This is a genomic window from Stenotrophomonas maltophilia (genome assembly GCF_047497515.2).
Taxonomy (GTDB): domain Bacteria; phylum Pseudomonadota; class Gammaproteobacteria; order Xanthomonadales; family Xanthomonadaceae; genus Stenotrophomonas.
Genome location: NZ_JAXAXL020000009.1, coordinates 57,562 through 113,124, shown reverse-complemented (window position 1 = coordinate 113,124; position 55,563 = coordinate 57,562). Strand labels below are relative to the sequence as shown.

At 67.2% G+C, this 55,563-nt stretch carries 43 protein-coding genes and 2 tRNA genes; 21 read left to right on the top strand and 24 right to left on the bottom strand.

Annotated features, from left to right (window positions below; translation table 11 throughout):
* Nucleotides 1-220 precede the first annotated feature (220 nt).
* Nucleotides 221-1,942, bottom strand: a complete 1,722-nt coding sequence (gene rhlB / locus ACMZPQ_RS13680; protein WP_197582655.1) for an ATP-dependent RNA helicase RhlB — start codon at nt 1,940-1,942, stop codon at nt 221-223.
* A gap of 511 nt (nt 1,943-2,453) precedes the next feature.
* On the opposite strand from rhlB, the gene trxA reads away from it, so the two are divergent.
* Together trxA and rho are read left to right on the top strand one after the other, a co-directional pair.
* Nucleotides 2,454-2,783 carry a thioredoxin gene (gene trxA, locus ACMZPQ_RS13675; RefSeq protein ID WP_005411275.1) on the top strand — a complete coding sequence of 110 codons (330 nt, stop codon included), beginning with the start codon at nt 2,454-2,456 and terminating at the stop codon, nt 2,781-2,783.
* A gap of 228 nt (nt 2,784-3,011) precedes the next feature.
* Entirely contained in the window at nt 3,012-4,769 is a 1,758-nt protein-coding gene (gene rho, locus ACMZPQ_RS13670) for a transcription termination factor Rho (protein ID WP_197582654.1), read from the top strand.
* Nucleotides 4,770-4,878: 109 nt separating this feature from the next.
* Here the strand turns inward: rho and ACMZPQ_RS13665 are convergent, their stop codons facing one another.
* Nucleotides 4,879-7,410 carry a glycoside hydrolase family 3 protein gene (locus tag ACMZPQ_RS13665; protein WP_197582653.1) on the bottom strand — a complete coding sequence of 844 codons (2,532 nt, stop codon included), beginning with the start codon at nt 7,408-7,410 and terminating at the stop codon, nt 4,879-4,881.
* A gap of 341 nt (nt 7,411-7,751) precedes the next feature.
* On the opposite strand from ACMZPQ_RS13665, the gene ACMZPQ_RS13660 reads away from it, so the two are divergent.
* On the top strand, nt 7,752-8,759 hold the full coding sequence (locus ACMZPQ_RS13660) for a substrate-binding domain-containing protein (RefSeq protein ID WP_197582652.1): 1,008 nt from the start codon (nt 7,752-7,754) through the stop codon (nt 8,757-8,759).
* Nucleotides 8,760-8,776: 17 nt separating this feature from the next.
* Here ACMZPQ_RS13660 and ACMZPQ_RS13655 read toward each other — a convergent pair whose 3' ends face one another.
* Nucleotides 8,777-9,997: a sugar MFS transporter gene (locus ACMZPQ_RS13655; RefSeq protein ID WP_312646450.1), complete on the bottom strand. Its 1,221-nt coding sequence runs from the start codon at nt 9,995-9,997 to the stop codon at nt 8,777-8,779.
* Between the two features lie 467 nt (nt 9,998-10,464).
* Between ACMZPQ_RS13655 and ACMZPQ_RS13650 the strand changes: the two genes are divergently transcribed.
* From ACMZPQ_RS13650 to ACMZPQ_RS13640, 3 genes are all read left to right on the top strand, one after another.
* A complete protein-coding gene (locus tag ACMZPQ_RS13650; RefSeq protein WP_197582650.1) occupies nt 10,465-13,461 on the top strand; it encodes a TonB-dependent receptor in 2,997 nt (998 codons plus the stop codon).
* A 62-nt stretch (nt 13,462-13,523) separates the two neighbouring features.
* Complete coding sequence (locus tag ACMZPQ_RS13645) at nt 13,524-14,540, top strand: cupin-like domain-containing protein (protein WP_197582649.1); 1,017 nt, start codon at nt 13,524-13,526, stop codon at nt 14,538-14,540.
* A 113-nt stretch (nt 14,541-14,653) separates the two neighbouring features.
* Entirely contained in the window at nt 14,654-16,228 is a 1,575-nt protein-coding gene (locus ACMZPQ_RS13640; RefSeq protein WP_197582648.1) for a sensor domain-containing diguanylate cyclase, read from the top strand.
* A gap of 34 nt (nt 16,229-16,262) precedes the next feature.
* Here ACMZPQ_RS13640 and ACMZPQ_RS13635 read toward each other — a convergent pair whose 3' ends face one another.
* From ACMZPQ_RS13635 to ACMZPQ_RS13585, 11 genes are all read right to left on the bottom strand, one after another.
* Complete coding sequence (locus ACMZPQ_RS13635) at nt 16,263-17,150, bottom strand: energy transducer TonB (protein WP_197582647.1); 888 nt, start codon at nt 17,148-17,150, stop codon at nt 16,263-16,265.
* Nucleotides 17,151-17,216: 66 nt separating this feature from the next.
* Nucleotides 17,217-18,947 carry a bifunctional isocitrate dehydrogenase kinase/phosphatase gene (gene aceK, locus ACMZPQ_RS13630; protein ID WP_197582646.1) on the bottom strand — a complete coding sequence of 577 codons (1,731 nt, stop codon included), beginning with the start codon at nt 18,945-18,947 and terminating at the stop codon, nt 17,217-17,219.
* Nucleotides 18,948-19,093: 146 nt separating this feature from the next.
* On the bottom strand, nt 19,094-19,453 hold the full coding sequence (locus ACMZPQ_RS13625; protein ID WP_197582645.1) for a hypothetical protein: 360 nt from the start codon (nt 19,451-19,453) through the stop codon (nt 19,094-19,096).
* A gap of 53 nt (nt 19,454-19,506) precedes the next feature.
* Nucleotides 19,507-19,923: a roadblock/LC7 domain-containing protein gene (locus ACMZPQ_RS13620; RefSeq protein ID WP_197582644.1), complete on the bottom strand. Its 417-nt coding sequence runs from the start codon at nt 19,921-19,923 to the stop codon at nt 19,507-19,509.
* Nucleotides 19,916-20,464, bottom strand: a complete 549-nt coding sequence (locus tag ACMZPQ_RS13615; protein WP_197582643.1) for a GTP-binding protein — start codon at nt 20,462-20,464, stop codon at nt 19,916-19,918. The genes ACMZPQ_RS13620 and ACMZPQ_RS13615 overlap by 8 nt, the downstream gene beginning before the upstream one ends.
* Nucleotides 20,457-21,422, bottom strand: coding sequence for a hypothetical protein (locus tag ACMZPQ_RS13610; RefSeq protein WP_197582642.1), 966 nt, complete (start codon nt 21,420-21,422; stop codon nt 20,457-20,459). Before ACMZPQ_RS13610 ends, ACMZPQ_RS13615 begins: the two co-directional genes overlap by 8 nt.
* A gap of 315 nt (nt 21,423-21,737) precedes the next feature.
* Nucleotides 21,738-23,960 carry an NADP-dependent isocitrate dehydrogenase gene (locus ACMZPQ_RS13605; protein WP_197582641.1) on the bottom strand — a complete coding sequence of 741 codons (2,223 nt, stop codon included), beginning with the start codon at nt 23,958-23,960 and terminating at the stop codon, nt 21,738-21,740.
* Between the two features lie 342 nt (nt 23,961-24,302).
* A complete protein-coding gene (locus ACMZPQ_RS13600; protein WP_197582640.1) occupies nt 24,303-24,809 on the bottom strand; it encodes a hypothetical protein in 507 nt (168 codons plus the stop codon).
* A 45-nt stretch (nt 24,810-24,854) separates the two neighbouring features.
* On the bottom strand, nt 24,855-25,148 hold the full coding sequence (locus tag ACMZPQ_RS13595) for a LysM peptidoglycan-binding domain-containing protein (RefSeq protein WP_005419771.1): 294 nt from the start codon (nt 25,146-25,148) through the stop codon (nt 24,855-24,857).
* A 239-nt stretch (nt 25,149-25,387) separates the two neighbouring features.
* Nucleotides 25,388-26,206, bottom strand: coding sequence for an NADPH-dependent 7-cyano-7-deazaguanine reductase QueF (gene queF, locus ACMZPQ_RS13590; RefSeq protein ID WP_197582450.1), 819 nt, complete (start codon nt 26,204-26,206; stop codon nt 25,388-25,390).
* 531 nt (nt 26,207-26,737) lie between these two features.
* Nucleotides 26,738-28,057: a M20 family metallopeptidase gene (locus ACMZPQ_RS13585; RefSeq protein ID WP_197582451.1), complete on the bottom strand. Its 1,320-nt coding sequence runs from the start codon at nt 28,055-28,057 to the stop codon at nt 26,738-26,740.
* A 185-nt stretch (nt 28,058-28,242) separates the two neighbouring features.
* On the opposite strand from ACMZPQ_RS13585, the gene ACMZPQ_RS13580 reads away from it, so the two are divergent.
* From ACMZPQ_RS13580 to ACMZPQ_RS13540, 9 genes are all read left to right on the top strand, one after another.
* Nucleotides 28,243-29,487 carry an efflux RND transporter periplasmic adaptor subunit gene (locus ACMZPQ_RS13580; protein WP_197582452.1) on the top strand — a complete coding sequence of 415 codons (1,245 nt, stop codon included), beginning with the start codon at nt 28,243-28,245 and terminating at the stop codon, nt 29,485-29,487.
* Nucleotides 29,488-29,561: 74 nt separating this feature from the next.
* On the top strand, nt 29,562-32,795 hold the full coding sequence (locus tag ACMZPQ_RS13575) for an efflux RND transporter permease subunit (protein ID WP_197582454.1): 3,234 nt from the start codon (nt 29,562-29,564) through the stop codon (nt 32,793-32,795).
* A 31-nt stretch (nt 32,796-32,826) separates the two neighbouring features.
* Entirely contained in the window at nt 32,827-35,949 is a 3,123-nt protein-coding gene (locus ACMZPQ_RS13570; protein ID WP_197582455.1) for an efflux RND transporter permease subunit, read from the top strand.
* Nucleotides 35,950-36,107: 158 nt separating this feature from the next.
* Nucleotides 36,108-38,285 (top strand): YccS family putative transporter, encoded by a 2,178-nt coding sequence (gene yccS, locus ACMZPQ_RS13565; protein ID WP_197582456.1) that lies wholly within the window; start codon nt 36,108-36,110, stop codon nt 38,283-38,285.
* Between the two features lie 142 nt (nt 38,286-38,427).
* A complete protein-coding gene (locus tag ACMZPQ_RS13560; RefSeq protein ID WP_197582457.1) occupies nt 38,428-39,222 on the top strand; it encodes an SDR family oxidoreductase in 795 nt (264 codons plus the stop codon).
* 154 nt (nt 39,223-39,376) lie between these two features.
* Nucleotides 39,377-41,266: an MFS transporter gene (locus ACMZPQ_RS13555; protein WP_197582458.1), complete on the top strand. Its 1,890-nt coding sequence runs from the start codon at nt 39,377-39,379 to the stop codon at nt 41,264-41,266.
* 181 nt (nt 41,267-41,447) lie between these two features.
* Nucleotides 41,448-41,735 carry a CD225/dispanin family protein gene (locus ACMZPQ_RS13550; protein ID WP_005419784.1) on the top strand — a complete coding sequence of 96 codons (288 nt, stop codon included), beginning with the start codon at nt 41,448-41,450 and terminating at the stop codon, nt 41,733-41,735.
* Between the two features lie 34 nt (nt 41,736-41,769).
* A complete protein-coding gene (locus tag ACMZPQ_RS13545) occupies nt 41,770-42,048 on the top strand; it encodes a CD225/dispanin family protein (RefSeq protein ID WP_006473644.1) in 279 nt (92 codons plus the stop codon).
* Between the two features lie 43 nt (nt 42,049-42,091).
* Nucleotides 42,092-42,517, top strand: a complete 426-nt coding sequence (locus tag ACMZPQ_RS13540) for a DUF2752 domain-containing protein (RefSeq protein WP_197582459.1) — start codon at nt 42,092-42,094, stop codon at nt 42,515-42,517.
* Between the two features lie 482 nt (nt 42,518-42,999).
* On the opposite strand, the gene ampE is transcribed toward ACMZPQ_RS13540, so the two are convergent.
* The 5 genes from ampE to ACMZPQ_RS13515 form a co-directional block, all read right to left on the bottom strand.
* Nucleotides 43,000-43,887 carry a regulatory signaling modulator protein AmpE gene (gene ampE, locus ACMZPQ_RS13535; RefSeq protein ID WP_197582460.1) on the bottom strand — a complete coding sequence of 296 codons (888 nt, stop codon included), beginning with the start codon at nt 43,885-43,887 and terminating at the stop codon, nt 43,000-43,002.
* Nucleotides 43,888-44,020: 133 nt separating this feature from the next.
* Nucleotides 44,021-44,926: an NAD(+) diphosphatase gene (nudC, locus tag ACMZPQ_RS13530; protein ID WP_197582461.1), complete on the bottom strand. Its 906-nt coding sequence runs from the start codon at nt 44,924-44,926 to the stop codon at nt 44,021-44,023.
* Nucleotides 44,927-45,084: 158 nt separating this feature from the next.
* Nucleotides 45,085-45,477 (bottom strand): iron-sulfur cluster insertion protein ErpA, encoded by a 393-nt coding sequence (gene erpA, locus ACMZPQ_RS13525; protein WP_134969324.1) that lies wholly within the window; start codon nt 45,475-45,477, stop codon nt 45,085-45,087.
* A 31-nt stretch (nt 45,478-45,508) separates the two neighbouring features.
* Complete coding sequence (locus tag ACMZPQ_RS13520; RefSeq protein ID WP_197582462.1) at nt 45,509-45,973, bottom strand: polymer-forming cytoskeletal protein; 465 nt, start codon at nt 45,971-45,973, stop codon at nt 45,509-45,511.
* A 4-nt stretch (nt 45,974-45,977) separates the two neighbouring features.
* The gene (locus tag ACMZPQ_RS13515) at nt 45,978-46,721 is read right to left on the bottom strand and encodes a DUF6776 family protein (RefSeq protein ID WP_049456220.1); all 744 of its coding nucleotides are present in this window, start codon (nt 46,719-46,721) and stop codon (nt 45,978-45,980) included.
* 179 nt (nt 46,722-46,900) lie between these two features.
* Between ACMZPQ_RS13515 and ACMZPQ_RS13510 the strand changes: the two genes are divergently transcribed.
* Genes ACMZPQ_RS13510 through ACMZPQ_RS13500 form a run of 3 tightly spaced genes read left to right on the top strand, consistent with a single transcriptional unit; the run spans nt 46,901 to nt 51,670 of the window.
* A complete protein-coding gene (locus ACMZPQ_RS13510; RefSeq protein WP_197582463.1) occupies nt 46,901-47,518 on the top strand; it encodes a DUF4126 domain-containing protein in 618 nt (205 codons plus the stop codon).
* Between the two features lie 44 nt (nt 47,519-47,562).
* Nucleotides 47,563-49,455: an EAL domain-containing protein gene (locus ACMZPQ_RS13505; RefSeq protein WP_197582464.1), complete on the top strand. Its 1,893-nt coding sequence runs from the start codon at nt 47,563-47,565 to the stop codon at nt 49,453-49,455.
* 1 nt (nt 49,456) lies between these two features.
* Nucleotides 49,457-51,670, top strand: a complete 2,214-nt coding sequence (locus tag ACMZPQ_RS13500; protein ID WP_197582465.1) for an ATP-binding protein — start codon at nt 49,457-49,459, stop codon at nt 51,668-51,670.
* 1 nt (nt 51,671) lies between these two features.
* Here ACMZPQ_RS13500 and bfr read toward each other — a convergent pair whose 3' ends face one another.
* The 3 genes from bfr to ACMZPQ_RS13485 all read right to left on the bottom strand — a co-directional run bounded on the left by bfr (nt 51,672) and on the right by ACMZPQ_RS13485 (nt 53,224).
* Nucleotides 51,672-52,142 (bottom strand): bacterioferritin, encoded by a 471-nt coding sequence (gene bfr, locus ACMZPQ_RS13495; RefSeq protein ID WP_005414691.1) that lies wholly within the window; start codon nt 52,140-52,142, stop codon nt 51,672-51,674.
* A 143-nt stretch (nt 52,143-52,285) separates the two neighbouring features.
* A complete protein-coding gene (locus ACMZPQ_RS13490) occupies nt 52,286-52,495 on the bottom strand; it encodes a (2Fe-2S)-binding protein (RefSeq protein ID WP_006473776.1) in 210 nt (69 codons plus the stop codon).
* Nucleotides 52,496-52,603: 108 nt separating this feature from the next.
* Nucleotides 52,604-53,224 (bottom strand): RNA pyrophosphohydrolase, encoded by a 621-nt coding sequence (locus ACMZPQ_RS13485; protein WP_197582466.1) that lies wholly within the window; start codon nt 53,222-53,224, stop codon nt 52,604-52,606.
* A 121-nt stretch (nt 53,225-53,345) separates the two neighbouring features.
* On the opposite strand from ACMZPQ_RS13485, the gene ACMZPQ_RS13480 reads away from it, so the two are divergent.
* Both ACMZPQ_RS13480 and ACMZPQ_RS13475 read left to right on the top strand, forming a co-directional pair.
* Nucleotides 53,346-53,422: transfer RNA gene (locus ACMZPQ_RS13480), tRNA-Met, on the top strand.
* A gap of 55 nt (nt 53,423-53,477) precedes the next feature.
* Nucleotides 53,478-53,552: transfer RNA gene (locus tag ACMZPQ_RS13475), tRNA-Gln, on the top strand.
* 285 nt (nt 53,553-53,837) lie between these two features.
* On the opposite strand, the gene rpsI is transcribed toward ACMZPQ_RS13475, so the two are convergent.
* Both rpsI and rplM read right to left on the bottom strand, forming a co-directional pair.
* A complete protein-coding gene (gene rpsI, locus ACMZPQ_RS13470) occupies nt 53,838-54,230 on the bottom strand; it encodes a 30S ribosomal protein S9 (RefSeq protein ID WP_005411311.1) in 393 nt (130 codons plus the stop codon).
* 2 nt (nt 54,231-54,232) lie between these two features.
* The gene (gene rplM, locus ACMZPQ_RS13465) at nt 54,233-54,661 is read right to left on the bottom strand and encodes a 50S ribosomal protein L13 (protein WP_005414692.1); all 429 of its coding nucleotides are present in this window, start codon (nt 54,659-54,661) and stop codon (nt 54,233-54,235) included.
* A 198-nt stretch (nt 54,662-54,859) separates the two neighbouring features.
* Here rplM and coq7 point away from each other — a divergent pair, with 198 nt between their 5' ends.
* A complete protein-coding gene (gene coq7, locus ACMZPQ_RS13460; RefSeq protein ID WP_197582467.1) occupies nt 54,860-55,504 on the top strand; it encodes a 2-polyprenyl-3-methyl-6-methoxy-1,4-benzoquinone monooxygenase in 645 nt (214 codons plus the stop codon).
* Nucleotides 55,505-55,563: the final 59 nt, after the last annotated feature.

The following is a 55,563-nucleotide window of genomic DNA, read 5'->3' as shown; positions in this document are numbered from 1 at the left end:
CTGGCCGGCACCTGCGTGGATTGCCGGCCAGCGGCCGGCACTACCTTTCAAAGCCACCCGGCCCACGGTCGGGGGCCTGGTGGGTGCCGACCGTTGGTGGTGGGTGCCGACCGTTGGTGGTGGGTGCCGACCGTTGGTGGTGGGTGCCGACCGTTGGTCGGCACACCCTTGATGTCGCCCGACCAACGGTCGGGCGCTACCCGCTGGTCGGCAGCGCCGATCAGCTGCCCGACAGCATCCGGCGGATCTTGCGGCCGATGCGGGTCAGGAACGAATCGCCGGTATCAGCGGCGGTTCGCACCGGCTTGGCCATCACCTGCACCGGGGTGACCGGGCTGGCGCCGTTGCCGGCATTGGCCTGCACGCCCTCGGCACCTTCGACCGGACGGCCGTGGCGGCGACGACGGCGCTTGCGCGGCTTGCGCTCGCCCTCGGCGGCGCCTTCCGGCGCACCTTCGGCACGCGGCGGGCGCGGCGGACGCGGGGCCTGGGCTACCGCGGCCTCGGCACCTTCAACCGGCGCGGCTGCCGCCTGCTCGCCTTCCACGCGCGGCTTGCGCGGGCCACGCGAACGGCGCTCGCCGCTGCGCTCACCGTCGCGACGCTCGCCACGACCACCGCCGGAGCGGCCGCCACTGCGGCCACCACCACGACGCTCTTCCTCGGCGGCGCGGGCTTCGCGCGCTTCACGGAAGATCTGGCCGACGCTCTCGTTCTCTTCGCCTTCCTCGCCAGCGGCCGGGGCCGGACGTTCCGGGCGCGGCAGCGGGGTCAACAGCTCCTTGGTCACCGGCTCGGACGGAATCTTCTGCTCGATGTAGGCCTCGATATCCGGCAGGCCCATCGCGTAGCGCTCGCAGGCGAAACTGATCGCATCACCCTCTTCCCCCAGGCGCGCGGTACGGCCGATGCGGTGCACGTAGTCTTCGGCATCGAACGGCAGGTCGTAGTTGTAGACGTACTTGATGCCGTCGATATGCAGGCCGCGCGCGGCCACGTCGGTGGCCACCAGGATCTCCAGCTGGCCCTTCTGGAAGCGGTTGAGCAGGCTCTCGCGCTTCTTCTGCGGTACGTCGCCGGACAGCACGCCGACACGGTAGCCGGCCTTTTCCAGCGAACGGGCCACGCGCTCGACGAACACCTTGGTATTGACGAACACCATGGTGCGCGCGCCTTCGCTGCGCGACAGCAGGCCCAGCAGCAGCGGGATCTTCTCGTCGTCGGCCGGGAAGTAGATGCGCTGGCGCACGCGCGCGGCGGTGATGGTCTCGGCTTCGACCACCAGCTTCTGCGGCTCGTTCATGTGCTCGTAAGCCAGCTCCAGCACGCGGTGGCTGAGGGTGGCGCTGAACAGCAGGGTCTGGCGGATGGTGCGCTCGGGCATGCGGCGCAACAGGAAGCGGATGTCCTTGATGAAGCCCAGGTCGAACATGCGGTCGGCTTCGTCCAGCACGCAGATCTCGCAGGCGTGCAGCGACACCACCTTGTGCTGCTTGACGTAATCGATCAGGCGGCCCGGGGTGGCGATGATCACGTCCACGCCCTGCTGCAGCAGTTCGCGCTGCTTGTCGTAATCCACGCCGCCGTAGACCAGCGCGAAGCGCAGGCCCAGGTCGGAACCGAACTTCACCGCATCCTTGTGGATCTGGATGGCCAGTTCACGGGTCGGGGCGAGGATCAGCGCACGCGGATCTTCCGGCTTGCGGTCGGCCAGGGCCGGGCGGGTCAGCAGGCGGTTCACGACAGCGACCAGGAAGGCCAGCGTCTTGCCGGTGCCGGTCTGGGCCTGGCCGGCGACATCACCACCGGGAAGCGCGACGGGCAGGGTCAGCGCCTGGATCGGCGTGCAACGGGTGAATCCGGCTCCTTCAAGACCGGCCTGCAGGGCCGGATGCAGCTCGAAGGAGGAGAAGGTCAAATCGGTCAGCGGTTTGTCGCTCATGTGTCCGTCTTGGTATGGCCGCCGGCCCGTGGGGCGGCTGGCACTTCATCGTCTAGGGGCACCGTCGCAAACTGCGGCCCCTGCGGCGGGTTGGCAGGCTGGGACCACCGGGTCCGCACGCCGCACAATGGCTCAGTTTAACGCACTCGGGCCGGCAAACCGGAATGGGCCGTCTCACGCAGGTGAGAGACGATGGGTCTTCACCCAGCCACACCGGACTTGAATGAGCCGGCGCTGGACGCTGGTGTCGTCCGCTGCCATCCCCATTTCCAGGAAGACAGTGAAATCCGACACATACCGAGCTTCGAAGCGATCACGATACGCTGGGTTCCAGCCGGCGCCTGTCCCCGCCCTGCGATAGGGGTACACTGCCGGCCGTGAGCGTCCAGGCATCCCGCCGAACGCACCGTGGCAGTGCGCCACGAGGCAACGACGAGGGTCGCGCCACCGGGCATGGCCCAGTTCACCCACCTCCGGCATGGCCGGGTGCAATCCAAGACGAGAAACCAAGATGAGCGACAAGGTTGTACATGTCGGCGACGCCGACTTTGATAGCGCCGTACTGAATTCCAAGGAACCGGTGCTGGTCGATTTCTGGGCCGAGTGGTGTGGCCCGTGCAAGATGATCGCCCCTGCGCTGGACGAGCTGGCCGATGCCTACCAGGGCCGCGCCAAGATCGCCAAGGTCAACGTCGACCACAACCGTGCGCTGGCCGCCAAGTACCACGTGCGTTCGATTCCGTACCTGGTCGTGTTCAAGGACGGCGAGAAGGTCGGCGAGCAGATCGGTGCGGTGGGCAAGGCCCAGCTGGCCGGCCTGCTGGACAAGGCCCTGGCCTGATCCTGCTGTTTCGCGGCAGCCGCCGAGTGCGGCTGCCGTCGGGCGCACCGCGTCCATGATGAATGCTGTTCCCGGCAGCCCTTGCAAGGCGCCGCGGGCCGATGATAGTGTCGGCATATCCGGCCGCGCTCGCGTGCCGCACCCTCTGGACGCAGTTTCTTCCAGACCCATTCCCAACGTTCGCCGCCCCAGCCGGGCGCTCGCACCTTCAAGCGAGGAATAACGCTCTTGTCCGATAACACTTCCGAAACCGGCAGCGCCGATGCGCCCGCCGAAAAGCGCGTGCGCAAGCCCCGCGTGAGCAAGGCCGCCGCCCCGGCAGCCGCCGAAACCAGCGCCGCTCCGGCGCAGCCGACCCTGCCGCTGGCCGCCGCGCCCGAAGCGCCGGCACCGGCGCCAGCCGCACCTGCGCCGAGCGCGCCCGCTGCCGAGGCCCCCGCCAGCAGTGGCGGCGGTGAAGGCGGTGAAGGCCGCGAATCCGGCCAGCCGCGCCAGCAGAACCACCAGGGCGGTGGCCAGAACCAAGGCCAAGGCCAGGGCCAGAACAACAACCCCTACAACCAGAATGGCCAGCAGGGCCAGGGCAACCGCCGTGACCGCTTCCGCAACCGCCGCGACCGTGACCGTGGTGGCCGTGGCCGCGATGACGGCATGCCGCAGGATGGCGGCGAGCAGCAGCCCTTCGTGCCGCGCCCGCACGCCAACGTGCCCGAGGGCTTCCCGGTCTACTCGCTGAGCGACCTCAAGCGCATGCCGGCGCAGAAGCTGCTGGAAATCGCCGAGCAGCTGCAGATCTCCGAAGGCGTCGCCCGCGCCCGCAAGCAGGACGTCATCTTTGCCCTGCTGAAGGTGCTGACCCGCCACGGTGATGGCGTCGCCGCCGACGGTGTGCTGGAAATCCTGCCGGACGGCTTCGGCTTCCTGCGCGCGGCCGAAGCCAGCTACCTGGCTGGCCCGGACGACACCTATATCTCGCCCAGCCAGATCCGCCGCTTCAACCTGCGCACCGGCGACCACATCTCCGGCCGCATCCGCTTCCCGAAGGATGGCGAACGCTACTTCGCGCTGAACATCGTCGACACCATCAACGGTGAGCCGATCGAAGCGTCGAAGAACAAGGTGCTGTTCGAGAACCTGACCGCACTGTTCCCGCGTCGCCGCTTCACCCTGGAGCGTGGCAACGGTTCGTCGGAAGACATTACCGGCCGCATCCTCGACCTGATGGCACCGCAGGGCAAGGGCCAGCGCTCGCTCATCGTGTCCCAGCCGAAGGCGGGCAAGACGATGATGATGCAGCAGGTCGCCACGGCCATCACCACCAACCATCCGGACGTGCACCTGATCGTGCTGCTGATCGACGAGCGCCCGGAAGAAGTGACCGAAATGCAGCGCACCGTGCGCGGCGAGGTCATCAGCTCGACCTTCGACGAGCCGGCCGCGCGCCACGTGCAGGTGGCCGAAATGGTCATCGAGCGCGCCAAGCGCCTGGTCGAGCACAAGAAGGACGTGGTGATCCTGCTCGACTCGATCACCCGCCTGGCCCGCGCCTACAACAACGTGGTGCCGAGCTCGGGCAAGGTGCTGACCGGTGGTGTGGACGCCAATGCCCTGCACCGCCCGAAGCGCTTCTTCGGTGCCGCGCGCAACGTGGAAGAAGGCGGCAGCCTGACCATCATCGCCACCGCGCTGGTCGACACCGGCTCGAAGATGGACGAGGTGATCTACGAAGAGTTCAAGGGCACCGGCAACAGCGAAGTGCACCTGAGCCGTCGTATCGCTGAAAAGCGCGTGTTCCCGGCCATCGACATCAACCGTTCCGGCACCCGCCGCGAAGACCTGCTGATCGAACCGGAACTGCTGCAGAAGATCTGGATCCTGCGCAAGCTGCTGCATCCGATGGATGAAATGGCCGCGATGGAATTCCTGCTGGACAAGATGAAGAACACCAAGTCCAACGACGAGTTCTTCGGTTCCATGAAGCGCTAAGAGAAAAGCCCCGCACTGCGGGGCTTTTTTTGCCGCCGGGATAGGCGGCATCCACGCATGGCGTGGATCTACTGGTCGCACCGGGCGTGGCCCGGCGCGACCACGTGGCTTACGGGCAAGCCACCGCACCCTCGGCATTGGCCGTGTTGGCGGTCAGCTTGACCTGGGTGAAGGCCGCAGCAAACGGCGTGTCGGCCGTCACCACGAACGGGGCTTCCACCGCACCCAATGCCACGCCCTGCTTGGCAAAGCACGCCAGCGGCACGGTCACCGTCTGCTTCTGGCCGGGCGAGAGCGTGCCCAGCAGCGGGGCGATATCCACCCCGCCCTCGCAGCCGGTGCCGCATTGCATGGTCACCTTCACCGGCGATGCCGGGCGCTTCACCAGCTGCACGTCGAACTGCAGCGCACCATTGCTGCGCGCCAGCGCGCCCAGGTTGCGGCGCGACGTGCTGCGGGCGATCAACTGCGCCGGGGCCAGCCAGGTCACTTGCTTGGCGTCCTGCTGGGTGTTCACCTGCACGGTGCGCACCTGCACCACCGGCTTGGCAGCCGGCCAGCGCAGCGTGGCATTCAGATCATTGCCCAGCGGCTGCGTTGCGCCAGCGGCGGCCACGTGCAGTGCGAACGGCGGCGTGTCGGCGCGGTTGAAAATCGGCAGCACGGTCACTTCGCCGCAGCTGTCCTGGTTGGCCTCCTCCAACCGGGCGACCTTGCCCGCCTTGGCATAGCTCAGGCCATACCCCAGCGCGAACAGCGACGGCTTCTTCACATCGGGTTGGTCGATCGGCGCGGGGCACGGCACGCCCGGCCACGGGAAGCTGAGACGGCCACGGAAATCGTGCGCGGGCTTGCTGCCCTTTCCGGCCACCAGCACGTCGGTCACGCCCTTGCCTTCGGTGCCCGGCAGCCAGGCAGCAACGAAGGCGCTGGACAGGTTGAGCAGGTCGTTGGTGTACATCGGCCGGCCGGACATATAGACCGTCACCACCGGCTTGCCGGTCGCTGCGGCAGCCTTCAGCACCGCCAGGTCCTGCGGGTAGGCGCGGCTGTGGCTGACCGTGTCCGATGGAAGGATGTCGCCGTTGGTTTCCGCATACGGCGTTTCCCCGATCACCGCCAGCACCACGTCAAACGCCTCCGGGTCGATGCCCTGGCCATCGGCGCTGAAGCTGACCTTGTCCGTGCCCAGTTCGGCGCGCAGCGCGCCCAGCACCGAATCGGCGTTGGGGAAGTCGGCGTTCTTGTTCTCGGTCCCCTGCCAGGTCAACGACCAGCCACCGGATTGGTCGCCGATGCTGTCGGCGCCCTTGCCGACCACCAGCACGCGCGCATCGCGGTGCAACGGCAGCGCGTGGCCTTCATTCTTCAGCAGCACCAGCGATTCGCGCACCGCGCGGCGTGCCAGGTCGCGGTGCTGCACGGCCGTGGCATCGCCGGCATAACGGCTGTCGGACGGTTTGTGCTCGAACAGCCCGGCGCGCAGCTTCACCCGCAGGATGCGCGCCACCGCATCGTCGATGCGCGCCATCGGAATCTCACCCTTCTGCACCTGCGCGGTGGTGTTGTCGATGAAGGCCTTCCAGTCATCAGGCACCATCACCATATCGATGCCGGCATTGATGGCCTGCGCGCAACTGTCGTTGCGGCAGCCCGGCACCTGGGCGATGCCGTTCCAGTCGGAGACGACGAATCCATCGAAGCCCATCCTGTCCTTCAGCGCATCGGTCAGCAGCGCCTTGCTGCCGTGCATCTTGCCGTAGTCGACACCGGCGGCGCGGTCGTTCCAGCTGTTGAACGAGGCCATCACCGTCTGCGCCCCTTCGGCCAGCGCACCGTAGTAGCCCTGCGCATGCACATTGATCATCGTTGCCTTGTCGACCAGCGCCTCACCCTGGTCACGGCCGTTGTCGGTGGCGCCATCGCCCAGGTAGTGCTTGGCGGTGGTGACCACGTTGCCGTCATCCTTGAAGGCGCCCTGCGCGCCCTTGACGTAAGCGTGGGCGAAGCTGCGGATCACCGCCGGGTCGGACGAATAGCTTTCGTAGGTACGGCCCCAGCGCGGGTCGTGGGCCACGGCGAGGGTGGGCGCGAACACCCAGTCGATGCCGGTGGCGCGCACGGAGCGTGCAGTCGCCTCGCCGATGCGCTCGATCAGTTCGGCATCACCGGCCGCGCCCAGGCCGATGTTGTGCGGGAACAGGGTGGCGCCGAGCACATTGTTGTGGCCGTGCACCGCATCGGTACCCCAGATCACCGGCACCGGCGTCTTCGCATCGGTGGTCAGCGAGGCGGCATGGTAGGCATCGGCCAGCGTCAGCCATTCCTGCACGCTCGCGTGCTTGTCCATGCCCGGCCACGAGCCGCCGCCGTTGAGCACCGAGCCGATGTAGTAGCGGCGAACCTGCTCGGGCGTGATCGTCTTGATCTCGGCCTGGGTCATCTGCCCGATCTTCTGCGCCAGCGTCATCTGCGAAAGGATCTGCTGCACGCGGCGTTCGATGCCGGCGTCAGTGGCGATCGCGCTGTGCACGCGTGGCCAGTCCTGCAAGCGTTCGCCGCTGGCCGGTGCGGCCGCGGCGGGGACGGCAAGGGCGGCCAGCAGACAACTGGCAAGTAGGGTCTGGGTGGGGCGATTCACTGGGCTCTACCTCCGTGGATGAAGTTCCTGGCGTGCTCGGTGGTGGCGGCACGTTGGCATGGGCGCTTGCGCACCGCTCCTGACAGCGCTGTCATATAAGCCCGCCCACGTACTGTCAATCGGTCTTGCTGGACGCTGCCGCGCGGGTCCCACAACGACAGGCCCGCGCGCTTGTACGGCGGACTACAGTGGTACCGGGGTGCTGCATCGCGACAAGGAATCGGGACGTGCCAGCGCCCCTGCTGTCGTGGCAACATCCGCCTGCTTCGGCAACATCGACCGGGCCACCACGCACTACCATCGCGGCGTGCACGCAGCCTTCCAGGAGGATCCATCGCACCATGCGCAGTCGAATCGAGGATGTCGCCGCCGTTGCCGGGGTTTCGATCAAGACCGTGTCCCGCGTGCTCAACCATGAGCCCAACGTGCGCGAACAGACGCGCGAACGGGTGCTCGCGGCCGTGGCGCGGCTGGGCTACAAACCCAACCTGTCGGCGCGCAGCCTGGCCGGCCAGCGCTCTTACGCGTTGGCGCTGGTCTACAACAATCCATCGCGCAACTACCTGATGGAGATCCAGAGCGGCATGCTGGAAGCTTGCCATGCGCAGCACTACAACCTGATCCTGGGCCCGGTCGGGACCGGACGCCGCACCCTGCCCGACCTGGCCGCGCTGTTCGAGAACTCGCGCCCGGACGGGGTGGTGCTGATCCCGCCGCTGACCGACGACGAGGTGGTGCTGTCCTACCTGGAAGAGCACGACATCCCGTTCTCCTGCATCGCGCCGCGGCATCCGGACGGGCGTATCGGCGTGCGCATGGACGAAACCACGGCGGTGATCGAGCTGATCGGCCGGCTGGTCGCGCAGGGGCATCGGCGCATCGGCCACATCAAGGGTCCACGCGCGCACGGTGCCTGCCAGTGGCGCCACGCGGGTTATCGCCAGGCCCTGCGCGCGGCCGGAATCGCCTACGACCCGACGCTGGTGGTCGGCGGCCAGTTCTCGTTCGAATCGGGCGTGGACGCTGCCAATGCCCTGCTCGATCTGCGTGACCCGCCGACGGCGATCTTCGCCGCCAACGATGACATGGCCGCCGCGGTGTATCGGGTCGCCGGCGAACGGGGGCTGCGCATTCCGCGCGACCTGTCGGTGTGCGGCTTCGACGACACGCCGATCGCCGGCCACATCTACCCGGCACTGACCACCGTTCGGCAACCGACTTCGCACATGGGACGGCTGGCTACCGAGCAGCTGATCGAGCACATCCGCGCCGATCTGGCCGGAGGCATGATCACCGTCGAGCACACGGTGCTGGAGCGCGAATCCACCGCGCCGCCCCGCAAGCGCTGAACCCCGCGGCAGGCCGCTCACGGCGCCGGCAACCGTGAGCCCTTCCAGGCGTAGAAGGCAATGTACGCATAGCACAGCACCGGCAGCAGGAAAGAAAGCTGCAGGCCATGGTGGTCGGCCAGCCAGCCCATCGCCAGCGGAATGACCGCGCCGCCGACGATGGCCATCACCAGCAGGCTGGAGGCCTGCCCGGTGAGTGCCCCCAGGCGGGCAATGGCGAGGGCGAAGATGGTGGGGAACATGATGGAGTTGAACACGCCGATGCTGACCACGGCCCACGTGGCCACCCCGCCGCTGGTGGTGACGGTGATACCGAGCAGAACCACCACGGCCAGCGCGAATCCGCCCAGCAGGTGACGCGCATCCAGCCGCGCCAGCAGGGCCGCGCCCAGCAGCCGGCCGACCAGTGCGCCTCCCCAGTACAGCGACACGTAGCCGGTGGCCTGCTGCTCGGTCATGCCTTGGCCGATGCCCGGCGAGGACAGGAAGTTGACCAGCACGCTGCCGATGGACACCTCTGCACCGACGTAGAAGAAGATCGCCAGCACGCCCAGCCGCACGTGGCGGTGGCGCAGCGCATCCCACGCGCGCCCCTGCACACTGGCACGGCCTTCCACACCCTCGATGGCGGGCAGGCGGAGCATCCAGATCGCCGCGGCCAGCAGGAACAGCACCACGGCCAGGCCGAAATACGGCAGCTGCACCGACTGCGCCTCCGCGGCCCGATACGCCAGTGCCTCGGCCTGCGGCAGCAACGCCAGCTGCGCTTCGCTGCGCGGCTGTGCCGACAGGATCAGCAGGCCGCCGAACAACGGCGCCAGCGTCGTGCCCAGTGAGTTCATCGACTGTGCCAGCGTCAGCCGGCTGGAGCTGGTGCGCTCATCGCCGAGCAGCGCGACATAGGGATTGGCAGCGACCTGCAGCACGGTGATGCCGGTGGCCAGCACGAACAGCGCCGCCAGGAACAGGCCATACACATGCGCGGCCGCAGCCGGCCAAAACAGCAGCGCGCCCACACCGGCGATGGCCAGGCCGGCGACGATGCCGCGCTTGTAGCCGACCGCGGCAACCAAGCGACCGGCAGGCAGCGACATCAGGAAATAGGCGCCGAAGAACGTGAACTGGATCAGCATCGCCTGCACCCAGGTCAGGGCGAAGGCGGCCTTCAGGTGAGGGATCAGGATGTCGTTGAGGCAGGTGAGAAACCCCCACATGAAGAAGATCGCGGTGACCACCATCAGGGCGCGGGTCGAGCCCTGCACGTGGTGTCCACGAACGGTCGTTGCTGTGTCCAAAGTCTGTCCTCCCGGTCAGTGATTGAAGCCATCAAGCGGTCATGCGTGACGTGTGACGGTCATCCTGTTTGTCCAGCGCTGTCAGCCCGACAGCTCCCCTTGCCGATCTTCCGTGCGCCCCTCTCCGCGCAGTTTTGTTTTGCAGCGCACAACACGTTTGCGCACTCGGATTGGCAGCGCTGTCATTGCTGAAAAAACGCTGCGGATACTGCAGTACAAGCCAATTCGCCGATGCGCGTGGCGTTCTGGCAACGGTTACAGCCCCTGCTCGGCGACTACTCGTGCGGCGCTCTTGATGGCAGTTTGTTGACAACGCTGTCAACCGTGGCTCCAATCCGGCCACACGCACCAACCCTTGATTGAGACGACGCAGGACCGCCACCACCGAATTCCCTGGGGAGGGAGCTTCCATGAAGACGTACACGGCCGTACCTCGCAAGACGATGCTCACTTCCGCGCTGCTCGCGGCCCTGGCCGCGCCCGCCTGGGCGCAGGACGCACCCGCTGCGGGCCGCGATCCGGCCGACCCGGCCACGCTCGATACGGTGCAGGTCACCGGTATCCGCGGCAGCCTCACCTCTTCGATGAACCTCAAGCGCGACAGCCAGGGCGTGGTCGATGGCATCGTGGCCGAGGACATCGGCAAGTTCCCGGATACCAACCTGGCCGAGTCACTGCAGCGCATCAGCGGCGTGTCGATCGACCGTACCTCCAGCGGCGAAGGCTCCAAGGTGACCGTGCGCGGCATCGGCCCGGACTACAACCTGGTGCTGTTGAACGGCCGGCAGATGCCGGCGTCCAACCTCGGCATCGGCGGCGCCGGCCTGTCCAGTTCGCGCTCGTTCGACTTCGCCAACCTGGCCTCCGAATCGGTATCGGCGGTGGAGGTCTACAAGACCGGCCGCGCCGACAATCCGGCCGGTGGCATCGGTGCCACGATCAACATCAAGACGCTGCGTCCGCTGGAAGCCGAGCCGGTGATCAGCCTGGGCATGAAGGCGGTCAACGATTCGTCCAACGACAACCTGCCGCGCACGCTGCAGGGCGCCAGCGTGACCGGTGAACTGTCGGGCATCTTCAGCCAGCGCTACGCCGATGACCGCTTCGGCGTGGCCCTCAGCGCCAGCCACCAGGAACGCGATTCGGGATTCAACCAGGCCACCGTGGCCGAGGGCTGGGCGACGTTCCGAGGCAATGATGCCAGCGACGGCCGCGCCCTGCCGCAGCCGGGCCAGGGCTATTCGGACCGCATCACCAACCGCCCCGGCCCGAACGACGTTTACGGCCGCCCGCAGAACACCGCGTACAACGTCAACGCGGTGCAGCGCCAGCGCACCAACGGCCAGGCCACCTTCCAGTGGAAGCCGGCAGACAACGTGACCACCACGCTGGACTACACCTATGTCGAGAACAAGGTGCAGCAGCAGCGCAGCGAGCTGTCGGTATGGTTCAACTACGGTCCCGGCGACAGCACCTGGACCAACGGCCCGGTGTCGGCGCCGATCATCTACAGCGAGGACATGACCGGGTCGGACGTGTCGATGGGCGGCATGAAGCTGGCCACCAGGAACACCATGCATTCGCTGGGCTTCAACGTCGACTGGGAAGTCAACGACGCGCTGGACCTGTCCTTCGACGCGCACAACTCCACCGCCGAATCGCAGCCGGATGGCCCGTACGGCTCGGCCGGCGTGCTCGGCGTGGCGGCGTTCGTGCGTGGCAAGACCACCGTGGATTACAGCGGCGACCTGCCGATCATCCACATGGAGCTGCCGCCGGGTGGCGTGCAGCCGTCGCAGGCCCTGGTCACCGGTTCGGTGTTCCAGAACAGCTACAACAAATCCAAGGTGGCGCAGTACCAGGGGCGCGGCACTTTCCGCTTCGCCGATTACTCCGCGCTGGATTTCGGCGCCGGCTTCGCCAAGGTCGAAAACCGCTCGGCCTCGGCCATCACGCAGCGGAACTCGTGGGGCGGGTTGGGCAATCCGGGCGACTACGATGACAGCATCTGGTACGCCGACGACATGAGCCGCTACTTCAAGTCGTTCTCCGGCCATAACGATCCACGCATGACCGGCCGCTTCCTGGTGTTCGATTTCGACCGCCTGCGCGAACGCGCCGCCCAGGTCGGTACCGAGGCCGATCCAGCATGCCCGACCTGCTATGTGGCGCCGACCGAGTACTCCGAAGACATCCGCACCACTGAGAAGTCCAAGAGCGCCTATGCGCAGTACCGCACCACGTTCGACTGGGCGATGCCGCTGCACGTGGCGGCCGGCGTTCGCTACGAGCAGACCGAAGTGGAATCGCTGGCGCTGGTCCGCGTTCCCAACGGCATCAGCTGGGGTTCGGCCAACGAGTTCAACATCACCTATGCGCCCAGCGGTACCTTTGTCGGCGGCAAAGGCAAGTACGACTACGTGCTGCCGAACCTGGACCTGAAGCTGGACATCAATGATGCGCTGGCACTGCGCGGCAGCTACAGCCGCAGCATCGGCCGGCCGGGTTGGACGCAGATCCAGAGCGGTTCGCGCGTGGATGACATCGTGCGCACCCAGGGCGGCACCGGTTCGCGGGGCAACCCGGCACTGGAGCCGCTGGTGTCGGACAACTTCGACCTGTCACTGGAGTGGTACTACGGCGACGCCAGCTACGCGTCGGTCGGCTTCTTCCGCAAGAACATCAAGAACTTCATCAGCAACACCATCGTGCGCGAGAACACCGGCAACCTGCACACGCCGGTGGGCGGCGCCTACTGGAACGAAGCGCTGGCCTCGGGCTGCGGCGCAACCGACATGCCGTGCATCCGCGACTACATCTTCACCAATCATGCCGGCGCGCCCGGCGTGAACTACACCGGCCGCAACTCGGCCGGGCAGATGACCGGCACCATCACCGGCCAGCCCGGCGATCCGGTGGCCGGCTTCGATACCACCGTGCCGGCCAATCAGCACTCCGACCACCTGCAGGGCTGGGAAGTGGCGGTGCAGCACCTGTTCGGCCAGTCCGGCTTCGGCGTGGCGGCCAACTACACCAAGGTGAAGTCGGGCCTGACCTTCGACAATTTCAGCCTGGGTGACCAGTACCCGATGATCGGCCTGAGCGACTCGGCCAACGTCGTGGCGTTCTACGAGAAGTACAAGTGGCAGATCCGTGCGGCCTACAACTGGCGCGACAAGTTCCTCAACGGCATCGGCGGCCAGGGCCCGAACCCGAACTACACCGCGGCCTACGGCCAGGTCGATCTCAACATCAGCTACGCGGTCAGCGACCGGCTGACGCTGAGCCTGGAAGCGATCAACCTGACCGACGAGACCATGCGCACCTACGCGCGCCACACCAACATGCTGCGCTATGCCACCCAGACCGGGCCGCGCTACATGTTTGGCATGCGCTACAAGTTCTGACCGGCTGCGGTACTGTGGAGCCGAGCGTCGCCTCGGCTCCACACTGCCCCGGACACCCGCGCATGCTGCCCCTGCCCCGCCCCATCGAAGAAGTCCACGGCCTGCAACCGGCAGACCTGCCCGCGCACCTGCCCGGCTGGACCACGCCCAAGGTGATCCGCGGGCTGGTGTCGCACTGGCCCGTGGTCTCCGCAGCGCAGGTATCGCCTGCTGCGGTGGTAGCGCATCTGGCCGGCTTCGACCCGGGCCAGATGCCGGTCACCGCTACCACGGCGGCGCCCGAGGCCAGCGGCCGGCTGTTCTACAACGAGGACATGAGCGGCTTCAATTTCCGCCGCGAACAGGTGCCGCTGAAGGTGGTACTGGCCACGTTGCTGAAGTACGCCGGCCATCCGTCGCCACCGTCGATCTACGTGGCCTCGACCACGCTGGACAGCTTCCTGCCCGGCTTCAGCGCACGCAATCCACTGCCGCTGGGCGTCGCCGATCCGCTCAGCAGCATCTGGATCGGCAACCGCTCGCGCATCGCCGCGCATCAGGATGTGCCCGACAACCTCGCCTGCGTTGCCGCCGGACGGCGCCGGGTCACCCTGTTCGCACCCGAGCAGGTGCGCAACCTGTACATCGGCCCGCTGGATTTCACCCCCGCCGGCCAGGCGATCAGCCTGGTTGACTTCCATGCACCCGATTTCGAGCGGTTTCCACGCTTCCGCGAGGCGCTGGCGCAGGCACAGGTGGCTGAACTGGCGCCCGGCGACGCGGTCTACATTCCCTCGCTGTGGTGGCACCACATGGAAGGGCTGGAGGCGTTCAACGTGCTGGTCAACAGCTGGTGGCGCCCAGTGCCGGCATGGATGGATTCACCGATGAACGCACTGATGCTGTCGATCCTCGCGCTGCGTGATCTACCCGAAGCGCAGCGCGCGCACTGGCGCGCAATGCTCGATCACTATGTGTTCGACGCCGATCTTTCGACCAGCGCGCATATTCCGCCGCAGGTGCGCGGCGTGCTGGCCCCGTTGCAGGCCGGGAGCGCCGAGCAGATCCGCCAGACCCTGCGGCAGCGCCTGCAGCGCTGACCATCGCAGCGGCCGCGCGCTTCACCGCAGCGGCTCGGTTTGTGGCGATAATGAGGCCCCGCACCCGGCGGCGCCCGTGCGCGCTGCGCGCCCTCCGCCCGACCCTGCCCCGCATGCGCCTGATTTCGCCCCGCCTCAACCTGGGCAAGCTGATCCTTGCCCTGGCCCTGCTCAGCGCCATCATCGCGCTGGCCAATACCCTGCTGGCCAGCTATCGGGTGCAGCGCGACCAGCTGGTCGGCAACACCCTGGAAGCCAACCGCGTCTATGCCACCAAACTGGCAGAGACCACCCAGAACTTCCTGTTGGGTGCGCAACAGGAGCTGGCCTACGCCGCCACCCGGCTCGGCCAAGGCAACCTCGATCCGGCCCAGGCCCAGGACGAGGCCAGCCGGCTACAGCTGCAGACCAACAGTTTCAACTCCTCGCTGGTGGTGGATGCCGACGGCCTGGTGATCGCCACCTCGCCACAGACCCTGCAGCTGCAGGGCGAGGTGCTGCACAGCGTCGGCAACAACGCCGCCCTGGCCGCGCGCCAGCCGATGATCAGCGATCCGTACCAGTCGGCCACCGGAAAGCTGCTGGTCTCGCTGTCGCATCCGATCTTCGACCGCAGCGGCCACTATCGCGGTTACGTCAGCGGCACCCTGTACCTGCGCCAGCGCAGTGCGTTGCACACGCTGCTGGGCAAGCACTATTACCGCGACGGTTCCTATCTTTACGTGGTCGACCGTCATGGTCGCCTGCTGTACCACGCCGACGGCAAGCGGGTCGGTGACTACGTGGTGGGCAACCCGGCGGTGAAGGCCGTGGTGCGCGGTGAACGCGGCGCGCAGCAGGTGCGCAACAACCTCGGCGTGTCGATGCTGGCCGGCTACGCGCCAGTGCCGGCCACCGGCTGGGGCATCATTGCCCAGCGCCCGACCGAGGCCACGCTGCAGCCGCTGTCGCGGCTGATGACCGCGGTGATCTGGAACGCGATCCCGCTGGGCGTGTTGTCATTGCTGGTCACCTGGTGGTTCGCTCGCCGCATCTCGCTGCCGCTGTGGCAACTGGCGCGCAACGTACAGGGCGGCGAAGACACCGGCAACGCGATCACCCACGTCAGCGGCATCCGCGCCTGGTACTTCGAGGTCGCGCAGCTGAAGCATGCGGTATTGCACAGCTTCAACGCCCTGCAGGACCGCATCGGCACGCTCAACCGCGCCAGCCGCACCGACCCGCTGACCGGCCTGCTCAATCGCCGTGGCCTGCAGCAGGCACTGGATGCGCTGCAGGTGCAGGGCATTCCGTTCGCGATCCTGGCATTGGACATCGACCGCTTCAAGTTGATCAATGACGGCCACGGCCATGACGTCGGCGATGCCGCCATCATCCATATCGCCGACCAGATGCGCCGCTACTCGCGCGACAGCGACATTCTGTGCCGGGCCGGTGGCGAGGAATTCCTGCTGCTGTTGCCCGGCATCGGCACCGAATCGGCGCGCCAGGCTGCCGAACGCCTGCGCCAGCACATCGCCGACCACCCGTTCGAACCGGTGGGTACCATCACGGTCTCGCTGGGCGTGGCCCACTTCCCCAGCTTCCATGTCGATGCCGAGCAGGCGCTGCGGCTGGCCGACAAGGCGCTGTACCTGGCCAAGGAACAGGGCCGCAACCGGGTGGTGGTCTACCCCTACGCCGACTGACGCGGAGCCGGGCTGCCCGGCTCCGCCATCGCGCTCAGCCCTGTTCCAGCGGGGTGAGCAGGCGCAGGCCGCGCTTGGCGCTGTCGACCATGTAGACGCCGCCTTCGGGAAGCAGGTCGCTGCCGGTGTCCGCAGCCTCACCGGTCACCCAGGGTGCGCGCTGTTTCGGTCCCGGAATGAAGGCCCGCCAGCGGCCATTGCGCTCGACTGCGGCATTGTGATCATCCGAAAACGCATAGCTCACCGGCACGCGCACCGACCAGAACTCGCTTGAGACCTCCTCGCCGCTGGTCGGGGGAATGAAGGTCCATTTGCGCGCAGTGTTGATGCTGGCCTTGGCCAGCACATCGCGCAGCTTGGCCATGGTCCGCTCCGGCCCCGCCACGGTCATGTTGACCTGCTCGGCAATGACGTCGGCCACGGTGCCGTCACGGGCGACCTTGACGATCAGGACCACGTCCCCCTGGCCACCGACCCTGATCGCCTCGTCCGGATAGCGCGGCGGCGTCAGCCGCTTTGCGGTCACCGAATCGGTGGCCTTCGGGTCGTACTCGCTGAAATCCACGCTGGTCATGCTGACTTCGTAGTCGCCCTTGCCGGTGGACTTGCCGCGCAGGCGCACGCGCAGGGGCGCCTGCGCGGCGACGGCCTTGCCGTCCACGAGCGTCGGTTCGAAGCGCCAGGGGCGAATGGTACGTTCAACAAAGGCTGCGACACCTGCACCAATGTTCGCCTTCTGGTCGAGCACCAGGTTGCTGACCGTGCCTTCCGCGGTGACCTCGATCTTTCCGGTCAGGGTCATGCTCAGTTCGGTGGTGGCACGCACCGCGCGCGTGGTCTGCGCGCTGGCATCGGCAGGAAGCAGGGAAGCGCCGGCACCGACGGCCAACGCAAGGGCGAGGAACAGGTGGGAGCGCATCATTGCCGGATCCTTGGTGATGAACCCCGAGCGTAACGCAAGCTTCACACCCGCAACAGTGGGGCCTGGCTAGGCCAAACGGTGGGCCGCCGCGTAGGGCGGCGTATCGGGGTAGTCGGCGTTGGCGAAGCGCGCCTGCAGGCCCTGCCACCAGGCCGGGTCGAACAGATGCCGGTAGTGCTCGCGCACCGCCGCCAGTTCGCCGGCCGGCAGGCCCATGAACGGGCCGAAGCGCTCGGGGAATACGTCACGCGGGCCGACATGGAACCACGGTTCATCGGACAGCGCTTCTTCCGGTGTACGCGGCTGTGGCCAGGCTCGGAACACGCAGTCGCTGACCAGGCACAGCTCATCGTAGTCGTAGAACACAGCGCGTCCGTGCCGCGACACGCCGAAGTTCTTCGGCAGCATGTCGCCGGGGAAGATGTTGTTGCGCGCCATGTCGGTGATCGCCTGGGCATAGTCGAGCACCGCAGCGCGCACCGCTTCACCGCCCTGCTCGCGCAGGTACAGGTTCAACGGGCGGAAGCGGCGCTGCACATAGCACAGCGCGATCTCCACCTCATCGCCATCGATGCGCACGCTCTGCGCGCACTGCTGCAGCAGCTCCTCCAGCAAGGCCGGCGCGAAACGATCCCGTGGGAAGCGCAGGTGGCGATAGGGCTGTGCATCCAGCAGGCGGCCGACGCGGTCGAGGTTGAACACCAGCGCGTACTTCTCTTCCACCTGCTGCCGCGACATCGTCTTGGGCCAGGCGAAGCGATCGCGGATCAGCTTGAACACCAGCGGATAGCTGGGCAGCGTGAACACTGCCATGACCATGCCCGGCGTGCCTTCGGCATGCGCCAGCCGCTCCTGCGGATGCTCGTTGAAGTGGCGGAAGAAAGTGCGGTAGCGTTCGGTCTTGCCCTGCTTGGCGCGGCCCAGCACGGTGTAGATCTCGTCGATCGGCTTGCCCGGCAGCAGGCTGCGCAGGAATACCACCGCATCGCCAACCGTGGCCAGGTTGGCCTGGAAATAGCTGCGCGACACGCCGAACAGATGGGCCACGTCGCGGCGCCGGGTCAGCACCGCGTCGGCACGCAGGCCGCGCTCGTCGTTGACCAGCGCGATCACGCACGGTGAGAATCGATGCTCGCCGAACACGCGGCCAACCAGGTAGGCGCGGCGCTCCCGGTAGAACACGGTGTCGAGCAGCTCGATGCTGCGCACCGGCGTATCGCCCCAATGCGCAAGGTCATCCTGCAGGCGCACCGCGATCGCCGCCGCGCAGCGCAACTGATGGGCATACGGAATATCGAAGCGATAATCGGCCAGCACCCGCTGCAGTGCCTCCACCGGCCGCGTCGCCGAGACGGCATAGGTATGGCGCGCGACCGGATGAGTGATGGCATCGGACGGCTCGACATCGAAGGCGATGAACTCCAGCGCCGGATCCACGCCGCAGGTGCCGAACAGCCGTCGCGACAGCGTGTTGTAGAAGGTCTTGTACAGCTCGGCGTCGATCAGCCCCTGCAGCAGCGCGCTGTACTGCGCATGCACCTGCAGCCACAACGCGCGCTCACCGACCGCCTCGCCGGCAAGGCGGCGCAGCGCATCCATCTGCGTTGCAATGCACAGGTCGTACAGGGCGATGCGCTCGACGGCATCCTGGCGGGCACCGGGCCAGTCGCGCTGCTCGAAGCGCTGCCGCGCACGCGCGGTCACTGCGGCGAATCGAGCGTGGTACTCCTCGAAGCCATCACGGATGGCCACCGCAATACGCGGTGCCAGGTCTGCGGCAATGTCGGGTCGGGACATGCACGGCTCGGCAGGAGGACAGGCATCCACCATACGCTGGCGTGTGTGGCGCCGTCGAGCGCTCAGGTAGTGCCGGCCGCTGGCCGGCAGCCCCTGGACCGCCGGTGGATCCATGCAGATGCCGGCCAACGGCCGGCACTACCGGCTCAGATCGCCAGATCGGCCTCGACGTCCTGCACCTTACGCCGGGCCAGCGCGAGGTTGGACTTGGTGCGGTCGAGCACGATGTAGAAGAACAGGCCCTTCTTCTTCGCTACCGGGCGCATGATGTGGTACGCCTTGCCCAGTGAAATCAGGATGTCCTCGATCGTGTCGTTGAGGTTCAGCGACGCGGCGGTCTTCATCTTGGCGCGGATCACTTCGGTATTGCCGGCGGCGGCCACTTCCATGTCCATGCCGGCACCGGCCTCACCCAGCAGCATGCCGCTTTCGTAGTCGACCAGCGCCACGGCCTGCGCGCCATCAATGCCCATCAGTGCATTCAACGATTCAGTCAATCCAGCCACGTCCGCTCCCCTTTCAAGAGTGATCCGAGCCCCACGTTCCCCTGCGGCCGGGCTCACGATCCGCCGAGTTCGGCCAGGATTGCCTGGCCACATTCCCTGCTCTGCCACAGCACCTGGCCGATCACGCTGCGCTGGTCGCAGGCCGCCATCAACAGCAGCGGCGCGCGCCCTTCGGCCTGGATGGCCAGCATCAGCACCTTGCCGCCTGCGGCCTCCAGCATCAGCGTCTGCAGATCGCCCAGCACCAGTTCGCGGCCCACCGCTGCGGCCAGCGCCAGCATCGCGCTGGTCATCGCCGCCAGCCGTTCGCCACGCCCTTCGGCGCCGGCACTGACCAGCGCAAAGCCATCGACGCTGGCCAGCACCACCGTGCGTACGCCTTCCACCCGTTGCCGCAGATCCTGCAGCAACGGCTGCAATCGCTCGCACTGGCATGCATCGGGCAGGACCACCACCTGCCCGTCAGCCATGTGCGGCCACCAGCGCATGCGCTTCCATCTCGCCCATCAACACATCCATCAGCAGCAGCCCCTGTTCGCGCTCGCGGGCATCGACCGCCAACAGTGGCAGCGGTTGATCATCAAGGCAGGCACATGCGGCCCAGTCGTCCAGCACGGCATGCGGCGCCTGGTCGAGATGGGTGACGGCCACCACCAGCGCCAGCGCCGGGGCGAAGGGCCGCAGCACCTGCAGGTAGCCCTGCAGCTCGGCGGCCACGCCCGTGCGGCGAGCGTCCAGCAGCAGCACGGCGCCACGCGCGCCCTGCAGCAGGATCGGCCACAGAAAGTCGAAACGCTGCTGGCCGGGCGTGCCGTACAGGCGCAACCGCTCGCCATTGGGCAGATCGATGTCGGCATAGTCCAGCGCGACCGTGGTCGATGCTTTGTCGGCGCCGAGGCGGTCACTGTTGGCCACATCGGTATCGACCACGGCGCCGGCCGCGATGCTGCGCACCAGGGTGGACTTGCCGCTGCCCATTCCTCCCAGCACCACCACCTTGTGCTCACGCATTGCGCTCGCTCCCGCGCAGGTGCCGCCACAACCGGGCCAGCAGGCCGTGGTCGGTCGCGCTCGCCGCGCGCGCCATCGCCGGTGCGGCGGCAGTTGCCTGCAGCTGCGCGTAGCCGCACAGGTAAGCAGCATGGATGAAGTCACGCACGGCAGCGGCCGGCAGGTCGAGCAGCATCGCGCACTCGTCCACCGTGCAGGCGCGCTTGAGCAGCAGCGAGCACAGGCGGAAGCCATCATGGTCGTGGCCGAGTACGCGGAAGTCGGGCCAGCGCAGCAGCTTCACCGAGGCGCTGCGCAGGCGCTCATCCAGCAACTGCCAGTGCCGGCTGCGCTGTGCCCATTGCCACAGCAGCGGGCGCAGTGGCTGGCGTGGCCGGTCCCCTGCCAGCGCCTGCAACCGTGCCGGTGTCAGCGCGTCCAGCTGCAGGCGCTCGAAGGCGTCGGCCAGGCGCTCCACCAGCGCGGCAGCAGGTTCCTCCAGCAGCACTGCATGGTCATGTTCCAGATCCATCAGCAGCAGGGGTTCGCCGGCATCGCTCAGCAGCGCCTGGCCCTGCCGCAGCGGCAGCCGCTCACGCAGCAGGCGGGTGATGGCGTGCGCACCATCGGCCAGGCGGATCGGTGCCGATACGTGCATGGCCAAAGGTTCCGGGTCGGCCTGCATGCCTCGCAGCGCGCGCCCGATGGCGCCATCGTCGAGCACGTCCTGATGGCCATCGCCGGCACGCAACTGGCCAACCGGGTCCTCGATCCAGCACTGCAGGCGCGGTCGCTGCTGGCGCATGCGCAGGGCCGCATTGCGCAGCGCCGGGGTATCGCGGATGACCAGCAGGTCACAATCGTCCAGATCCTGGCTGCGGCGGATCTGGCCATCGGGCAGTGCCGAAGCCAAGCGTAGCCGCTGCAGCAGGGCCTGCTCGCCCTGGATGTCGGTTCCCACTACCAGCACGCGTGCCATCGGTGTTCCCCGTGCGACCACCTCCCCGGTGGTCTCGCGTCGCCAAGGCTAGGGCATCGCCAGCGCCAACCGTCGTGATCGACTGCTCAGATTTGCGGTGAACGCGAAAACCCCGATCTGCGTTCTGCGACAACCATCGTGGGCAAGTTTCATGCCCCCTTGACGGGGTTACGACAGTCGACGGATTTCACGGTTCGGGATGCCCGGCCGTTGGGGTCAGATCCCTTTCGCCGTGCCAAAGGGATCTGACCCCAGCGGGAAAAAGAAACCCGCGCCGAAGCGCGGGTTCCGGGGTCACACGCGGACGGCGATGAATCAGCCGCGCAGCTGTTCCAGCGCGGCGTTGAAGGTCGCGCTCGGGCGCATCGCCTTGCTGGCCTTGGCCACGTCCGGACGGTAGTAGCCGCCGATGTCCACGGCGTTGCCCTGCACCGCGATCAACTCATCGACGATCTTCTGCTCGTTGTCGGTCAGCGCCTTGGCCAGGGGCGCGAAGCGTGCCTTCAGCGCGGCATCTTCGTCCTGCGCGGCCAGGGCCTGGGCCCAGTACAGCGCGATGTAGAAGTGGCTGCCCCGATTGTCGATGCCACCCAGCTTGCGCGACGGCGACTTGTCATTGTCCAGGAACTGGCCGTTGGCTTCGTCCAGCGCCTTGGCCAGCACGCGGGCAGCGGCGTTGTCGTAACGGTTGCCCAGGTGTTCCAGCGACGCGGCCAGGGCCAGGAACTCACCCAGCGAATCCCAGCGCAGGTAGTCCTCTTCGACGAACTGCTGCACGTGCTTCGGGGCCGAGCCGCCGGCGCCGGTCTCGAACAGGCCGCCACCGGCCATCAGCGGCACGATCGACAGCATCTTGGCGCTGGTGCCCAGCTCCATGATCGGGAACAGGTCGGTGAGGTAGTCGCGCAGCACGTTGCCGGTCACCGAGATGGTGTCCTCACCCTTGCGGATGCGGTCCAGCGAGAATGCGGTGGCCTCCACCGGCGGCAGGATGCGGATGTCCAGGCCGGCGGTGTCGTGGTTCTTCAGGTAGGTTTCGACCTTGGCGATGACCTGTGCGTCGTGGGCACGGGCGGCGTCCAGCCAGAACACGGCCGGGGTGCTGCTCAGGCGGGCGCGTTCGACGGCCAGCTTCACCCAGTCCTGGATCGGCGCATCCTTGGTCTGGCACATGCGCCAGATGTCACCGGCTTCCACGGCGTGCTCGAACACCACGTTGCCGGCATCGTCGGTGACCTTGACCACGCCGTCGGCGGCGATCTGGAAGGTCTTGTCGTGCGAGCCGTACTCTTCGGCCTTCTGCGCCATCAGGCCGACGTTCGGCACCGAGCCCATGGTGGCCGGATCGAAGGCACCGTGCGCCTTGCAGTCGTCGATGACGGCCTGGTAGACGCCGGCATAGCAGCGGTCCGGGATGACCGCCTTGGTGTCCTGCAGCTTCCCTTCGGCGTTCCACATCTTGCCGGAGTCGCGGATCATCGCCGGCATCGAGGCGTCGACGATGACGTCGCTCGGCACGTGCAGGTTGGTGATGCCCTTGTCCGAGTTGACCATGGCCACGCCCGGACGCTGTGCGTACTCGGCGGCCAGGTCGGCTTCGATCGCGGCGCGGGTGGCTTCCGGCAGCGACGGCAGGCGCGCGGCCAGGTCACCGATGCCGTTGTTGGCGTCGAAACCGGCCTGCTTGAGCACATCGGCGTGCTTGGCCAGCACGTCCTTGTAGAACTCGTTGACCGCCACGCCGAACATGATCGGGTCGGAGACCTTCATCATGGTCGCCTTCAGGTGCAGCGAGAACAGCACGCCCTGGGCCTTGGCATCGGCGATCTGCTCAGCGATGAACGCGGCCAGCGCCTTGCGGCTCATCACCGCGGCATCGACGATCTCGCCGGCCTTGACAGCGGTCTTTTCCTTCAGCACGACGGCGCTGCCGTCCTTGCCGTGGAAGGTGATCTTCAGCGAACCGGCATTGGCCAGGGTGGCCGACTTCTCGCTGCCGTAGAAGTCACCGGCGGCCATGTGCGCGACGTGCGACTTCGAATCCGACGCCCAGGCGCCCATGCGGTGCGGGTGCTTGCGCGCGTAGTTCTTCACCGACAGCGGTGCGCGGCGATCGGAATTGCCTTCGCGCAGCACCGGGTTGACCGCGCTGCCCTTGACCTTGTCATAGCGCGCCTTGTAGTCGCGCTGCTGGTCGTCGGCCGGGGTTTCCGGGTAATCCGGCAGCGGATAGCCCTGGTCCTGCAGTTCCTTGATGGCCGCCTTCAGCTGCGGCACCGATGCCGAAATGTTCGGCAGCTTGATGATGTTGGCGTCCGGGGTGGTCGCCAGCTGGCCCAGCTCGGCCAGGTCGTCGCTGACCTTCTGCGCATCGCTCAGCAGTTCCGGGAACAGCGACAGGATGCGGCCGGACAGCGAGATGTCACGGGTTTCCACCACGATGCCAGCGGTGGCGGTGTAGGCATCGACGATCGGCAGCAGCGACTGGGTGGCCAGGAACGGTGCTTCGTCGGTCAGCGTGTAGAGGATCTTGGACATGGGGGACTTGGACTCTGTAGCGGTTCTCAGGGGAAGGCCGGCGCAGGCGCCGTGCCACGTGCAACCGTGTCACTTTCCCCCGTCGCCGTCAGGGTGGGCGCGCGGCGGGGAAACTCCTGCATTGTCGCGTTTTCAGCCGCGCGGGGCAAAGCCGCGCCATACGCGGAAGTACTGCGCCCCGGCAACGCTGTGATCCATCCACGCGTGGCGTGGATGAAGCCCGGTCCGGTTGTCAGTGGATCCACGCCATGCGTGGATGGGGCCAACCGCCGCCCCATAAAAAAGGACGCAGCCTCGCGGCTGCGTCCATCGTGAGCCCTGCCGGGAGAGAGTCGGCAGGACTTACTTGACCTCGAACTCCTGCGGCGTTCCGGCCGCCTTACCATCGACCATGACTTCTGCGCGGTACTTGCCCGCCGGCCAGCCATTGGCATTCTTGAAGGTGATATTGGTGGTCTCGGCACCGCTGGTGTTCAGCGTGGCGTTCTGCTCGCCGGCTACCTGGCCATCCTGGAAGGTCAGCTTGGCGCCGACTGCAACGTTGTTGGCGGTTCCGTCGGTACGCACCGAGACGACCACATCGTCCTTCGGCGCGAACAGGGCAACCGGCGCCACCGACTTGTCGGCCGCAGCGGTCTTGCCAACGGTCACGGCAGAAACCGCAACGGCTGCCGCCATCGGCGGCGGTGCACCGGTCATCGGCGCCGGTGCCGGCTCAGCCGGAGCAGTCGCAGCCGGTGCAGCGGTGCTGTCAGTCGACGACTCTTCCTTCTTCTTGCAACCGACCAAGGCAACGCTGCCCAGCAGGGCGGCGATCAGGGCGGTCTGGAGCGGGGTGGTCTTGATCATTCGGGGTTCCTCCCAGGGATTGGCGGACGGCATTCGATCGCCGGCTTACTTCGGCGGCAGTTTCAGGGTCTGGCCCGGGAAAATCTTGTCCGGGTCGTCAAGCACATCGCGATTGGCTTCGAAGATCTTCTTCCATGCGTTGGCATCGCCCAGGTGCTGCTTGGCGATCTTCGACAGCGAATCACCCTTCTGCACGGTATAGGTGCCACCGCTGACAACGTCGGCGGTGCTGTCCACCGAAGCGCTGACGCCGGAGAAGTCGGCCTTCGGCACCTGCTCGGCTGTACTGTCGACGCTGCCACTGACGCCGGAGAAATCGGCTTTCTTCTCGGTACTCATCCACAACTCCCGTCTGCATGACTACGTGACTCGCACGGTGCCATGGAGGTTGTTAAATGGGGATGGTGCAGATGTGAAGCCGCCCCCCGGGGCGGCTGAACAATCGGGAGAATGGGGACCCCGGTAGTGCCGGCCGCTGGCCGGCTTGCCCTGCAGGCAGGTTCCACGCGATTGCCGGCCAGCGGCCGGCACTACCTTTTATTTGCGCGCGATTGCCGGCCAGCGGCCGGCAGTACCGGTTATTGGCGCAGCTCGCGGTAGGTGGCGGCCGGGGCGGCGATGGCCGGGCTGGCGCGCCAGGGATTGATGTCCAGGCCACCGCGGCGGGTGTAGCGGGCTTCCACTTCCAGCCACTCCGGCTGGCAGCGCGTGGACACCTCACTGAAGATGCGCTCCACGCACTGCTCGTGGAACTCGGCGTGCTCGCGGTAGCTGACCAGGTAACGCAGCAGTCCGGTACGGTCGATCTTCGGCCCGCGGTAGCGCAGGCTGACCGTGGCCCAGTCCGGCTGGCCGGTGACTGGGCAGTTGGACTTCAGCAGTGCCGAGACCAGGGTTTCTTCCACCACCTGGCCGGCATCGGCGGCGAGGAAGTCCGCCTGCGGGGGGCCATAGCAGTCGATCTCCACGTCCAGCCCGTCGATCGACTCGCCGAGCGGCGTCTCGCGCAGGCCCGGCAGGCCGAATTCGACCTGCACCGGGGCACCGGCACAGGCCGACAGGTCCGCGATGATGCGCGCGCGCAGCGCTTCGGCAGTGTCGATGCGGGTGCTGTTGAGGGAGTTCAGGTACAGCTTGAACGACTTCGATTCGATCAGCCTCGGCGAGGTGCACGGCACCTGCACGGTGGCGACGGCGACCTGCGGCTTGCCGCGCGGGTCGAGCCAGCTCAGCTCGAAGGCGTGCCAGCGGTCATGGCCGACGAACGGCAGCGCCGCATCATCGAGACCGATCTCGGCGCGGGCGCCGCTGCGGGGGATGGGAAACAGCAGGCCGGGATCGTACTGCGACGGGTAACTGACCTCGCGACCGAGGCTGGAATCCTGGGGGGTATTCATGGGCGTCATTGTATCGCGCCAGAAGCGGGCCTTCGGCCGGGCCGGCCAACGGCGGAGCCCCTCCGTGGTGGTTCAGGGCAGGATCTCGGGTCGGCCGGGAGGGTGGGTTGGCTGGGGGCCGCTGCAAGTACGTCCATGTAAGCTCGGTCGCCGCATCCATGCGGCTCACGCCCCCAGCCAACCCACCCTCCCGGCCACGGACAGTTTCCCGCGTTACCACGGGAAAGATCAGGAAAATCAAAATCAAAATCAAAACCAGATGCTTCAGACATTCATGGCGTCCGCCGTGTCGACCAAGGTCGACACCCACCAGAAGCAGAATGTCGTGCCGACAGATCACGGGAAACTGTCGAAGGCGGGGTGGGTCCGGTTGAGGGGGTGTCCGCGGCATGGATGCCGCGGCCAAGCCCCCAGGGATGGGTTTACGGCGTCCCCCTCAACCGGACCCACCCCGCCATCCCACGGAATACCCGCTTTTGACGTTGACGTTGATTTAGGCGGGTGCAGGGCTGCAAGCCCTGCCGGAAACCCTCAGCCCGCAGGAGTGCCCGCACCGTGCAGGTAATCCAGGCTCACCTGCAGCAACGCGCGCAACCCGACATCCAGCGCCTTCTCATCCAGCAGGAACTTCGGCGAATGATTGGCCGGCGCGGTTGCCGGGTCGATGCCCACGCTGGTCGAACCCACGAAGAAGAACATGCCCGGCACTTGCTTCGCGTACAGCGAGAAATCCTCGGCCCCCATCTGCAGCGGCGGCTCGTACACATTGTCCTTGCCCACCACCGCCTGCAGGCTCGGCAGCATCTTCGCGGTCAGCGCCGGGTCGTTCACCGTGGCCGGGTTGCCTTCCGACTCGTAGATATCGGTCACCGCCTTTGCACCGTGCGCAGCGGCGGTGTGCTCGGCCACGTTGCGCAGGTCGGCGAAGATCTGCTGGCGCATGCCTTCGTCGAAGGTGCGGATGGTGCCGACCATCTCCACCTCATCGGGAATGATGTTGTAGCGGATGCCACCGTTGATCGCGCCGAAGGTCAGCACCGCAGGCTGCTTGGACAGGTTGGCGCGGCGGCTGACGATGGTCTGCGCGGTACCGACCAGATCGGCGGTGGCCACGATCGGGTCCACGCCATTCCACGGCGCCGAGCCGTGCGTCTGGCGGCCGATCACCTTGATCCCGAAGCGGTCCGAGGCGGCCATCAGCGGACCACCCCGTACCGCGATCTGCCCCGCCTGCACGCTGGAGAACACATGCAGGCCGAACACCGCCTCCGGCTTGAAGTCGGCAAACAACCCTTCCTTCAGCATCAACGCGGCACCACCCTCTTCCGGCGGCGGTGCGCCTTCCTCGGCCGGCTGGAAGATCAGCATCACCTGGCCCGGCAGGTCCTTCTTCATCGACACCAGCGCTTGCGCCACGCCGAGCAGGGTCGCGGTGTGCGCGTCATGGCCGCAGGCATGCATCACGCCCACGGTCTGGCCGCGGTACTGGTCAGTGGCCTTGGAGGCGAACGGCAGGCCGGTCTGCTCGGTCACCGGCAGCGCATCCATGTCCGCGCGCAGTGCGATCTTCGGGCCCGGCTTGCCGCCTTCGATGATCGCCACCACGCCATGGTGGGCGATGCCGGTCTTCGGCTTGAGGCCCATCGCACGCAGGCGCTTGGCGACCTCGGCCGAGGTCCGTGCCTCGCGGTTGGACAGTTCCGGATGCTGGTGGAAGTCACGGCGCCATTCGACCACCTGCGCCTGCAGCCGTTGCGCGGCGGCGGTCACTTCCGGGCGCTGCCCGTCCTGGGCATGGGCAAGCGCGGGCAGGGCCAGCAGCAGGGCGGACAGCAGCAACGAACGGCGCATCGCAATCTCCACGGCAAGGGGTTCCAGCTGAATGTAGGCCAACACTGCCGCCACGGGAACCTCCGGCGCCGGATCCGGTCTTAGCGCCCGTCCCATCCGTCATGCAGGAAACGTGATGTGGCACAGGTATGCTTTGCGCATTGTCCCGGCGTCCCGCCCGGTCCAGCCCTCTCGGAGTCCTCGTAATGTCACGTGTTTGGAAGATCGTGCTGCTGGTCGTGGCGGTACTGGTGCTGGCCGTGGTCGGCCTGCGCGTCATCGGCGGGGGCAAGGACAAGGCTGGGAAGCCCGCAGCGGGTGCGCGCCAGGGCGGCGAAGACCCGGATGCCGGCCCGGTGCCGGTGACCGTGGTCGACGCCGCGCGCCAGGACGTGCCGGTGTATGCCAGCGCGCTGGGCACGGTGACCGCGATGAACACCGTCACCGTCAGCCCGCAGGTGGGCGGCCAGCTGATGAGCCTCAATTTCCGCGAAGGCCAGGAAGTGAAGCAGGGTGACGTGCTGGCGGTGATCGATCCGCGCACGGCCCAGGCCAGCTACGACCAGGCTGCGGCGGCCAAGCGCCAGAACGAAGCCCTGCTGGCCACCGCACGCTCCAACTACCAGCGCTCGAACGCGCCGGAGTATCGCCAGTTCGTCGCCAAGACCGATCTGGATACACAGCGAAACCAAGTGGCACAGTACGAAAGCGCAGTGGCCGCCAACGAAGCCAGCATGCGCTCGGCACAGGTGCAGCTGCAGTACACCAAGGTCACCGCGCCGATCTCCGGCATTGCCGGCATCCGTGCAGTGGACGCCGGCAACGTGGTCAGCGCCGGTACCGCGCTGGTCACGTTGACCCAGGTCCACCCGATCCACGTGCTGTTCAACCTGCCCGAGCGCCAGCTCGGCGACGTGCGCCAGGCGCAGGCGGCCGGCACGGTGCCGGTGGCCGCACTGGACCGTGCCGATTCGCACGTGCTGTCCGGTGACGGCAAGCTCGATGTGGTCGACAACCTGATCAGCGCCGACAGCGGCACGTTCAAGGCCCGCGCGATCTTCGACAACACCGACAACGGGCTGTGGCCGGGCCAGTTCGTCAACGTGCGCATGCAGCTGCGCACCATCGGCGGCGGCGTGGTCATCCCGACCCAGGCGGTGTTGCGTGGCCCCGATGGCGAGTACGTCTACATCGTGCAGGGCGACAACACGGTAAAGATGCAGACCGTGCGCAGCGGCGTGGAAGTGGGCGACAGCCAGGTGCAGATCGCCGAAGGCTTGAAGGGTGGCGAGCGCGTGGTCAGCGAAGGCCAGTTCCGCCTGAAGCCAGGCAGCAAGGTCACCGCGCTGAAGCCGGGCGAAACGCCGGCCGCGCCGACCGAGGCCGAACTGAAGGCCGCCGAGCAGAAGAACGGTGGCGGCGGTGGCCGTCGCGGTGGTGGCCCGCGCTGAGCGCAGGCCACTGACCTCTCCCGCGCCGGCATCCCCGCCGGCGCTGCCAATGAAGTGCCAGCAAGGATCAGTCCGTGGGCTTTTCGACGATCTTCATCCGCCGCCCCATCGCCACCTCGCTGTTGATGGCGGGGCTGTTGCTGCTGGGCATCCTCGGTTACCGCAAGCTGCCGGTGTCGGCGCTGCCGGAAATCGATGCGCCCAGCCTGGTGGTCACCACCCAGTACCCCGGCGCCAACGCCACCACCATGGCCTCGCTGGTCACCACGCCACTCGAACGCCAGTTCGGGCAGATCTCCGGCCTGGAGCTGATGACCTCCGACTCCTCGGCCGGGTTGTCGACGATCATCCTGCAGTTCTCGATGGACCGCGACATCGACATCGCCGCGCAGGACGTGCAGGCGGCGATCCGCCAGGCCACCCTGCCCTCGTCGCTGCCCTACCAGCCGGTCTACAACCGGGTGAACCCGGCCGACGCGGCCATCGTCACCCTGAAGCTGACGTCTGACACGCGCCCGCTGCGCGACGTCAACAACTACGCCGACTCGATCCTGGCCCAGCGCCTGTCGCAGGTGCAGGGCGTGGGCCTGGTTTCGATCGCCGGCAACGTGCGCCCGGCGGTACGCATCCAGGTCAACCCGGCGCAGCTGTCGAACATGGGCCTGACCCTGGAGCAGCTGCGCAGCGCGCTGACCCAGGCCAACGTCAATGCGCCCAAGGGTTCGTTGAACGGCAAGACCCAGTCCTACAGCATCGGCACCAACGACCAGCTGGCCAGTGCCGCCGAGTACCGCGACACCATCATCAGCTACAAGAATGGCCGCCCGGTGCGGCTGTCCGACGTGGCCGAGGTGGTCGATGGCGTGGAGAACGACCAGCTGGCGGCCTGGGCCGATGGCAAGCCCGCGGTACTGCTGGAAGTGCGCCGCCAACCCGGCGCCAACATCGTGCAGACCGTCGAACGCATCCGCGCGATCCTGCCGCAGCTGCAGGGCGTGCTGCCGGCCGACGTGCACCTGGAGATCTTCAACGACCGCACCGAGACCATCCGCGCGTCGGTGCATGAAGTGCAGTTCACCCTGATCCTCACCATCGGCCTGGTGGTGGCGGTGATCTTCGTGTTCCTGCGCCGGTTGTGGGCCACGATCATCCCGTCGGTGGCGGTGCCGCTGTCGCTGGCCGGTACCTTCGCCGTGATGGCCTTCGCCGGCATGTCGCTGGACAACCTTTCGCTGATGGCGCTGGTGGTGGCCACCGGCTTCGTGGTCGACGATGCGATCGTGATGATCGAGAACATCGTGCGCTACATCGAGCAGGGCAAGAGTGGCAAGGAAGCGGCCGAAATCGGTGCGCGCCAGATCGGCTTCACCGTGCTGTCGCTGACCGTTTCGCTGGTGGCGGTGTTCCTGCCGCTGCTGCTGATGCCCGGCGTCACCGGCCGCCTGTTCCACGAGTTCGCGTGGGTACTGAGCATCGCCGTGGTGTTGTCGATGCTGATCTCGCTGACGCTCACCCCGATGATGTGCGCCTACCTGCTCAAACCCGACGCCCTGCCCGAAGGCGAGGATGCGCACGAGCGCGCGGCAGCGGCCGGCAAGCAGAACCTGTGGACGCGTACCGTCGGCCTGTACGAGCACAGCCTGGACTGGGTGCTGGGCCACCAGCGCTTGACCCTGGCCGTGGCCGGCGGCGCACTGGTACTTACCGTGCTGCTGTACGTGCTGATTCCCAAGGGCCTGCTGCCCGAGCAGGACACCGGCCTGATCACCGGCGTGGTCCAGGCCGACCAGAACATCGCCTTCCCGCAGATGGAGCAGCGCACCAAGCAGGTCGCCGAAGCGCTGCGCCAGGACCCGGACGTGACCGGCGTGTCGGCGTTCATCGGTGCCGGCAGCATGAACCCCACGCTCAACCAGGGCCAGCTGTCGATCGTGCTGAAGGAGCGCAGCCAGCGCGACGGCCTGGACGAGATCCTGCCGCGCCTGCAGAAGGCGGTGGCCGGCATTCCGGGCGTAGCGCTGTACCTGAAGCCGGTGCAGGACGTGACCCTGGATACCCGCGTGGCCGCCACCGAGTACCAGTATTCGCTGTCGGACGTGGACAGCGCCGAAGTGGCCAAGCAGGCCACGCGCCTGACCGAAGCGCTGCGCCAGCGCCCGGAACTGGCCGACGTCGACAACAACCTGTCCAACCAGGGCCGCGCGCTTGAACTGAACATCGACCGCGACAAGGCCAGCGTGCTGGGCGTGCCGATGCAGACCATCGATGACACGCTCTACGATGCGTTCGGCCAGCGCCAGATCTCGACCATCTTCACCGAGCTCAACCAGTACCGCGTGGTGCTGGAAGTGGCGCCGGAGTTCCGCACCAGCACCGCGCTGATGCAGCAGCTGGCCGTGGCCTCCAACGGTGCCGGCGCATTGACCGGAACCAACGCCACCAGCTTCGGCCAGGTCACCTCGTCCAATTCGTCCACCGCCACCGGCATCGGTGCACAGAACACCGGCATCACCGTCGGCGCCGGCAACATCATCCCGCTGTCGGCCTTGGCCGAGGGCAAGGTCAGCAGCGCACCGCTGGTGGTCAGCCACCAGCAGCAGCTGCCGGCGGTGACGGTCTCGTTCAACGTGGCGCCGGGCTATTCGCTGTCCGAAGCGGTGCGTGCAATCCAGGAGACCAAGGACAGCCTGGACATGCCGACCCATCTGCATGCGGAGTTCATCGGCAAGGCCGCCGAGTTCACCGGCAGCCAGACCGATGTGGTGTGGCTGCTGCTGGCCTCGCTGGTGGTGATCTACATCGTGCTGGGCGTGCTCTATGAGAGCTACATCCACCCGATCACGATCATCTCCACCCTGCCGCCGGCCGGTGTCGGTGCGCTGCTGGCGCTGATGCTGTGCGGGCTGAGCCTGTCGGTGGACGGTATCGTCGGCATCGTGCTGCTGATCGGCATCGTCAAGAAGAACGGCATCATGATGGTGGACTTCGCGATCGAGGCACGTCGTGCCGGTGCCAATGCGCACGAAGCGATCCGCCGTGCCTGCCTGCTGCGTTTCCGCCCGATCATGATGACCACCGCCGCCGCCATGCTCGGCGCGCTGCCGCTGGCGCTGGGCACCGGCATCGGCTCGGAACTGCGCCGCCCGCTCGGCATCGCCATCGTCGGCGGCCTGCTGCTGTCGCAGCTGGTGACCCTCTACACCACGCCGGTGATCTACCTGTACATGGAGCGCTTCTCCGAGTGGCTTGCGCACCGCCGCGAACAGCGTGCGCTGCGCAACGGTTCGCTGCAGGAGCCGCAGGCATGATCCACGCCCCGCTGCTGCGGGGGGCCGCACGATGAACCTGTCCGGCCCCTTCATCCGCCGCCCGATCGGCACCGCGCTGCTGGCCATCGGCCTGTTCATGGTCGGCCTGATCTGCTACCTGCGGCTGGGCGTTTCGGCGCTGCCGAACATCGAGATCCCGGTGATCTTCGTGCACGCCAGCCAGTCCGGCGCCGATGCGGCCACCATGGCAACCACGGTCACCGCACCGCTGGAGCGCCACCTGGGCCAGCTGCCGGGCATCGACCGCATGCGCTCGTCGAGCTCGGAAGGCAGCTCGCTGGTGTTCATGATCTTCCAGAGCGGCCACAACATCGATTCGGCGGCGCTGGACGTACAGACCGCGATCAACTCGGCGCAGGCCGACCTGCCCTCGGGCATGGGTTCGCCGATGTACCAGAAGGCGAACCCCAACGACGACCCGGTGATCGCCATCGCGCTGACCTCGCAGACGCAGTCGGCCGACGAGCTGTACAACGTCGCCGATTCACTGCTGGCGCAGCGCATCCGCCAGATCAGCGGTGTTGCCTCGGTCGACATCGCCGGTGCCTCGACGCCGGCGGTGCGTGTGGACGTCAACCTGCGCCTGATGAATGCCCTCGGCCTGACCGCCGATGACCTGCGCAACGCCGTGCGCGCGGCCAATGTGACCTCGCCCACCGGCTTCCTCAGCGACGGCAACACCACCACCGCGATCATCGCCAACGATTCGGTGGCGCGTGCGGCCGACTTTGCCGACCTGGTGGTCAAGACCCAGGGCGATGGCCGGGTGATCCGCCTGAAGGACATCGCCAACGTCTACGACGGCCAGCAGGACGCCTACCAGGCGGCCTGGTTCGACCACAAGCCGGCGGTGGTGATGTACGTGTTCACCCGTGCCGGCGCCAACATCGTGGAGACCGTGGACCGGGTCAAGGCACAGATCCCGACCCTGCGCGACTACCTGCAGCCGGGCACCACGATGACGCCGTACTTCGACCGTACGCCGACCATCCGTTCCTCGCTGCATGAAGTGCAGATCACCCTGTTGATCAGCCTGGCGATGGTGGTGCTGACCATGGCGCTGTTCCTGCGCCGGCTGGCACCGACCCTGATTGCCGCGGTGACCGTGCCGCTGTCGCTGGCCGGTGCCGCGCTGGTGATGTACGTGATGGGCTTCACCCTGAACAACCTGAGCCTGCTGGCGCTGGTGATCGCGATCGGCTTCGTGGTCGACGATGCGATCGTGGTGATCGAGAACATCATGCGCCACCTCGACGAGGGCATGCCGCGCATGCAGGCGGCGCTGACCGGTGCACGCGAGATCGGCTTCACCATCGTCTCGATCACCGCCTCGCTGGTGGCGGTGTTCATCCCGCTGCTGTTCGCCAGCGGCATGATGGGCGCGTTCTTCCGCGAGTTCACCGTCACCCTGGTGGCGGCCATCGTGGTCTCGATGATCGTCTCGCTGACGCTGACGCCGGCACTGTGCAGCCGCTTCCTCAGCGCCCACGACCACGCGGCGCCGCCGTCGCGCTTCGGCCGCTGGCTGGATGCCGGCCACGAACGCATGCTGCGCATCTACACCGTGTTCCTCGACTTCTCGCTGCGCCATGCGCTGCTGATGTCGCTGACCCCGCTGCTGCTGATCGGCGTCACCATCTTCCTGTTCGGTGCGGTGAAGAAGGGCGCCTTCCCGCCACAGGACACCGGCCTGATCTGGGGCCGCGCCAACTCCAGCGCCACCGTGTCCTTCGAGGACATGGTCGCCCGCCAGCGCCGCATCACCGACATGCTGATGGCCGACCCGGCGGTGAAGACCGTGGGCGTGCGCCTGGGCAGTGGCCGCCAGGGCTCCAGCGCGCAGTTCAACATCGAGCTGAAGTCGCGCAGCGACGGCCGCCGCGAAACCACCGCTCATGCGCTGGCGCGGTTGAGCGCCAAGGCCGACCGTTACCCGGACCTGCAGCTGCGCCTGCGCGCGATCCAGGACCTGCCCAGCAACGACGGCGGTGGTTCCAGCCAGGGCGCGCAGTACCGCATCTCGCTGCAGGGCAACGACCTGGCCGCACTACAGGAATGGCTGCCCAAGCTGCAGGCGGAGCTGAAGAAGAACCCGAAGCTGCGCGACGTCGGCACCGATGTCGACAACGCCGGCCTGCGCCAGAACATCCAGATCGACCGTGCCAAGGCCGCGCGGCTGGGCATCACCGTCGGCGCCATCGACGGCGCACTGTATGGGGCCTTCGGCCAGCGCCAGATCTCGACCATCTATTCGGACATCAACCAGTACAGCGTGGTGGTCAACGCCCTGCCCTCGCAGACCGCCACGCCGGCGGCGCTGGATGAGGTGTACGTGCGTGCGCGCAATGGCGACATGGTGCCGATCACCGCGGTGGCCACCCAGGTCCCGGGCCTGGCGCCGTCGCAGATCACCCATGAAAACCAGTACACCACGATGGACCTGAGCTACAACCTGGCTCCGAACGTAAGCATGGGCGAGGCCAAGGCGATCATCGATGCCACTGTAGCCGGCATGCGCATGCCCGGCGACATCCGCCTGGCCGACGATGCAGGCTTCGGCTTCAACTCCGACCCGAGCGACATGCTGATCCTGGTGCTGGCGGCGATCCTGACCGTGTACCTGGTGCTGGGCATGCTGTACGAGAGCCTGATCCACCCGGTCACCATCCTGTCCACGCTGCCGGCAGCGGGCGTGGGTGCGCTGCTGGCCTTGTTCGGCACCAACACCGAGCTGTCGGTGATCTCGATGATCGCGCTGGTGCTGCTGATCGGCATCGTCAAGAAGAACGCGATCATGATGATCGACTTCGCGCTGGTGGCGCAGCGCGAGCACGGGCTGGCGCCGCGCGACGCCGCACGCGAGGCCAGCATCGTGCGCTTCCGCCCGATCATGATGACCACCATGGTGGCGATCCTGGCGGCGGTGCCGCTGGCGATCGGCCTCGGCGAAGGCTCCGAACTGCGCCGCCCGCTGGGCATCGCGATGATCGGTGGCCTGCTGTTCTCGCAGAGCCTGACCCTGCTCAGCACGCCGGCGCTGTACGTGATCTTCTCGTGCCTGGCCGAACGCTGGCGGGCGCGTCGCGCACGCAAGCGCGAGGCCAAACTGCTCAAGCGCGCGCAGCGGGCCTAGCCCGGTAGAGCCGGCCGCTGGCCGGCTTCCCCGGCGCATCTGCCGGCCAACGGCCGGCACTGCCATGGGTGCGAAGGGTGGGTGCGGACCGTTGGTCCGCACTGCATATTTCACGCGCAGCCCGCAATAATGGAGCTCGACCCTTCCACCGAGCCTGCATGTCCGCCCGACAATCCCGCCTCAGCCGCCTGTGGGCCCACGAGAAGGCCAGTTATGGCCTGCGGGTGTTCATTGCCCTGAGCGTGGCGATGGCTGTGTGCTGGCAGCTGGACGCGCTTGCCGCGCTGCCCGGCGTGTTCCTCGGCATCATCGCCAGCGCGATCGCCGAGACCGACGACAATGCGTGGGGCAGGACCAAGGCCGTCGCGCTGTCGCTGCTGTGCTTCTGCATCGCGGCGGCCTCGGTGATCTGGCTGTTCCCGTGGCCGTGGATCTTCATCGGCGCGCTGGCGCTGTCCACCTTCGGCCTGACCCTGCTGGGCGCGCTGGGCGAACGCTACGCATCCATCGCCCAGGCCACGGTGACGCTGGCGATCTACACCATGATCGGCCTGGAGCAGCATGGTGCGCGCGACCTGCACACCGCACTGGATGCGGTCAGCCACCTGCTGGCCGGTGCGGCCTGGTATGGCCTGCTGTCGATCCTGTGGACCGCGCTGTTCGCCAACCGTCCGGTACGCGAGCGCGTCGCTCGCCTGTACGTGGAACTGGGCCGCTACCTGCAGCTGAAGGCCGCCCTGTTCGAACCGGTGCGCGAGGCCGACCTGCAGCGCCGCCAGCTGGACCTGGCCGAGCAGAACCGGCGTGTCGTCGGCGCACTGAACGAGGCGAAGACGGCGATCCTGGCGCGCTTCGGCCGTTCCGGCCGGCCCGGCGTGAATTCCGGCCTGTACCTGCGCCTGTATTACATGGCGCAGGATTTCCACGAGCGCGCCAGTTCTTCGCACTACCCCTACGGCGCACTGGTCGATGCCTTCTTCCACAGCGACGTGCTGTACCGCTGCCAGCGCCTGCTCGACCTGCAGGGCCAGGCCTGCGCACGGCTGGGCGAGGCGATCCGCCTGCGCCGCCCGTTCGTGTATGGCGAAAGCAACCAGCAGGCCGGACGAGACCTGGCCGATGCGCTGGCCTACCTGCGCGACCAGCAGCGCCCGCAGTGGCAGCGCCTGCTCGGCTCGCTGGACCTGCTGGTGCACAACCTGCGCAGCATCGAGCGTCGCCTGCTGGATGCCGAACGCTCCGAGGCCAGCCTCGACAACGTCGATACCCGCCTGCGTGACAGCAACCCGCATACCCTGCGCGAAATGGGCGTACGCATCCGCCAGCAGCTCACCCCGGGCTCGGTGCTGTTCCGCCACGGCCTGCGCATGGCCCTGGCGCTGATCGCCGGTTTCGCCGCGATCCGCCTGTTCAATGCGCAGAACGGTTCCTGGGTGCTGCTGACCATCGTGTTCGTGTGCCGGCCCAACTTCGGCGCCACCCGCCAGCGCCTGGCCCAGCGCATCGTCGGGACCGTGGCCGGCCTCGTGCTGACCTGGGCATTGCTGCAACTGTTCCCGCAGCTGCACGTGCAGCTGCTGATTGCATTGTTGTCGGCACTGCTGTTCTTCTTCACCCGCACCGACCGCTACCTGGTGGCGTCGGCGGCGATCACGGTGATGGCGCTGACGTGCTTCAACCTGATTGGTGATGGCTTCGTGCTGATCGTGCCGCGCATGGTCGATACGCTGCTCGGCTGCGCGATCGCCGCCGCGGCCGCGTTCCTGATCCTGCCCGACTGGCAGGGCCGGCAGCTGCATCTCGTACTGGCGCGCGTGCTCGACACCGCCGCACGTTACCTGGATTCGGTGCTGGGCCAGTACCGCAGCGGCATGCGCGACGACCTGGCCTACCGCATCGCCCGCCGCGACATGCACAATGCCGACGCGGCGCTGTCCACCGCGCTATCGAACATGCTGCGTGAGCCTGGCCACGTGCGCCGCAACCTCGATGCCGGCTTCCATTTCCTGGCGCTGTCCAACACCCTGCTCGGCCATCTGTCGGCGCTCGGCGCACATCGCGACCAGGTGGACAGCTATGCCGGCGATCCGCTGGCGCTGGCCGCCGGTGAGCGTGTGCGCAAGGCACTGCAGCAGTTGGCGGCCGCGCTTGCCGCACGCCAGCCGGTTGCGGAGGACGACAACGACGCGGATCGCGCGGTGGCCGCGGAGCTGGAAGAGATCGACGACGCGATGCCGCCGAAACTGCAGCTGATCCGCACGCAGATGGCGCTGGTGCTGCGCCTGCTGCCGAAGGTGCGGGCGGCGGCCAATCAGGCCGTGACCGGCCTGACCTGACCCCCCATCGCTGATCGGGCATTCCATCCACGCATGGCGTGGATCTACTGCGCCGTGCGCAACAGCGCGTTGCGCCGGGCGCTGCAGCCCGATCACGCCGCCCCGCGGATACTGGGTGATCCCCTGCTCACGGATTCCCGCCATGAAGATCGAACTCACCGGCCGTACCGCACTGGTCACCGCCTCCACCGCCGGCATCGGCCTGGCGATCGCCCAGGGTCTCGCTGGTGCGGGCGCACGGGTCATCCTCAATGGCCGCAGCACCGGCAGCATCGAACGCGCGCGCCAGCGCGTGCTGGACGCTGCTCCAGGCGCCGAGGTGATCGGTGTCGCCGCGGATCTGTCCGATGCGGTCGGTGTCGAGACGCTGCTCGCTGGCTTGCCCAAGGTCGACATCCTGGTCAACAACGCCGGCATCTTCGGTCCCGAAGACTTCTTCGAGACCGACGACGCTACCTGGGAACGCTACTGGCAGACCAACGTGATGTCCGGCGTACGCCTGTCGCGCGCCCTGCTGCCGGCGATGGTCGATGCCGGCTGGGGCCGCGTGCTGTTCATTTCCTCGGAGTCGGCGCGCAACATCCCGGCCGACATGATCCATTACGGGGTCAGCAAGACCGCGCAGCTGTCGTTGTCACGCGGCCTGGCCAAGCGCGTGGCCGGTAGTGGCGTCACCGTCAATGCCGTGCTGCCCGGTCCGACGCTCTCTGACGGTTTCGCCGCGATGTTTGAAGATGAACGCCAGCGCAGTGGCAAGCCGCTGGAGCAGATCGGCCGCGAGTTCGTCATGGAGCATCGGCCGTCCTCGCTCATCCAGCGCACGGCCACGGTCGAGGAAGTGGCCAACATGGTGGTCTACCTGGCCTCGCCACAGGCCTCGGCCACCTCCGGTGCGGCGCTTCGCGTGGATGGCGGCGTGGTCGACGATATCGTCTGAGACCGCCGGCAGGCGTGCGGACCAACGGTCCGCACACACAGGTCCGCACCCACCGTTGTGGGGCTTCAGCAGATCCACGCCATGCGTGGATGCGTCCCGCCGTGGTCCCGGCGGATAGGCAGGAATGCTAGGCTGCGCCGTTCAAGGAGGCTCCATGTCCGGTCACAACCAGTTCGCCCTGCTGCGCCAGCGCCGTTTCCTGCCGTTCTTCGTGGTACAGGCGCTCGGTGCGTTCAATGACAACGTCTACCGGCAGGCGATCATCAGCATGTTGCTGTTCATGGCCGTACCGGAGGAAGAGCTGGGGCTGTACGCCACGCTGGCACCGGCCATCTTCATCCTGCCGTACTTCCTGTTCTCGGCATTGGCCGGGCAGATTGCCGACAAGCTGGAAAAATCGCGGCTGATCGTGATCACCACCACCATGGAGATCGTGATCATGTCGCTGGCCGCCACCGGCTTCCTCACCCAGAGCCTGCCGGTGCTGCTGATCGCCCTGTTCTGCACCGGCATGCAGTCGACCTTGTTTGGCCCGGTGAAATACTCGGTGCTGCCCTCGGTGCTCAAGCCTGAGGAACTGACCGGCGGCAACGGCCTGGTCGAAATGGGCACCTCGATGTCGATCCTGTCCGGCATGATCGTCGGCGGCCTGGTGTTCACCGTGGCCGGCAGCCACGGCACGGTGGTGGCCGCATGCGCGATCATCGGCCTGGCGATCTGCGGCAACATCGCCGCCCGCTTGATTCCCAAGGTCGACGCCGGCGACCCGAACCTGAAGATCAACTGGAACCCGCTGCCGGAATCGCTGGCGGTGCTGCGCATGGCGCGCCAGCAGAAGGCAGTGCGCAATGCGATCCTGGGCGTGTCCTGGTTCTGGTTCGTCGGCACGGTGCTGACCTCGCAGCTGCCGGCGTATGCGGTGGCCAACCTCGGCGGCGAGCCGACCCTGTACATCTTCGCCCTCGCCCTGTTCTCGGTCGGCACCGGTGTCGGCTCGCTGCTGTGCGAGAAGCTGTCGGCACGCACGGTGGAAATCGGCCTGGTACCCCTGGGTGCGTTCGGCATGACCGCGTTCCTGCTCGACCTGTACTTCGCCCGCAGCGGCGAGGCGACCGTGCACGGGCTGACCGTCGGCACGTTCCTGCAGCAGCCCGGCAGCATTCGCATCGTCATCGACCTGGTCGGCATCGGCCTGTTCACCGGCATCTTCGTGGTGCCGCTGTTCGCGCTGATCCAGAGCCGCACGCCCAAGGCACAGATGTCACGCGTGTTCGCCGCGCTGAACATCCAGAACTCCGGCTTCATCGTGGCCGCCGCCCTGCTGTCACTGGCCGCGCACAAGCTGCTGCACTGGACCATCCCGCAGCAGTTCCTGGCGCTGGCCATCGCCAATGCGCTGGTGGCGATCTACATCTTCACCATCGTCCCCGAATTCCTGATGCGCTTCCTCAGCTGGGTGATGGTGCGCACCCTGTACCGGCTGCGCCCGCACGGCATCGAGGCCAACGTGCCCGACGAAGGCGCCGCGCTGCTGGTCTGCAACCATGTCAGCTACATGGACGCGCTGATCCTGTCGGCGACGATCCCGCGCCCGGTGCGCTTCGTCATGTACTACAGGATCTTCAACATCCCGGTGATGCGCTGGATCTTCCGCACCGCCAAGGCGATCCCGATCGCCGGCGCCCGCGAAGACCCGGCATTGATGCAGCGCGCGTTCGACGAGATCGATGCCGCGCTGGCCGAGGGCGAGCTGGTCTGCATCTTCCCGGAAGGCGCATTGACCAAGGATGGCGCGATGGCGCCGTTCAAATCCGGCGTCGAGAAGATCCTCGAACGGCGGCCGGTGCCGGTGGTGCCGATGGCCCTGCGCGGCATGTGGTCGAGCATGTGGAGCCGGCGCGACAGCCGCCTCGGGCGCATGCGCGTACCGCGCCGCTTCCGCGCCACCATCGAGGTGGTGGCAGCGCCGGCGGTGGATGGGAACACCACCAGCGCGCCGGTGCTGGAGGCCCAGGTCCGGGCCCTGCGCGGTGATAACGCCTGACGGAATCGGCCCGCCAGGCCGGCCCGACGACCTCCCTGCATACGCCACCGTCCAGTGGATATGCCGTCATGGCGTGACTGTAAACGCATACATGCAACGCCGGTTGCGGTAGATTACGCACCCACAGGGGGGAGGTCCGGCCAATTCACCACGGCCGGCCACCAAGGAATGGAGTCTCGCTTTGAATCAACCACCACCGCTCAGCCGTCCGGTCTACATCCCCAACCATCTGGTCTGGGCGATCCTGACGACGCTGTTCTGCTGCCTGCCGTTGGGCGTGGTGTCGATTGTCTACGCTTCCCAGGTCGATGGCCGCCGCGCGGCCGGCGACCTGCCGGGGGCGTATAGCGCGTCGCGCAAGGCGGGCTGGTGGGCGGTGGCTTCGGCCGTGGCCCTGCCGGTCCTGTTGCTGTTGTGGTTCGGGCTGTTCGGCGGCTTGGCCGTACTGGGCGCTCTTTCCGACCAATGATTCACAACCACCACCCATCAAGGAGCTTGAACCCATGAACACCGCTACTCCGCAGGTCCCGAACAACCTGGTCTGGGCCATCCTGACCACCCTGTTCTGCTGTCTGCCGGCCGGCATCGTCTCGATCGTCTACGCCGCACAGGTCAACGGCAAGCTGGCTGCGGGCGACATCGCTGGCGCCCAGGATTCGGCCGCCAAGGCCAAGAAGTGGGCCATCTGGTCGGCCATCGCCTGGGTCGTGGTGGTCGTGCTGTACGTGCTGTTCTTCGTTGTGCTCGGCGGCATGGGCGCGATGAGCAACAGCGGCTACTGATACGCCTGGACGGATCCGGCGCCTGCGCCGGATCCGTTGTTGCATGTCCGCGCTTCCCGCCCGTTCCCGACTCGCCCGCTGGGCGCCGCTGCTGGCCACCACCGGCCTGGCCGTGGGTGCCACGGTGGTGCTGCGCAACGTCAATCCGTATGCCGCCGGCAACCCGTTGCCGAGCTGCCCGCTGTACGCGCTGACTGGCCTGTACTGCCCGGGCTGTGGCAGCACGCGCTGCCTGTATTCGCTGGTCCATTTCGACCTGCCCGGCGCGATGGCAATGAATCCCCTGCTGGTCATCAGCCTGCCGTTCCTGTTGCTGATGCTGCTCAACATCGCCGGCATCCGCCCGCGCGTGCTCGACCCGTTGATGCGGGTACTGGCCAATCCCACGTTCTGGCTCTGGGTACTGCCCGGGTATGCGCTGCTGCGCAACCTGCCGTGGGCGCCGTTCACCGCGCTGGCACCGATCTAGGTTTCCAGCCAACGGCGCAGCCCCTCGTGGTGGGCGGCGTTTTTCGATCATGGGGTTGGCCGGGTGGGTGGGCTGCGCAGGGGTCGCTGCAAGTACCCCTCCGGGGCCCGGCCCAGCCGCTGGCGGCTGGGCGTTCGGTCGCTTGCGAAGCAGTGCTTCGCAAGCAAAGCGCCCTCACCCATGTAAGCTCGGTCGCCGCATCCATGCGGCTCACGCCCCTGCGCAGCCCACCCACCCGGCCACGGACAGTTTCCGTGCGCGTCCACCACGGAAAAGAAAAAAATCAAAAGCGAAAGCGGATCGCTTCGCTCTGCATCCACGCATGGCGTGGATCTACCGTGTCGACCAAGGTCGACACCCACCACCGGCAGTCGCAGTTGACCCACCGTCACCGGGAATCTGTCGGGGGTGGGGCGGTGTGGGGCTGCTGTTGCCGTTGCTGTTGCCTCTGCAGGTGCAGGGCTGCAAGCCCTGCAAGACAACTACGTCACCCAGCCTGCAATCACCAGCAGGGCGAGGATCGCCAGCCACAGCAGCAGCATCCGCCACACCAGGCTCATCGCATCACGCAGTTCCGGCAGGCGCTGCCACACCGGCAGCAACCCGGCCTCGGTGTAGTCGTGCGCGTCCTCGCGCAGCTCGGCGTTGACGCTGGCCCGTGCGACCGCGCCGAGAAAGCCGATGTTCCCTGCAAGGCGCTCACCATGGGCCTGGCGCCACGCCTTCCACGCCGTATCGAAATTGCCTACCAGCGCCATCGAGAACGCCATCAACTGTGCCACCGGCCACTCGATCCAGCCCAGCAGGCGCTGCGCCAACGCCAACGGCTCCACCGGCACGCGCGCGCGCATCGGGCTTTCCGCCATCAGCGCCAGCAGCCGGTAACCCAGCGCACCGGCCGGGCCCAGCAACAGGAACCAGAACAACACTGCGAACCAGCGCCGCAACGCGTTGAGCACGGTCGCCTCGACCAGCGACGGCATGTCCTCGCGCAGGCTGCCACCGGCCGCCTGCAGATTGCGCACCGCCGCCTGTCGCGTCGCGGCATCGTCGGCATCGATGATCGCCTCGATGTCGCGATCCAGATCACGTGGACCCCAGCACCAGGCCAGCACCGCCACCCCCAGCAACAGCGACGGCAGGCCGAACAGCACCCCGCGCAGCAGCCACGCCAGCAGCGCCATCAGCAACAGCGGCGGCAGCAGCGCCAGCGCGACGCCCGCCGGCCCCTGCCAGGCCTTGCCACCCCGGGCATCCAGCCAGCCCAGCCAGCGCCGGAAGCCGTCGAAACGGCGCAGCGAGGCAGCAGCAGCCGGGGCGACATGGCCCAGGGCCAGCGCTACCAGCACGGCAGCCAGAGTGGTGAACATGGCGGGTCTCCCTACGAAACAGAACGCTCGCGCCGCTACCTTACCTGTCGCAGCGGCGCCCTCAGCGGTGAACCGGACTGTAACCCGGGCCGTGTTCAGGTGGCGGCAATACAGCCGCCGCGCCCGACCCGGTTCAGCCCTTCTGCTGCCGGTACCAATGCTCGATCAGGCCCCTGGAAATCGAGATCGGCGGTGACAGGCGGATACCCAGGCCATCGTCCTCGGCATCACGTGCCAGCGCCGCGCCAACCTCGTCGGCACTGAACCAGCGTGCGTCTTCCAGTTCCCCGTCCACGGTCGGCAGGTCGTCGTGTGCCTGTGCGCGGAAACCGACCATCAGCGCGCCCGGGAATGGCCAGGGTTGCGAGCCGAGGTACTGGCAGGCGGTCACCCGCACCTTGCTCTCCTCATGAACCTCGCGCACCACGGTCTGCTCGAAGGTCTCGCCGGGCTCGACGAAGCCGGCCAGTACCGAGTAGCGGCGCGGCGCCCAGTTCGACTGGCGGCCCAGCAGCAGCCGGCCCTGGTTTTCCACCGCCACGATCACCGCCGGATCGACCCGCGGGTAGTGCTCGGTGGAGCACTGTGCGCAGTGGCCGACGAAGCCACCCCGCGCGAATGCCACCGCGCCACCACACACACCGCAGAAGCGGGTGCGCGAATGCCAGTAGGACATGCCACGTGCGTAGCTGAAGGCGGTCGCGTCGGCCATCGACCACAGCAAGGCGGCCTGGCGCAGGTCGAGGCGGCGCGGCGCGGTGATGGTCAGGTTGGCGGCTTCAACCGAGAACCAGGCCTGTTCGCCTCGCAGGCCGAGGAAGATCGCGGCACCTGGACCACCGCCGATGTCGGCACCGGTCAGTGCCAGCGGCTGGTCGTCATCACCAGTGAAGGCGCTGCCATCCTGGTCGAGCACGAGAATGCGCGCGCCCGGCCACAGGCGCGCCAGTGCATCGGCATCGGCACGCAGGGCATCGGCGCGCTCCAGCGGTTCGCCCACGAAGGCGAAACCGGAAAGCGGCGAAGAAGTATTGGGCATCCGGCAAGCGTGCCGCCAATCGATGCGGGTGGCAAGCCGCGCTGTGCGCAATCTGCTGTTGTAGGAGTGGAGGCACACAGCATCCACGCATGGCGTGGATCTACTGATCCGCTCTGGTAGGTGCCAACCTTGGTTGGCACATTCCGGCCACAGGATGCTTACATGCTGAAGCTGCTGCCGCAGCCGCAGGTGGTCTTTGCGTTCGGATTGCGGATCACGAACTGCGCACCGGTCAGGCTCTCGGTGTAGTCCACCTCGGCCCCCATCAGGTACTGCAGGCTCAGCGGGTCGACCAGCAGGGTCACCCCGCTGGTCTGCACCGCCAGGTCATCGTCGGCACGGTTCTCGTCGAACTCGAACCCGTACTGGAAACCGGAACAGCCGCCGCCTTCGATGTACACGCGCAATGCCAGGTCGGGGTTGCCCTCTTCCTGGATCAGGGATTTGACCTTGGCGGCCGCCGACTCGGTGAAGTTCAGCGGGCGCTCCAGCGACTGGTAATCGGGCGCGGCGACCGGAGTGGCGCCGGGCAGGGAGACTAGCGTGCTCATGCCGTCAGCATGGGGGCGCCGACGATGGCTTTCAAGCCATCGCCTCGGCCAGCTTGCGTCGCGCAGCGGTGTCGCCCTTGCCGTCATTGGCGTCGCCACCTTCCGGGGCCGGCAGGGCCGCCATCGGGGCGCTGGCATGGATCAGGCGGCCGTTCAGCTGGGCGCCCGCATTCATTTCCACCACCTGGTAATGGACATTGCCGTTGACCCGCGCACTCGGGGTCAGCTCGACCTTCTCGGTGGCGTGCACGTCGCCGTCCAGGCGGCCACTGATGACCACCACCTGGGCGCGGATCTCACCCTCGATCACGCCATGCTCGGCGACCGTCAACGTCGCGCCACTGGCGCCTTCGGCGGCGATCACCTTGCCGTGGATGCGGCCTTCCACATACAGGCCACCACTGAATTCCACATCGCCGCGGATCACCACCTGGTTGCCGATCAGGGCATCCACCACCAGCTGGCCATCACGGTTGGATTTGCTGTTTCCGAACATCTGCCTACTCCCCTTTGCTGGCCGGCGCGCCGGCCTGTTTCCAGTCGAATACCTGGGTGGTACCCCCCGTACCACTCCCCAATGTCACCCGCACGCGTTGCGGGGTGAAGTCAGCCGGCAGCATCACGCTGCCGGTGATCTGCTGGAAATACCGGAACGAGTAATCCTGTCCCGGTACCTTGCTGCGCTGGTGCAGATCATCCCAGCTGATCGTGGCCAGCTTGCCGTTCTTCACGCCTTCCACGGTGAATCGCATCTGCCCTTGGCTGATGGCACCGCGGTTGAGGTTCTGGGTCAGCACGGCGGTGTACTGCCAGGTGCCGGCCGCTTCCGGGCTGAATTCGATCGAATGGGTGTTCAGGCCCTTGCGCTGGCTGGTCGAACCGACCAGGCGCTCATAGAAGGCGACGTCGGCACGCAGGCCGGCGATTTCCTCATCGCGCTCGGCCAGCGAGGACTGCACCTCGGTGTTGGCGGCGCGGCTGATGCGGTCGGAGGCTTCCAGCGTGGCCTGCTTCTGGCGCAGCTCAGTCAGCTGCGCCTGCAGCGTCTCGGCGTGCTTCTCGGCGGCCTGCAGGCGTTGGCCCTGCGCATCGCGCGGGGTGGCCATCCAGCAGCCTCCGAGCACCGCCAGCACCAGGCTGAGCAGCCAGATGCCGCCAAGCACCAGCAGGCGGCGGCGATCGACCGGCGGTTGCGGCGCGCCGGGCAGGCGAACCTGCACGCGCATGGGAGGGCGGTTGTTCATGGGTGGTTTCCGGGGCATCGCGAGGGCGACACCGGTACGGCCCCTGTGGCAAACGACGGGCTAGTGTATGACAGGACGGGTGGGTTTCCTGCGTAGTGGCCGGCCGCGGTCTGTGGCGTTCAGGCACGCCATCGCCGATAGTGAGGCCCCCCGCACAGTTCCGTCGCCGGAGCATCGCCATGACCGAAGCCCACCTGTTCGTGATCGGCATCCTGCTGGCCTGGCTGGCCGGCATCCGCGTCTATCTCACCGTGTTCGGCGTCGGCCTGGCCGGCCTGCTCGGCTGGGTCGACCTGCCACCCGCGCTGCAGGCCACCGAATCGTGGTGGGTGCTGGGTACCTCGGCGGCGCTGGCAGTGACCGAATTCTTCGCCGACAAGATCCCCGGCGTGGACTCGGTGTGGGATCTGGTGCAGACCCTGGCACGCGTGCCTGCCGGTGCCTTCCTTGCCGCCGCCACGTTGTCGCCGGATGGCCAGCTGGGGACCGGCGCACTCGCCGCCGGTGCCGGTGTCGCGCTGGCCAGCCATGGCCTGAAGGCCGGCACCCGCGCCCTGCTCAATACCTCACCGGAACCGGCCAGCAACTGGGTGGCCTCCGCCGCCGAAGACACCGTGGTGATCGGTGGCCTGGCGCTGGCCCTGGCGCACCCGTGGATCGCGCTGGTGGTGGTGCTGGCCTGCAGCATCGCTGGCGCGCTGCTGGTCTGGCTGGTCTGGCGTACCTTGTGGAAGGGCGTGCGCTGGCTGGCGCGCGGCGGGGCCACGGACAGTCCGCGACCGCACAGCAGCGGCTGAGCGCCGGGCTTGTCGCATAATGGATGCGAACACCAGGAGCACCGATGGCCGCAAACGAATCCCCCGCGGGCGCCCGCCCGGGACGCGCTGAAACCCCTCCGGCCGATCATTGGCAGCGCTGGGCCAGCGCGGCGGTCGCCAACACCGCAGCGACGGCCACCACGCCCATCACGGCGCCTGCGGCCGCTGCCGATGCCGCGCCCAACGCGGCACCGCCGCCGCTGCCCGGCCCGATCGCGGCGACAGCCGCCGAGGCAGGCAACAGCGACCAGGCACCGTCACCGTCCGATTCACCCTACCGCGTGCTGATCGTCGAAGACGATCGCGCCCAGGCCCTGTTCGCGCAGAGCGTGCTGCATGGCGCCGGCATGCAGGCGATCGTGCACAGCGACGCCGATGGTGCCCTGCAGGCAATCAAGGACCACCATCCCGACCTGATCCTGATGGACCTGCACCTGCCCGGCCTGGATGGCATGCGCCTGACCGCGCTGATCCGCCAGCAACCCGGCCTGCAGCTGCTGCCGATCGTCTTCCTCAGCGGCGACCCGGACCCGGAGCGCCAGTTCGAAGTGCTCGACAGCGGCGCCGACGACTACCTCAGCAAGCCGATCCGGCCGCGTCACCTGATCGCCGCCGTATCCAACCGCATCCGCCGGGCGCGTGCGCAGGCCGCGACCCTGCCCGGCGCCTCCGGGACGCCCGCCACCAGCAACCCGGAGACCGGCCTGCCGACGCGCCACCACGTGCTGCAGCAGCTCAACGCCGCGCTCGCCCACCGTGACCGCGGCGGTGTGTTCTTCGTTGAAGTGTCCAGTGCACTGGGCCTGCGCGAGCGCTACGGCTATGCCGCCTTCGAACGGCTGATGGTGCAGGCCGGACAGCGCCTGGCCGAGGCGGGCCACCCGCACCTGCTGGCGCGCCTGAACGACAACAGCTTCCTGCTGCTGGCGCGCAATGCCGGCGAGGACAGCCTGGAAAGCATCGCCGCTGCCCTGCGCGAACAGCTGTCGGCGCGGGCCTTCGTGATCCGCGACGACGAATCCGTGCATCTGCGCGGCGTGGTCGGCTATGCACCGTTGTCGCCAGGCTTCGACGATGCCAACAGCGCCCTGGAAGCCGTCGAGCGCACCACCCTGCAGGCCCGCCTGCTCAGCGCCGGCGTGGCCGGCCACGTGCATCGCGACGTGGTCAGCGAACAGGAACACCTGGCACTGCTGGACGGCCAGCTGGAACTGGCCTACCAGCCGATTGTCGCCGTGGCCGGTGGCAACACCGCGCAATACCAGCTGCTTCTGCGCCTGCGCCAGGCCGATGGCACGGTGCTGGCCGCCGGCCAGGTGATTCCGGCCGCGGAAGCCGCTGGACGCATCGCAGACCTCGACCAGCAGGTGATGGACCACGCACTGGGCCTGCTCGACCTGTACCGGCACGCGACGCAGCCGCTGAACCTGTTCGTCTCGCAGTCGCTGCGCACCCTTCAGCGCGATGCGTTCGCCGACTGGCTGCTGGAATCGCTGCAACGGCGCGACCTGCCAGGCAGCGCACTGGTGATCGACGTACGCCTTCCTGATGCATTGATCCACACCGTGCCGCTGCAGCAGTTCTGCCAGCGCATGACCGGTGCCGGCGTGCGCTTCTGCCTGAGCCAGTTCGAGCCGGGCGGCGAAGCCGATGCGTTGCTGACCCAGCTGCCGCTGTCGTTCGTGCGCATGGCCGCACGCTTCTCCAGCAGCCATGCCAACCCGGCCACCCGCGAGGAACTGCGCCGGGCGATCGAACGCGCGCACGGCGCGGGGCTGCAGATCATTGGCCAGCAGATCGAAGATCCGCAGGCCGCCGCCGCAATGTGGGTGGGCGGTGTCGACTACATCCAGGGCAACATGGTGCAGTCGGCTGGCAGTGACCTGAACTTCGACTTCCACAACGCGGTGCTCTGACGTGCCGCTGTGGGCCGCGCTGCTGGCCGCCCTGATCGTGGCAGTGACGGGGCTGCTGCTGGTGGGCCTGCGCCTGCGTACGCGTGAGGGTGCGCTGGCCCGCCTGCAGAGGGAACGCGACGCGCTGGCCAGCGAGCGCGACCAGCTGCGCCACACCACCGAGCGCCAGGGGCAACTCGAACAGCAGCTGCTGCAGGCCAAGCAGGCGGCCGAAGCGGCAGTGCTGGCCAAGGGCGAGTTCCTGGCCACGATGAGCCATGAAATCCGCACGCCACTCAACGGCATCCTGCCGATGCTGGAGCTGATCGCGCGAGGGCCGCTGGGCGACGACCAGCGGCAGATGCTGGCCACCGCATCGGCCAGTTCGCAGCAGCTGCTGCGCATCGTCGACGACATCCTCGACTACTCACGGCTGGAAGCGCAGGCGCTGGAACTGGAGATCACCAGCTTCAACCTGCGCGACCTGCTTGACGGCGTGGTGCAGCTGATGCAGCGCGCCGCCGACTCCAAGGGCCTGTCGTTGCGGCTGCAGCTGGATCCGTCGGTGCGCCTGCCGGTGCGTGGCGATCCGGTGCGGCTGCGCCAGGTGCTGAGCAACCTGCTGGCCAACGCCATCAAGTTCACCGCCCGTGGCCAGGTGCAGCTGCGGGTGCAACGGTTGGGCGAAGGCGCGGCGCAGCACCAGCTGCGCTTCGAGATCATCGACACTGGCATCGGCATCGACGAGGCCCTGCAGGCGCGCCTGTTCCAGTCCTTCAGCCAGGCCGACGCCTCCACCACCCGTATCTACGGCGGTACCGGCCTGGGCCTGGCCATCTGCAAGCGCATCATCGACCTGATGCACGGGCGCATCGGTGTGCAGTCCACGCCCGGCCAGGGCGCCACGTTCTGGTTCGAGGTTCCGCTGTTGAAAGTGCCTGGCGACCTGCCGGCGATGGCACGCGCACCGTCAGCGCTGTTGCTGTTCAGCACTGACGCGCTGCTGCAGGCGCGTGTCGAGCGCATTGCCGCCCATCACGGCCTGCAGGTGGAGGCACTGGCGCAGCTCGACGACGTGGTCGGGCGCCTGCGCTCGATGCCGCGACCGGGGCAGTCCGCGCCGGCGTGGCTGCTGATAGATGCGCGGGCACGCCGCCACGGCGAGGCGACACTGCAGCAGGCACTGGCCGAGCGCAGCGACGACGGGTTGCAGGTGCTGTGGCTGCAGGACGATGCGCTGCCGGCGCGTCACCACCAGCACCGGCTGCCCGCGCATTTCGACGACCCAGCCCTGCATGCGCTGTTGGCCGCACCGGCCACGCAGGCGCGTCCGGCGGCACTGCTGGCCAACGCCGAGGAGGCGCAGCCGGCAGCGGCCCTGCCGCCGCTGCACCTGCGCGTCGTGCTGGTGGAAGACAACACCGTCAACCGGATGGTCGCCGAGCAGTTGCTGCGCGTATTCCAGTGCGAAGTGCGCAACGCCGCCGATGGCGAACAGGCGCTGGCCCTGTTGCGCGAGGGCGGCGTCGACGTGGTGCTGATGGACTGCCAGATGCCGGTGCTGGACGGCTATGCCGCCACCCGCCACTGGCGCGCCGAGGAAGTGGAGCGCGGGCTGACGCGGCTTCCGATCATCGCGATGACCGCCAACGCCATGGCGGGTGACCGCGAACGCTGCCTGCAGGCCGGCATGGACGACTACCTGTCCAAGCCGATCACGCGCGCCACGCTGCATGCGCTGCTGCAACGCTGGGGCCAGCGATCTGACGATGTCGTAGCGTCGAGCCATGCTCGGCTGACGGAGCTCGAATGCGAGCAGCATGGCGATCCTCGAGCAAGCTCGACGCTACAGACCAGACCACCCAGCGCGGCACCGCAACCGGTGCTCGACCGCGCCGTGCTGGACGAACTGCACGCGGTGATCGGCGAGGCCGCCATCCAGATCATTTCGGTGTTCCTGGAAGACGCGCCCGCACTGGTGCAGCACCTGCAGCAGGCCGCACAGGCGGGCGACGAAGCCCGCCTGCAGGCGGTCGCGCACAGCCTGAAATCATCCAGTGCGAACGTCGGCGCGTTGTCGCTGTCGACGGTGGCCCGGCGCATCGAACACGAAGCCCGCGGCGGCAGCCTGCAGCGCCCGGCGGTGGCAGTGGCGCTGCTGGTGGCCGAATTCGCCCGCGCACGCGTGGCGCTGACAGGCTACCTGGCACAGCATCGCGCCGGCCAGGGCGACTGACTTACTCTTCCAGCTTGCTCAGCAGGTACTTCGGCTCGCCGATGCGCTCGATCAGATCCAGCTGGGTTTCCAGCCAGTCGATGTGCTCTTCTTCCGAGTCGAGGATCTTCACGAACAGCTGGCGGCTGACATAGTCACCGACCGAATCGGCATAGGCCACGGCCTCGCGCAGGGTGACCACGCCGTCGCGTTCCAGCGACAGGTCGCACTGCAGGATTTCGGTCGGGTTCTCGCCGATGCGCAGCTTGCCCAGTGCCTGGAAGTTCGGCAGCCCCTCGAGGAACAGGATGCGGTCGGCGAGCATGTCGGCATGCTTCATCTCGTCGATCGATTCCTTGTACTCGTGTTCGGCCAGCTCCTTGATGCCCCAGTTCTTCAGCATCTTGGCGTGCAGGAAGTACTGGTTGATCGCGGTCAGCTCGTTGTAGAGGACCTTGTTGAGGAATTCGATGACCTTGGTGTCGCCCTTCATGGGGATGCTCCTGCACGCTGAAAACGCAGGCACTTTAGCGCCTTGCGCAGCCCCGTGAAGGAACGCGAATCGTGCGCATTGGCCTGTGCGGCCAGCAGTGAAGGATGCGAAAGGGCGGCGTCAACGCGCCGCGAAAGAAACGGTCAGGCGACCTGGGCCAGGCCCAACACCGGCAGCGGCAGATCGTGGGTGGCACGTGCCTTGGCCAGCAACTCACCGGCCATGTCCAGGCAGGAACCACAGGTGGCGCCACAGCCGGTACGCATCGTCAGTTCGGCCACCGTGCTGACGCCATTGCCGGCGGCTTCGCGGATCTGGTGGTCGGTGACTCCGTTGCAGATGCAGACGTACACAGGCGGGAACCGGGCTGACAGGCCAGAAGCGGCCTGTGGGCTATTCCAATGGAAACGAGAATGGTTGTCAATCAGAGACCTGAACCATTCTCGATACCGTTCAGCCCGTCAGCTGGCCGGCCCGTCGCCCTGCGCCTTCTTCGGCCAGTAGCCGCGGGTCCGTGGACGCTTGCGCGGGCGTTCATGCCCGGCGGTATGGCCCGGCATCCAGGCCTCGGCGGCGCTCTTGGGCATGGCAGTGACGCTCTGCCCGGCCACCCCGCGCGCCAGCGGCGCCAGGTGACGCAGCGCACGCGCGTAGACACCGCGCTTGAACATCACCACATGCTCCACCGGGTACCAGAAGTCGACCCAGCGCCAGTGGTCGAACTCGGGCGAGTCGGTGTGGTCCAGCTTCACATGGGATTCGTCGCCGGTCAGGCGCAGCAGGAACCAGACCTGCTTCTGGCCGATGCAGACCTGCCGCTCGTTGCGGCGGATGGCCCGGGCCGGCAGCTTGTAACGCAGCCAGCCGGGTGTCGCCCCGAGCACTTCCACATGCTCAGGCAGCAGGCCGGTCTCTTCCTGCAGTTCACGATACATGGCCTCGACAGGCGTCTCGTCGGTGTTCATGCCCCCCTGCGGGAACTGCCAGCCATCCCGGCGCACGCGTCGTGCCCAGAACACCTGGCCGTCCTGCCGCATCAGCACGATGCCGACGTTCGGTCGATAGCCGTCCGGATCGATCACGATGCGGACTCCTAAGAAAATCTACTGGTTGGGACTATCCCATGCCGCCTGTCAGCCCACAAGCGCGATACAAAACTGTTGACAGGGGCGATACACATCCGCAGAATAGCGGGCTCACCAAGGCTATGTAGCTCAGCCGGTTAGAGCACAGCACTCATAATGCTGGGGTCGGTGGTTCGAGTCCACCCATAGCCACCACACTGAAAATCAAGTTGTTTTTCAGTGTGAAAAGTGAGAAAATAGTTGCACGTTTTGCCCCGTCGCCAAGCGGTAAGGCACCTGACTCTGACTCAGGCATTCGGTGGTTCGAATCCATCCGGGGCAGCCAAACAAAAAAGAAAAAAGCCTGATCGAAAGATCAGGCTTTTTTCTTTTTTGTTTGGTCACGCATCCCACCTTATCCCCGCGCCTGTCGGCGAGCGCCCTGGAACAACAAGGGGACTCTCCTCCAGAGAGAGATCCGGGGTCGGATCCTTCGAAACTACGGGTAGTGCCGGCCGCTGGCCGGCAACCTCGAAATGTTCAGCCCTGGAACGACAAAAGCCCGGCCGAAGCCGGGCTTTTGCTTTTCCAACCAGCGGACTCCCGAGGGAGCCCAACCAGGCGCGGTAAATCAGCGCTTGGAGAACTGGGTGGCGCGGCGGGCCTTGTGCAGACCGACCTTCTTACGCTCGACTTCACGGGCGTCACGGGTCATGAAGCCGGCCTTGCGCAGCTCGGACTTCAGGGTTTCGTCGTACTCGACCAGAGCACGGGCGATGCCCAGACGGATCGCACCGGCCTGGCCGGTGGTGCCGCCGCCAGCGGCGGTGACCAGGATGTCGAAGCTTTCGGTGTTCTTGGTCAGCTCGAGCGGCTGGCGCACGATCATGCGCGCGGTCTCACGACCGAAGAACTCGTCCAGCGGACGGCCATTGACGGTGATGTTGCCCGAACCCTTGCGCAGGAACACGCGAGCGGTGGAGGACTTGCGGCGGCCAGTGCCGTAGTTTTGAGTGATAGCCATGATTAGATATCCAGAACCTGCGGCTGCTGTGCGGCGTGCGGATGCTCAGTGCCGGCGTAGACCTTGAGCTTGCGGTACATCTGGCGACCCAGCGGGCCCTTCGGCAGCATGCCCTTCACGGCGATCTCGATCACGCGCTCCGGGTGGCGCTCCAGCGCCTGGGCCAGGGATTCGGTCTTCAGGTTGCCGATGTAACCGGTGAAACGGTGATACATCTTGTCCTGCAGCTTCTTGCCGGTGACGGCAATCTTTTCTGCATTGATGACGACCAGGTAGTCGCCGGTATCAACGTGCGGGGTGTAGACCGGCTTGTGCTTGCCACGCAGACGGCGGGCCAGCTCGGTGGCGAGACGGCCCAGGGTCTTGCCCTCGGCGTCGACGAGGTACCAGTCGCGCTGGACGGTCTCGTTCTTGGCAGTGAAAGTGCTCATGAAGAACTCTAGGTTAGGTCGGGCTCATTGCGGCGAAAGGCTCGCCGGAACTCTGCCACGCGTTGTGAAAAGGTGAAGCGTAAGAGGCGGGATTGTACTCACCTTGGCAGCCGGGTGCAACCTGCCCGGAGCGCCGGGTTGGCAGGGGCCCGGGCGCGGGCGAGAATCGGGGGGTCTTCCGCCCCAACGCCTACCGCCATGACCGTGCTCCGCCAGACCACCCCGCTGGACCACCTGCTGACCGAGGCGCAGCGCGCCCTGGACACGGTGTTCGGCAATCCGCCGGCGGCCCGCCCCTACCCGGCCGTGGACACCGACGAGCCAGGCATGGACAACGCCGAGCGCCGCCACGCGGCGGGCCTGATGCGGATCAACCACGTTGGCGAAGTCTGCGCACAGGGCCTTTACTTCGGCCAGGCCGCCGTCGCCCGCGACCCGGCCACGCGTGAACACCTGCTGGAAGCGGCCCAGGAAGAAACCGACCACCTGGCCTGGTGCGCCACGCGGCTGGGCGAGCTGGACAGCCGCCCCAGCCTGTTCAACCCGCTGTGGTACGCCGGCAGCTACAGCATCGGCACCCTGGCCGGGCTGCGCGGCGATGGCTGGAACCTGGGTTTCGTGGTCGAGACCGAGCGCCAGGTGGAAGCCCATCTGGACGAGCACCTGGTTGACCTGCCAGCCGGCGACCTGCGCAGCCGTGCGGTCATCGCCGTGATGAAGGAGGACGAGGCCCGCCATGCGGACCACGCCGAGCAGGCCGGTGCACGCCGCCTGCCGTTCCCGATTCCGGGGGCAATGGCGCTGGCCTCCAAGGTGATGAAGACCATCGCGTACCGGCTGTAAGCCCCGGGTAGTGCCGGCCGCTGGCCGGCAACCTCCTGATCTTCGGCGGTGCCTACGGG

Bases quoted from the DNA above. Each gene is read 5' to 3' on its own strand.
- rhlB (WP_197582655.1), bottom strand. From the start codon at position 1,942: ATGAGCGACAAACCGCTGACCGATTTGACCTTCTCCTCCTTCGAGCTG.
- trxA (WP_005411275.1), top strand. From the start codon at position 2,454: ATGAGCGACAAGGTTGTACATGTCGGCGACGCCGACTTTGATAGCGCC.
- ACMZPQ_RS13660 (WP_197582652.1), top strand. From the start codon at position 7,752: ATGCGCAGTCGAATCGAGGATGTCGCCGCCGTTGCCGGGGTTTCGATC.
- ACMZPQ_RS13655 (WP_312646450.1), bottom strand. From the start codon at position 9,997: ATGGTGGTCACCGCGATCTTCTTCATGTGGGGGTTTCTCACCTGCCTC.
- ACMZPQ_RS13650 (WP_197582650.1), top strand. From the start codon at position 10,465: ATGAAGACGTACACGGCCGTACCTCGCAAGACGATGCTCACTTCCGCG.
- ACMZPQ_RS13645 (WP_197582649.1), top strand. From the start codon at position 13,524: ATGCTGCCCCTGCCCCGCCCCATCGAAGAAGTCCACGGCCTGCAACCG.
- ACMZPQ_RS13640 (WP_197582648.1), top strand. From the start codon at position 14,654: ATGCGCCTGATTTCGCCCCGCCTCAACCTGGGCAAGCTGATCCTTGCC.
- ACMZPQ_RS13635 (WP_197582647.1), bottom strand. From the start codon at position 17,150: ATGATGCGCTCCCACCTGTTCCTCGCCCTTGCGTTGGCCGTCGGTGCC.
- aceK (WP_197582646.1), bottom strand. From the start codon at position 18,947: ATGTCCCGACCCGACATTGCCGCAGACCTGGCACCGCGTATTGCGGTG.
- ACMZPQ_RS13620 (WP_197582644.1), bottom strand. From the start codon at position 19,923: ATGGCTGACGGGCAGGTGGTGGTCCTGCCCGATGCATGCCAGTGCGAG.
- ACMZPQ_RS13615 (WP_197582643.1), bottom strand. From the start codon at position 20,464: ATGCGTGAGCACAAGGTGGTGGTGCTGGGAGGAATGGGCAGCGGCAAG.
- ACMZPQ_RS13610 (WP_197582642.1), bottom strand. From the start codon at position 21,422: ATGGCACGCGTGCTGGTAGTGGGAACCGACATCCAGGGCGAGCAGGCC.
- ACMZPQ_RS13605 (WP_197582641.1), bottom strand. From the start codon at position 23,960: ATGTCCAAGATCCTCTACACGCTGACCGACGAAGCACCGTTCCTGGCC.
- ACMZPQ_RS13600 (WP_197582640.1), bottom strand. From the start codon at position 24,809: ATGATCAAGACCACCCCGCTCCAGACCGCCCTGATCGCCGCCCTGCTG.
- ACMZPQ_RS13595 (WP_005419771.1), bottom strand. From the start codon at position 25,148: ATGAGTACCGAGAAGAAAGCCGATTTCTCCGGCGTCAGTGGCAGCGTC.
- queF (WP_197582450.1), bottom strand. From the start codon at position 26,206: ATGAATACCCCCCAGGATTCCAGCCTCGGTCGCGAGGTCAGTTACCCG.
- ACMZPQ_RS13585 (WP_197582451.1), bottom strand. From the start codon at position 28,057: ATGCGCCGTTCGTTGCTGCTGTCCGCCCTGCTGCTGGCCCTGCCCGCG.
- ACMZPQ_RS13580 (WP_197582452.1), top strand. From the start codon at position 28,243: ATGTCACGTGTTTGGAAGATCGTGCTGCTGGTCGTGGCGGTACTGGTG.
- ACMZPQ_RS13570 (WP_197582455.1), top strand. From the start codon at position 32,827: ATGAACCTGTCCGGCCCCTTCATCCGCCGCCCGATCGGCACCGCGCTG.
- yccS (WP_197582456.1), top strand. From the start codon at position 36,108: ATGTCCGCCCGACAATCCCGCCTCAGCCGCCTGTGGGCCCACGAGAAG.
- ACMZPQ_RS13560 (WP_197582457.1), top strand. From the start codon at position 38,428: ATGAAGATCGAACTCACCGGCCGTACCGCACTGGTCACCGCCTCCACC.
- ACMZPQ_RS13555 (WP_197582458.1), top strand. From the start codon at position 39,377: ATGTCCGGTCACAACCAGTTCGCCCTGCTGCGCCAGCGCCGTTTCCTG.
- ACMZPQ_RS13545 (WP_006473644.1), top strand. From the start codon at position 41,770: ATGAACACCGCTACTCCGCAGGTCCCGAACAACCTGGTCTGGGCCATC.
- ACMZPQ_RS13540 (WP_197582459.1), top strand. From the start codon at position 42,092: ATGTCCGCGCTTCCCGCCCGTTCCCGACTCGCCCGCTGGGCGCCGCTG.
- ampE (WP_197582460.1), bottom strand. From the start codon at position 43,887: ATGTTCACCACTCTGGCTGCCGTGCTGGTAGCGCTGGCCCTGGGCCAT.
- nudC (WP_197582461.1), bottom strand. From the start codon at position 44,926: ATGCCCAATACTTCTTCGCCGCTTTCCGGTTTCGCCTTCGTGGGCGAA.
- erpA (WP_134969324.1), bottom strand. From the start codon at position 45,477: ATGAGCACGCTAGTCTCCCTGCCCGGCGCCACTCCGGTCGCCGCGCCC.
- ACMZPQ_RS13520 (WP_197582462.1), bottom strand. From the start codon at position 45,973: ATGTTCGGAAACAGCAAATCCAACCGTGATGGCCAGCTGGTGGTGGAT.
- ACMZPQ_RS13515 (WP_049456220.1), bottom strand. From the start codon at position 46,721: ATGAACAACCGCCCTCCCATGCGCGTGCAGGTTCGCCTGCCCGGCGCG.
- ACMZPQ_RS13510 (WP_197582463.1), top strand. From the start codon at position 46,901: ATGACCGAAGCCCACCTGTTCGTGATCGGCATCCTGCTGGCCTGGCTG.
- ACMZPQ_RS13505 (WP_197582464.1), top strand. From the start codon at position 47,563: ATGGCCGCAAACGAATCCCCCGCGGGCGCCCGCCCGGGACGCGCTGAA.
- bfr (WP_005414691.1), bottom strand. From the start codon at position 52,142: ATGAAGGGCGACACCAAGGTCATCGAATTCCTCAACAAGGTCCTCTAC.
- rpsI (WP_005411311.1), bottom strand. From the start codon at position 54,230: ATGGCTATCACTCAAAACTACGGCACTGGCCGCCGCAAGTCCTCCACC.
- rplM (WP_005414692.1), bottom strand. From the start codon at position 54,661: ATGAGCACTTTCACTGCCAAGAACGAGACCGTCCAGCGCGACTGGTAC.
- coq7 (WP_197582467.1), top strand. From the start codon at position 54,860: ATGACCGTGCTCCGCCAGACCACCCCGCTGGACCACCTGCTGACCGAG.